This is a genomic window from Paenibacillus sp. GM2, from assembly GCF_900069005.2.
Lineage (GTDB): Bacteria > Bacillota > Bacilli > Paenibacillales > Paenibacillaceae > Fontibacillus.
In genome coordinates this window covers 324,057-381,727 of the sequence record NZ_LN831277.1, presented here as the reverse complement: position 1 = coordinate 381,727, position 57,671 = coordinate 324,057, and the positions used below count along the sequence as shown (strand labels likewise).

Annotated in this window: 50 protein-coding genes and 1 riboswitch (2 of these 51 cut by a window edge); of the genes, 12 read left to right on the top strand and 38 right to left on the bottom strand. The window is 47.8% G+C overall.

The window, feature by feature from the left end; translation table 11 throughout:
- The 13 genes from cydC to BN1360_RS05180 all read right to left on the bottom strand — a co-directional run.
- Nucleotides 1-439, bottom strand: partial view of a thiol reductant ABC exporter subunit CydC gene (gene cydC / locus BN1360_RS05240; RefSeq protein WP_068778839.1) — the 5' portion only. The gene continues 1,346 nt to the left of window position 1, outside the view; 439 of the gene's 1,785 nt are visible here — the first part of the coding sequence; the start codon lies at nt 437-439; its stop codon lies off the left edge, out of view.
- Nucleotides 429-2,171: a thiol reductant ABC exporter subunit CydD gene (cydD, locus tag BN1360_RS05235; protein ID WP_068778838.1), complete on the bottom strand. Its 1,743-nt coding sequence runs from the start codon at nt 2,169-2,171 to the stop codon at nt 429-431. Before cydD ends, cydC begins: the two co-directional genes overlap by 11 nt.
- Entirely contained in the window at nt 2,171-3,184 is a 1,014-nt protein-coding gene (gene cydB / locus BN1360_RS05230; protein ID WP_068778837.1) for a cytochrome d ubiquinol oxidase subunit II, read from the bottom strand. The genes cydD and cydB overlap by 1 nt, the downstream gene beginning before the upstream one ends.
- Nucleotides 3,174-4,574 (bottom strand): cytochrome ubiquinol oxidase subunit I, encoded by a 1,401-nt coding sequence (locus BN1360_RS05225; RefSeq protein ID WP_068778836.1) that lies wholly within the window; start codon nt 4,572-4,574, stop codon nt 3,174-3,176. Before BN1360_RS05225 ends, cydB begins: the two co-directional genes overlap by 11 nt.
- Nucleotides 4,575-4,851: 277 nt before the next feature.
- On the bottom strand, nt 4,852-6,516 hold the full coding sequence (locus BN1360_RS05220) for a hypothetical protein (RefSeq protein WP_068778835.1): 1,665 nt from the start codon (nt 6,514-6,516) through the stop codon (nt 4,852-4,854).
- Nucleotides 6,509-7,303 carry an ABC transporter ATP-binding protein gene (locus BN1360_RS05215; protein WP_068778834.1) on the bottom strand — a complete coding sequence of 265 codons (795 nt, stop codon included), beginning with the start codon at nt 7,301-7,303 and terminating at the stop codon, nt 6,509-6,511. Before BN1360_RS05215 ends, BN1360_RS05220 begins: the two co-directional genes overlap by 8 nt.
- Before the next feature lie 261 nt (nt 7,304-7,564).
- Nucleotides 7,565-7,948, bottom strand: coding sequence for a DUF11 domain-containing protein (locus tag BN1360_RS05210; protein ID WP_195714227.1), 384 nt, complete (start codon nt 7,946-7,948; stop codon nt 7,565-7,567).
- Nucleotides 7,908-9,365, bottom strand: a complete 1,458-nt coding sequence (locus tag BN1360_RS05205; protein ID WP_068778832.1) for a catalase — start codon at nt 9,363-9,365, stop codon at nt 7,908-7,910. Before BN1360_RS05205 ends, BN1360_RS05210 begins: the two co-directional genes overlap by 41 nt.
- Before the next feature lie 380 nt (nt 9,366-9,745).
- Complete coding sequence (locus BN1360_RS05200; RefSeq protein ID WP_068778831.1) at nt 9,746-10,498, bottom strand: iron ABC transporter ATP-binding protein; 753 nt, start codon at nt 10,496-10,498, stop codon at nt 9,746-9,748.
- Complete coding sequence (locus tag BN1360_RS05195) at nt 10,495-11,559, bottom strand: iron chelate uptake ABC transporter family permease subunit (protein ID WP_068778830.1); 1,065 nt, start codon at nt 11,557-11,559, stop codon at nt 10,495-10,497. Before BN1360_RS05195 ends, BN1360_RS05200 begins: the two co-directional genes overlap by 4 nt.
- Nucleotides 11,556-12,563: an ABC transporter permease gene (locus tag BN1360_RS05190; RefSeq protein ID WP_068778829.1), complete on the bottom strand. Its 1,008-nt coding sequence runs from the start codon at nt 12,561-12,563 to the stop codon at nt 11,556-11,558. The genes BN1360_RS05195 and BN1360_RS05190 overlap by 4 nt, the downstream gene beginning before the upstream one ends.
- 20 nt (nt 12,564-12,583) lie before the next feature.
- The gene (locus BN1360_RS05185) at nt 12,584-13,627 is read right to left on the bottom strand and encodes a siderophore ABC transporter substrate-binding protein (RefSeq protein WP_068778828.1); all 1,044 of its coding nucleotides are present in this window, start codon (nt 13,625-13,627) and stop codon (nt 12,584-12,586) included.
- A 166-nt stretch (nt 13,628-13,793) separates the two neighbouring features.
- Nucleotides 13,794-14,414, bottom strand: coding sequence for a hypothetical protein (locus tag BN1360_RS05180; protein ID WP_068778827.1), 621 nt, complete (start codon nt 14,412-14,414; stop codon nt 13,794-13,796).
- 383 nt (nt 14,415-14,797) lie between these two features.
- Here BN1360_RS05180 and BN1360_RS05175 point away from each other — a divergent pair, with 383 nt between their 5' ends.
- Nucleotides 14,798-14,929 carry a DUF4023 domain-containing protein gene (locus BN1360_RS05175; protein WP_082789936.1) on the top strand — a complete coding sequence of 44 codons (132 nt, stop codon included), beginning with the start codon at nt 14,798-14,800 and terminating at the stop codon, nt 14,927-14,929.
- A gap of 116 nt (nt 14,930-15,045) precedes the next feature.
- Here BN1360_RS05175 and BN1360_RS05170 read toward each other — a convergent pair whose 3' ends face one another.
- From BN1360_RS05170 to BN1360_RS05160, 3 genes are all read right to left on the bottom strand, one after another.
- On the bottom strand, nt 15,046-15,219 hold the full coding sequence (locus BN1360_RS05170; RefSeq protein WP_229520822.1) for a hypothetical protein: 174 nt from the start codon (nt 15,217-15,219) through the stop codon (nt 15,046-15,048).
- A 116-nt stretch (nt 15,220-15,335) separates the two neighbouring features.
- Nucleotides 15,336-16,070, bottom strand: a complete 735-nt coding sequence (locus tag BN1360_RS05165) for a DUF6081 family protein (RefSeq protein ID WP_068778825.1) — start codon at nt 16,068-16,070, stop codon at nt 15,336-15,338.
- Nucleotides 16,071-16,098: 28 nt separating this feature from the next.
- On the bottom strand, nt 16,099-16,965 hold the full coding sequence (locus BN1360_RS05160) for a prenyltransferase (protein WP_068778824.1): 867 nt from the start codon (nt 16,963-16,965) through the stop codon (nt 16,099-16,101).
- A gap of 298 nt (nt 16,966-17,263) precedes the next feature.
- Here BN1360_RS05160 and BN1360_RS05155 point away from each other — a divergent pair, with 298 nt between their 5' ends.
- The gene (locus BN1360_RS05155; RefSeq protein WP_068778823.1) at nt 17,264-17,767 is read left to right on the top strand and encodes a hypothetical protein; all 504 of its coding nucleotides are present in this window, start codon (nt 17,264-17,266) and stop codon (nt 17,765-17,767) included.
- 58 nt (nt 17,768-17,825) lie between these two features.
- Here the strand turns inward: BN1360_RS05155 and menA are convergent, their stop codons facing one another.
- Nucleotides 17,826-18,773, bottom strand: a complete 948-nt coding sequence (gene menA, locus BN1360_RS05150) for a 1,4-dihydroxy-2-naphthoate polyprenyltransferase (RefSeq protein ID WP_068778822.1) — start codon at nt 18,771-18,773, stop codon at nt 17,826-17,828.
- Nucleotides 18,774-18,996: 223 nt separating this feature from the next.
- Here menA and BN1360_RS05145 point away from each other — a divergent pair, with 223 nt between their 5' ends.
- The 3 genes from BN1360_RS05145 to BN1360_RS05135 all read left to right on the top strand — a co-directional run bounded on the left by BN1360_RS05145 (nt 18,997) and on the right by BN1360_RS05135 (nt 24,204).
- A complete protein-coding gene (locus BN1360_RS05145; protein WP_068778821.1) occupies nt 18,997-21,699 on the top strand; it encodes a putative bifunctional diguanylate cyclase/phosphodiesterase in 2,703 nt (900 codons plus the stop codon).
- Between the two features lie 123 nt (nt 21,700-21,822).
- On the top strand, nt 21,823-22,833 hold the full coding sequence (locus BN1360_RS05140) for an LCP family protein (protein WP_068778820.1): 1,011 nt from the start codon (nt 21,823-21,825) through the stop codon (nt 22,831-22,833).
- 3 nt (nt 22,834-22,836) lie between these two features.
- Complete coding sequence (locus BN1360_RS05135) at nt 22,837-24,204, top strand: right-handed parallel beta-helix repeat-containing protein (RefSeq protein ID WP_068778819.1); 1,368 nt, start codon at nt 22,837-22,839, stop codon at nt 24,202-24,204.
- An 11-nt stretch (nt 24,205-24,215) separates the two neighbouring features.
- On the opposite strand, the gene BN1360_RS05130 is transcribed toward BN1360_RS05135, so the two are convergent.
- From BN1360_RS05130 to BN1360_RS05070, 13 genes are all read right to left on the bottom strand, one after another.
- Nucleotides 24,216-25,634 (bottom strand): sugar transferase, encoded by a 1,419-nt coding sequence (locus BN1360_RS05130; RefSeq protein WP_068778818.1) that lies wholly within the window; start codon nt 25,632-25,634, stop codon nt 24,216-24,218.
- A gap of 3 nt (nt 25,635-25,637) precedes the next feature.
- Complete coding sequence (locus BN1360_RS05125) at nt 25,638-26,756, bottom strand: glycosyltransferase (protein ID WP_069188285.1); 1,119 nt, start codon at nt 26,754-26,756, stop codon at nt 25,638-25,640.
- Nucleotides 26,722-27,999: an O-antigen ligase family protein gene (locus tag BN1360_RS05120; protein ID WP_068778817.1), complete on the bottom strand. Its 1,278-nt coding sequence runs from the start codon at nt 27,997-27,999 to the stop codon at nt 26,722-26,724. Before BN1360_RS05120 ends, BN1360_RS05125 begins: the two co-directional genes overlap by 35 nt.
- The gene (locus BN1360_RS05115) at nt 27,996-29,081 is read right to left on the bottom strand and encodes a glycosyltransferase (RefSeq protein ID WP_068778816.1); all 1,086 of its coding nucleotides are present in this window, start codon (nt 29,079-29,081) and stop codon (nt 27,996-27,998) included. Before BN1360_RS05115 ends, BN1360_RS05120 begins: the two co-directional genes overlap by 4 nt.
- Before the next feature lie 60 nt (nt 29,082-29,141).
- On the bottom strand, nt 29,142-30,527 hold the full coding sequence (locus BN1360_RS05110; RefSeq protein ID WP_068778815.1) for a polysaccharide deacetylase family protein: 1,386 nt from the start codon (nt 30,525-30,527) through the stop codon (nt 29,142-29,144).
- A 7-nt stretch (nt 30,528-30,534) separates the two neighbouring features.
- On the bottom strand, nt 30,535-31,848 hold the full coding sequence (locus BN1360_RS05105) for a lipopolysaccharide biosynthesis protein (protein WP_068778814.1): 1,314 nt from the start codon (nt 31,846-31,848) through the stop codon (nt 30,535-30,537).
- Between the two features lie 10 nt (nt 31,849-31,858).
- Nucleotides 31,859-32,986: a DegT/DnrJ/EryC1/StrS family aminotransferase gene (locus BN1360_RS05100; protein ID WP_068778813.1), complete on the bottom strand. Its 1,128-nt coding sequence runs from the start codon at nt 32,984-32,986 to the stop codon at nt 31,859-31,861.
- A 7-nt stretch (nt 32,987-32,993) separates the two neighbouring features.
- Nucleotides 32,994-33,584, bottom strand: coding sequence for an acyltransferase (locus BN1360_RS05095; protein WP_324254239.1), 591 nt, complete (start codon nt 33,582-33,584; stop codon nt 32,994-32,996).
- 218 nt (nt 33,585-33,802) lie between these two features.
- A complete protein-coding gene (locus BN1360_RS05090; RefSeq protein WP_068778812.1) occupies nt 33,803-35,140 on the bottom strand; it encodes a nucleotide sugar dehydrogenase in 1,338 nt (445 codons plus the stop codon).
- Nucleotides 35,141-35,157: 17 nt separating this feature from the next.
- Nucleotides 35,158-36,165: a Gfo/Idh/MocA family protein gene (locus tag BN1360_RS05085; protein WP_068778811.1), complete on the bottom strand. Its 1,008-nt coding sequence runs from the start codon at nt 36,163-36,165 to the stop codon at nt 35,158-35,160.
- Between the two features lie 45 nt (nt 36,166-36,210).
- Nucleotides 36,211-36,846: a YveK family protein gene (locus BN1360_RS05080; protein ID WP_195714225.1), complete on the bottom strand. Its 636-nt coding sequence runs from the start codon at nt 36,844-36,846 to the stop codon at nt 36,211-36,213.
- A gap of 245 nt (nt 36,847-37,091) precedes the next feature.
- On the bottom strand, nt 37,092-38,450 hold the full coding sequence (locus BN1360_RS05075) for a glycosyl hydrolase family 28-related protein (protein WP_195714224.1): 1,359 nt from the start codon (nt 38,448-38,450) through the stop codon (nt 37,092-37,094).
- Nucleotides 38,451-38,562: 112 nt separating this feature from the next.
- Nucleotides 38,563-38,654: riboswitch (cyclic di-GMP riboswitch) on the bottom strand.
- Nucleotides 38,655-38,801: 147 nt separating this feature from the next.
- On the bottom strand, nt 38,802-40,004 hold the full coding sequence (locus tag BN1360_RS05070; RefSeq protein WP_082789945.1) for a glycosyltransferase family 4 protein: 1,203 nt from the start codon (nt 40,002-40,004) through the stop codon (nt 38,802-38,804).
- Between the two features lie 204 nt (nt 40,005-40,208).
- Between BN1360_RS05070 and BN1360_RS05065 the strand changes: the two genes are divergently transcribed.
- From BN1360_RS05065 to BN1360_RS05055, 3 genes are read left to right on the top strand one after another with little or no spacing between them, the layout of a single operon-like run.
- A complete protein-coding gene (locus BN1360_RS05065) occupies nt 40,209-41,141 on the top strand; it encodes a hypothetical protein (protein ID WP_068778808.1) in 933 nt (310 codons plus the stop codon).
- 27 nt (nt 41,142-41,168) lie between these two features.
- On the top strand, nt 41,169-42,539 hold the full coding sequence (locus BN1360_RS05060) for an NAD-dependent epimerase/dehydratase family protein (protein ID WP_229520859.1): 1,371 nt from the start codon (nt 41,169-41,171) through the stop codon (nt 42,537-42,539).
- A complete protein-coding gene (locus tag BN1360_RS05055) occupies nt 42,536-43,459 on the top strand; it encodes a GNAT family N-acetyltransferase (protein WP_068778806.1) in 924 nt (307 codons plus the stop codon). Before BN1360_RS05060 ends, BN1360_RS05055 begins: the two co-directional genes overlap by 4 nt.
- Before the next feature lie 109 nt (nt 43,460-43,568).
- Here BN1360_RS05055 and BN1360_RS05050 read toward each other — a convergent pair whose 3' ends face one another.
- On the bottom strand, nt 43,569-44,954 hold the full coding sequence (locus tag BN1360_RS05050) for a sensor domain-containing diguanylate cyclase (RefSeq protein ID WP_068778805.1): 1,386 nt from the start codon (nt 44,952-44,954) through the stop codon (nt 43,569-43,571).
- 269 nt (nt 44,955-45,223) lie between these two features.
- Nucleotides 45,224-45,742 carry a hypothetical protein gene (locus BN1360_RS05045; protein ID WP_068778804.1) on the bottom strand — a complete coding sequence of 173 codons (519 nt, stop codon included), beginning with the start codon at nt 45,740-45,742 and terminating at the stop codon, nt 45,224-45,226.
- Nucleotides 45,743-45,998: 256 nt separating this feature from the next.
- Between BN1360_RS05045 and BN1360_RS05040 the strand changes: the two genes are divergently transcribed.
- From BN1360_RS05040 to BN1360_RS05025, 4 genes are all read left to right on the top strand, one after another.
- Complete coding sequence (locus BN1360_RS05040) at nt 45,999-46,745, top strand: SDR family NAD(P)-dependent oxidoreductase (protein WP_068778803.1); 747 nt, start codon at nt 45,999-46,001, stop codon at nt 46,743-46,745.
- A 215-nt stretch (nt 46,746-46,960) separates the two neighbouring features.
- On the top strand, nt 46,961-48,076 hold the full coding sequence (gene ald / locus BN1360_RS05035) for an alanine dehydrogenase (RefSeq protein ID WP_068778802.1): 1,116 nt from the start codon (nt 46,961-46,963) through the stop codon (nt 48,074-48,076).
- A gap of 186 nt (nt 48,077-48,262) precedes the next feature.
- Complete coding sequence (locus tag BN1360_RS05030) at nt 48,263-49,315, top strand: LLM class flavin-dependent oxidoreductase (protein WP_068778801.1); 1,053 nt, start codon at nt 48,263-48,265, stop codon at nt 49,313-49,315.
- 251 nt (nt 49,316-49,566) lie between these two features.
- A complete protein-coding gene (locus tag BN1360_RS05025; RefSeq protein WP_068778800.1) occupies nt 49,567-50,421 on the top strand; it encodes an SDR family oxidoreductase in 855 nt (284 codons plus the stop codon).
- 80 nt (nt 50,422-50,501) lie between these two features.
- On the opposite strand, the gene BN1360_RS05020 is transcribed toward BN1360_RS05025, so the two are convergent.
- The 6 genes from BN1360_RS05020 to BN1360_RS04995 all read right to left on the bottom strand — a co-directional run.
- Nucleotides 50,502-51,506 carry an endo-1,4-beta-xylanase gene (locus BN1360_RS05020; RefSeq protein ID WP_068778799.1) on the bottom strand — a complete coding sequence of 335 codons (1,005 nt, stop codon included), beginning with the start codon at nt 51,504-51,506 and terminating at the stop codon, nt 50,502-50,504.
- A gap of 144 nt (nt 51,507-51,650) precedes the next feature.
- Nucleotides 51,651-52,610, bottom strand: coding sequence for a carbohydrate ABC transporter permease (locus tag BN1360_RS05015; protein ID WP_068778798.1), 960 nt, complete (start codon nt 52,608-52,610; stop codon nt 51,651-51,653).
- Nucleotides 52,611-52,612: 2 nt separating this feature from the next.
- Nucleotides 52,613-53,572 carry an ABC transporter permease gene (locus BN1360_RS05010; protein WP_068778797.1) on the bottom strand — a complete coding sequence of 320 codons (960 nt, stop codon included), beginning with the start codon at nt 53,570-53,572 and terminating at the stop codon, nt 52,613-52,615.
- 81 nt (nt 53,573-53,653) lie between these two features.
- Nucleotides 53,654-55,357 (bottom strand): type 2 periplasmic-binding domain-containing protein, encoded by a 1,704-nt coding sequence (locus BN1360_RS05005; RefSeq protein ID WP_068778796.1) that lies wholly within the window; start codon nt 55,355-55,357, stop codon nt 53,654-53,656.
- Between the two features lie 124 nt (nt 55,358-55,481).
- Nucleotides 55,482-57,017 (bottom strand): response regulator, encoded by a 1,536-nt coding sequence (locus tag BN1360_RS05000; protein WP_069188283.1) that lies wholly within the window; start codon nt 57,015-57,017, stop codon nt 55,482-55,484.
- Between the two features lie 132 nt (nt 57,018-57,149).
- Nucleotides 57,150-57,671, bottom strand: the end of a protein-coding gene (locus BN1360_RS04995; protein ID WP_068778794.1) for a sensor histidine kinase. Its footprint extends 1,287 nt past the window's final position; 522 of the gene's 1,809 nt are visible here — the last part of the coding sequence; its start codon lies off the right edge, out of view; it ends in the stop codon at nt 57,150-57,152.

Genomic DNA, 57,671 nt, shown 5'->3' with positions numbered 1-57,671 from the left:
CGATAGCCACCAGGCTTGGGAACACTGTGCGGATATATACATTCTGAAGCTGTTCAATGTCATCGGCGAGCGCACCGAGAATATCTCCTGTCCGGTAGCGCGAACGGATAAATAGAGCTTGCGGCTCCAGTACGCGGTACAAGCGAACCCGCATCCGCGACAATATGCGCAGTACCGCGTCATGACCAACTAATCGCTCAATATAATGGATGACAGACCGGCCGATGCCAAACGCCCGAACACCCACAATCGGCACGTAGACCAGCAGTATATTGTAAGGCATTGTAGATGACTTGGTAATGAGATAACCCGAAGTGAACATCAGCATCGAAGCGGACAGCAAAGTTAGTACACCCAGAATCAGGTACAGAGCAAAACGGCCGCTATAGAGGCGAAAATACGGTGTGATCCAACCCTTATCCGTAAGATTATCCTTCATCATATCCCTCCTGCTGCGAAACCATCAGCTGATAAAAAGCTCCCTTGCCTTCTATTAACTGCTCCGGTGTACCGTACTCCACCACATGACCCTGCTCCATAACGACAACCCGGTCCATATCCTGCATCCAGTGCAGGCGATGCGTGGCCAAAATGACCAATTTATGTTCAAACAGAGGGAGCATGGTCTCCTTCAGTTCGTATTCCGTCTCAATATCTAGATGCGCTGTTGGCTCATCAAGCAATATAATCGGCCGCTCGCTAAGCAAAGCCCGGGCCAATGCTACGCGCTGCTCCTGACCGCCGCTCAGCGGCCTTCCTCCGCCGCCAATCGGCTCATCCAGCCCAAGCGGCAGACCATCTAGCACGCTCTCCAACCCGGCAGCTTTCGCCGCGCTTGCCACTTCCTCTATGGAAGCTTCCGGCCTGTTGAAGCGAATATTATCCGCCAAGCTGCAGCTGAATATATACGGCTTCTGAGGGATATATGTGATCAGATCCCTCCATCCGGAGGCGCCAAGATCGCCTAAGGCATGACCATTCAGCTCAAAATTCCCGGAAGTAGGGCGCAGGAATCCGCCCAGTACATCAATCAGCGTTGACTTGCCGGCTCCGCTCTCGCCGATAATTCCTATCTTTTCAATACCGCTAAAAGTCAGGCTCACGTCCTCGAGAGATGCGCGCCCTGCTGCTTCATGCGTCATACCAACCGCATGAAGCATCAGCTTGCTCTCCCGCTTCCAGCTAAAATCAGCAGCTGCAGGAACCACCGCTGCTTTTGCCGATTCCTTCTCTGCCTCATCAATAATGTTCTCCATCGCTTCTCCAGCTTCCTTGCCGTCAAGCGTCGCATGATAATCGGCACCAACCATGCGCACCGGCAGGAAATATTCCGGAGCCAGAATCAGCACGGTCAATCCAGTAAGCAAGGTCATTCGTCCATCAATAAGCCTTAAGCCAAGGCTGACGGCAACCGAAGCGACCGACAGCATCGTGAAGAAATCGAGCGCAAACGATGACAGAAAGGCAACGCGAAGCGTCCGCATCGTCGCCGAACGATAAGAATTGCTGACCCTCTCTATCGATTCGATATGTGTCCTGCTCCGCCCGAGGAACTTGAGCGTCTCCAACCCGCGCAGCGAATCTACGAAGTGATTCGATAACATCCGGTACGACTCCCATTGGCGATCCATCTGTTTACGAGCCGTAAGCCCAATCAGAATCATAAAGATGATCAGGATCGGCATCGTTACGGTCAGAATCACCCCGGAGGTCACATCCAGCGTAAAAACATAAGCCAAAATCAGAATCGGTGTAACCCCTGTTGCCAGCATCCGCGGCAAGGACAGCTCCAAATATTTGCGGAACTTGGCGACTCCCTCAAGAATCAGCGTTACCAGATTGCCTGTCCCTTCGCGGCCAGCAAACCTGGGTCCAAGCTCAAAGAGCTTGGACAACACGCGCTCCCGAAGAGCGCTCCCCGTCTGCTCCGCGAAGCGGAAGGCAAGCTTCTGCTCAGCCAGTCCGCATAGCTGCCGCACCAGAAAAGCAAACAGGAACAAGCCAACTGTTCCGGCCTGTTCCTGTAGCTTGGCGCCGGCAAACAGAGCGGATACCGCTTCCGCAAGCCATTTTGCCTGCAATATAATCGCTATCGTCTGAATAAAGGTCAAGCCGGCCATTAAGCACAAGACCGGCTTGATTCCTTTGAACTTCATTAGTCCCTTACCCATTAGTATTCCAAATGCTCCTTCTCATGAACACGCTTATGGAAAACAAAGTAACTCCAAATTTGATAAGCTAATACGAATGGAAGCAGCGTACATGCCACGATCGTCATTACTTTCAGCGAATAGTTCCCGGAAGATGCCGTATAGACAGTTAACGAGAAGGCTTCGCTAATCGAACTCACCATAACGCGCGGGAATAAACCAACGAATACGCCGGAGATCGAAAGAGCGATCAAGGTCCCTGTCATGCCGAACGCCCAGCCATCCCTCTGCTTGGAGATAAACCATCCAGCCAAGAGAAAGGCAACAAGTCCAACGACAGCGAGCAAGGTAAGCGGCAAGCCGCGAACTTCAAATACATCCGTCTGGAAGTAAGTCATAACGGCAAAGATCACAAACAACGCCGCCAGCGGAATCAACATGGTCTTGGCCAACTTGCGGGCCCGCTTCTGCAGATCCCCCGTTGTCCGCAACGAGGCGAACAGCAGACCATGTACCAAACATAACACAACTACCGTAATTCCGCCAACCAATGTATACAGGTTAACCATATCAAATAATCCGGCCTTCATCTCCATATCGCCGTCGATCGGCAAGCCCTTGAGCAAGCCGGAGAACACAACGCCAAGCAGGAAAGGCGGCAGCAGACTGCCGCAGAAGATTGACAGGTCCCAGGCGGTCTTCCACTTGGTGTTATCGACCTTGCCGCGGAATTCAAACGCTACGCCGCGGGCGATGAGCGCGAGCAGCAATACAACCAGCGGAGTATAATAGCCGCTGAACATCGTTGCATACCAGTTCGGAAATGCTGCGAACATTGCACCGCCGGCTGTCAGCAGCCAGACTTCATTAGCATCCCAGAACGGGCCGATCGAGTTAATCAGCACCCGGCGTTCCATATCATTCTTGGCCAGAAAACGGGTGCTCATACCAATACCGAAGTCAAAGCCCTCCAGGAAGAAAAAGCCGATAAACAATACGGCGACCAACACAAACCAAAGCTCATTAAGAGACATGGTATCCCTCCTTAGAGAATGGATCGATCGAATGGCTATCGTCGCTGCCCTCGGCATAAGGGCCTTTTTTAATCGTTTTGACGAACAGATAGACCATCGAAATGGCAAGTACAGTGAAAATAGCGGTAAATGCGATCAGCGAGAACAGGAGCTGCCCGGAAGTTACACTTGGCGATACACTGTCCTTCGTCTGCATTAACCCGAATATCGTCCACGGCTGACGACCGAACTCTGTCATCACCCATCCTGCCGTATTTGCAATAAATGGAAGCGAGATGGACCATAGCATAATTCTATAGAACCATGTATTTTTGTTATCCAGTTTTTTGCGCCATGCCAGATATGCCCCGTACAGCGATAGTACAATCATCAGCGAGCCTGCTGCTACCATGATGCGGAAGCTCCAGAATGTAGTGCGCACTGGTGGAATGTAATCTCCAGGTCCGTAGGTTTGTTCATACTCCGCCTGCAGTTCGTTCATCCCCTTAACTTCGCCGGAAAAACTGCTGTAAGACAAGAAGCTGAGCAAATACGGAATTTTAATCTCAAAGGAGTTCTTACCCGTCTCCGGGTTAATATGTGCATAAACCGTCCATGGAGCCGGGTCACCACTCTTGCCCCACAATCCTTCAGAGGCGGCCATCTTCATCGGTTGAGTCTTAACCAGATACTGAGCCTGTTGGTGACCATACAGCGCCGTCCCGAAGGAAGCGAGCAAACCAACGATTACGCCGATCTTGAACGATTTCTTGAAGAACTCCATATCTTTGCGGCGCAGCAATTTATAAGCACTGATTCCTGCGATCAGGAAAGCGCCCGTTGAGAATGCGCCCAGCACGGTATGAGGGAATTCAACCCACAGCTGGCCGTTGCCGATCAAGGCGAAGAAGTCATTCATTTCAGCACGCCCATTGTTCACCTCAAAACCAACCGGACGTTGCATAAATGAGTTTGCTGTCAGAATCCAGAAGGCTGATACAGTCGTTCCAATAGCGACGAGCCAGATGCATAGCAAGTGAACTCGCTTAGACAATCTCTCCCACCCAAAAATCCATAATCCGATGAAGGTCGACTCCATAAAGAAGGCAAACAAAGCCTCCACCGCGAGCGGAGCGCCAAATACGTCACCGACAAAGCGTGAATAATCGGACCAGTTCATCCCGAACTGGAACTCCTGAATAATCCCGGTAACAACACCTACTGCAAAATTAATGAGGAACAGCTTGCCCCAGAATTTTGCCATGCGCTTGTATTCTTCTTTGCCCTTGACTACGTACATCGTCTCCATGATTGCGATCAAAAGAGCCAGACCGATAGACAATGGAACGAAGAAGAAGTGAAAAATTGTCGTCACCGCAAACTGAAGTCGTGCAAGCACTAACGGATCCATAATTTTTCTTCCCTACTTTCATTCATTTATTAACTAATGTGAATTCTATCACGGATAAATGAAAGTGAACGTTCAAAATTTAATAATTTTGTGACGAGAATCACATGATAAATGTCACAAAGGGGTTTTTATCACATAAACGCTGTAATGACGCGGGTTTGGGACTCTCTTCCAAATTGTGAAACTTTTTTGTCAGACTCGGAGTCGCATCAAAAACGGGTGAATCCAGCCTGTTTTTGGCTCTCTTCACCCGACTCCTTTTTAACATTTTCGAGAGTTATTCTTGACTGGCCCTGCGAGTAAATTTGCCAAACCACTTACGGTTCGGGTGCCACACGAAGAAATTAAGCACAATCAGCAGAAGTGTGTACATATATACCCCGTAATGGATTCGGGTCATAATCAAGTGCACAACTCCAAAACCTCCAAGCAGCAGCAATAACGGGAGGGTCTTCATCCCCGCATTCTGCTGTGCGACCTCAAACGGTCGGGAAAAAGGCAGTTGATTATGCAGGAGGAAGTGACAAATCGCTGTATACAATAGCATTCCTAATCCAGCAGTAATCAAATCCGGAAGAATGACGGCCCCAAACAAGAAGCAAAATATAGCTCCCTGTACAACAAACAACGGCATGATCAAGCGAACGAATGCAGCCACCAACGTCCCTCTATATATTTGCACCTCATCGCTGATCGGAAGTGCCTTATATATCCAGGAGGCTTTATACTTGCTGGAATACTGCAGCATCATGATAATTGTAGAGATCATCGCCCCGGAGAAATAAATGAATAAGTATTTTCCAGTTCCCCTAAGCTCAGAGATACCTTCTCCCAGCCCGGAGCTAAATAGAAAGATAAACGGGAATATAATCGAGAACCCCAGAATGGGATACACTTTAAGCTTAAAATCCCGTTCATTGCCCATCATCGACCAGGCCAGGCGGAAGAATCCTTGCTCCTGCGAGCCGGAACAAAATAGGCGGGACAGCCAATAAGGCAGCTTCCCCTTACCTCTGGAAGGCCGCCCTCCAGGATCGGCCAGCTTCTGCAGGTGACGTTCCATCGACGGCATCAGCCGGATGTAGATCATAAAGGCCAAGATGGGTATAACGAGACCAAGCAGGGAGAACACGGTAAATATTAAATTCCCTTTGCCATGAAGCACACTCTCGAAGGGTGCCGCGAACCATATCGGTATAATATAAAATTGATACCACTTAGGCTGGAAGGTGACCTGAATATCGATCAGATTAAACATCCGCGACAGTAGCTGGTACCCTATCGTCATGGCGATCGTAAGCCCAATTTGGACATAGTTAATAATATCCTTCAGCTTCTCGCCATCAAAAAATTTAAGTACGGTTAAATAGATTAAAGCCGTGAGAGCTACAATGAGCAGATTCATAAGAATAAGCTCAACCGCAAATAACAGGAAGAATCCGATCCCATGCTTAATTAACGCCGTAGCAAGCGGTATAGAAGCAATCGCCCCCGTCAGCAGCAGCAAATAAATACATATATGCAGCGTCTTCGCCATCGCCAAGGTTCGGCGATGCACCGGCTTCGTCGCCAGTATATTGCGATCGCGAATATCCAGCAGGACAGAGGAAAAGTCGGAAATCAGCGAAGTCATGATAATGAACATCAGAACACCAAAAGTCAGGCTCATCTGAAAAAAGTAGCTGTCCCCCATCCACATAAAGACAGAGCATAGAGCGCCATAAATGGCGTAAACCCAGAGCGAGCGCACAAATTGATTCCGCTCGTTCACGGTCGAACTAGCACTTGATTGCTTCGACTTGCCTACGATTGTAGGTACTCTCCGGGCATCCATCGTCAGCTTCACTTGCAGAATGCGCCGCATGACAGGATAATCGATGCCGAGCCGAGAGAATACGCCTTGAAACCGATCAAGAAGCTTCAGGGACCTTGGCTCATACATCCGCCTCACCTCTCACAATGGCTACGAATTGCTCAGCAATCTGTTTATGCTCATTGAAGCCCGTCAACTGATTGAATATTTGCTCCAGCGATCCCTCCTGACTCTTTCCCTTCAGCTCTTCGAAGCTGCCGTCCGCGACAACTCGTCCCCCATCGAGCAAAATAATGCGGTTGCTGATCTTCTCTACCACATCCATCATGTGCGAGGAGTAAAAGATCGTCTTGCCCGACGACGCCAGCAACGCTAATATCTCCTTCACTACCATAACGCTATTAGCGTCAAGGCCGCTCAGCGGCTCATCCAGAAATAAAATATCCGGATTATGCAGCAGGCTGGATATGATCAGCACCTTCTGCTTCATCCCTTTGGAGAAGGAGGCGATACGCTGATTGAACACCTGCTCCAGCCCGAAGCGGTTCATCAATTTACGCGCCTTATACTCCGCTTCCTCCATAGATAAACCATATAACTCGCCAATAAAGGTCAAGTACTCGTGTGGTGTTAATGTATCATACATCTCAGCAACCTCCGGCACATAGCCGATTCTGCGTTTATATTCTACGTCTCCAGAATCAGGGCTTTGGCCAATAATGCTGACTTCGCCTGAATACTCACCCACAAGGCCAAGCATAATCTTCACCGTTGTGCTCTTCCCCGCGCCATTGGGTCCTATGTACCCGATAATCTGTCCGGGGTAGACATCCAGATCGACTCCGTTAAGTACGTAACGATCCCCGTAGCGCTTACGTAAATCCCGAATTGTTATGATCGGCATTACACTGTTCATCGCTTCATCTCCTTAAAAATCGTATTGGAGGGATAGTTCCATTTGGATCATTATGCAGGACCCTACGTTTTTGCTCATTCTTGCTTCACTATATCATGACTTCAAATCGTTTCGTAGGAGAGATATTGCATAATCCGGTCTAAACGGGTTGACACATGGCACAAAAGAACCTTGGTTCGGCATCGCCAGACCAAGGTTCTCTACGGTATTTGCATAGCTTGCTTCAAGTCCTCATACGCTCATAACCGCCGCAAGTCTTCTCTATTCTTCATGCTCAAGAATATGAACTACAACCACATTAGAGCTGACCTGGAAACTCTGATTCGTACCCTCCGGACGGAAAGAGGCATGCGCCAGATTCTCGACCTTCCTCTTTGATGGGACAAAGATGGCTTTGACCTTGAACACAATCTTGACAGTCTGGCCCGGGACTAGGCTTCCGAGAGCAATCCCTTTCTCCGGATTAGCCGCCCCCACTAGCCTGCCGTCTATCGTGACACTGCCATGGACAAAGCGGAGTCCTTCCTGCAGCAGATCCGTAAGCACGGTGTCCAAAACAGGGACGCTGCCGTGATTGGCGACAAGTAGCGTGTAATGGAACTGATCATTTCTCTTGAGGCATAAATCCGCTAATATCAACGCCAAGCGCTTGGGCCAATCGCATGCCATATTCACTGTCTGCACGGAAGAAATTGCAGATCGCCCGCAATTGAATCTGCTCATTAGTCTGGCGCAGATCATTGACCAGATTCGAGATCAGATGGTCGCGCTCTTCGGCTGTGAAGCTGCGATACAGTTCTCCAGCCTGTGTAAAATCATCTGTCTTGGCAATCCGTTCCCGGCCAGCCTGACCGCTCAGCGGCGCTACACTCTCTTGATACTCTGGCACTTCCTTAGGACTGTCCTCGAAGCTGTTCGGTTCGTAGTTGACAGGTGAAGGGTCCTGCTTCACATTCATTAAACCGTCGCGTTGATGATTCCGTACCGGAGCATAGGGGCAATTCACTGGGATTTGCAAATAGTTAGCTCCCAGACGGTAGCGCTGTGTATCCGGATAAGAGAATAGACGTCCTTGCAGCAGCTTATCCTCGGAGGGCTCGATTCCCGGCACAAGCACGCTCGGTGAGAAGGCGACCTGTTCGACTTCAGCAAAATAATTGGCAGGGTTATGGTTTAATATCATCGTGCCAACCTTAACGAGCGGGTAATGATCTTCCGGCCATACCTTGGTAGGATCGAGCGGATCGAAGCCCCAGCGGTCCAGATCGTCCACCGGCATCAGCTGCACATGTAGCTCCCACCGCGGAAAATCCCCTTGTTCGATATGATCATGCAGATCGCGGGTCGCATGGTTAAAATCACGCCCCTGCACTTCCTGTACCTCCTCAGCCGACAGATTCTTTACCCCCTGCTTCGATTTCCACGTATACTTCACATATGTCAACTTGCCTTCTGCATTAATCCATTTAAACGCGTGAACACCAAAACCGTCCATCTGCCGATAACTGGCCGGAGTGCCGTTATCCGAGAACAACCAGGTCATCATATGCGTCGATTCCGTTGATAGAGTCATGAAGTCCCAATAGCGGGCCGGCTCTTGAATATTTGTATTTGGAGCTGGCTTCAGCGAGTGCACCATGTCCGGGAATTTGATTGCATCGCGGATAAAGAAGACGGGAAGATGATTCCCGACCAGATCGTAGTTGCCTTCCTCCGTGTAGATCTTTACAGCGAAGCCCCGCGGATCACGGGCGGTCTCCGGAGATCCTGTTCCATGAATGACTGTAGAGAAACGGACGAATACCGGCGTCTCGCGGCCAACCTCCTGCAAGAAATGAGCCTTCGTATACCCCGACATGCTCTGTTCTGTTACAAATACCCCGTGCGCTCCCGCGCCCCGGGCATGAACAACACGCTCCGGAATTCGTTCACGATCAAAATGCCCCAGTTTCTCCAGCAGGTGATAGTCCTCAAGCAATGTTGGCCCTCTTTGCCCCGCTGTACGTGAGTTCTGATTATCGCCAACCGGGGCGCCTTGATTAGTCGTCAATCGGTTATCCATATATAATTCATCCTTTCAGGTTTCTATATTTAGACTTATTCTAAGTTCTAAAATAAATTCTAACATTTTCACCTGAAATTTTGCGTGTAGATCAAATGTACTTCATATGTAGGTCAGATGAAGATCCATGAAGATCCATAAATTCTATATCCATAACAAAAAGCAAAGCCCGGTAGTTATTGTCATCTGGTAATGTTAAATAGCCATCAATTGTAACGTTTATATTCGTTTTGTCATTTTGAACAGTTTTAGTAATCATAACTGCCGTAAATGTTTATGTGATCGAACTGATTTCATTAATTATGAAGCTCATGTTAAAGAATCCCATAGGCGAATTGATTATTCCTCTGGGTTATTGCAAACGGAATAGCATTTAATAACTAATAAATCGCTATTGGCCCATAAGGACCATCGATAATCTCTATTTTTGTTTCGAAAATATCTGTTAAAATTGCTGGATCCATAACCTCTTCTACTGTTCCAAAAGCGGCAATTTGTCCATTTTTCATAGCACATATTCTATCAGAATATTTGGCTGCAAAATTGATATCATGCATAACAGTCAGAATTGTTCTTCCAAATTCATTAGCAGCATGCCTCAAATGCTCCATCATTTGAACAGAGCGAGCAACATCAAGATTGTTCAGAGGCTCGTCCAAAAGGACATATTCAGTCTCTTGGCACAAAACCATTGCTACATATGCCCTTTGCCTTTGACCACCAGAAAGCTCATCTAAATATCTATTTTCTAAATCTGTCAAATCTAAAAAATCGATATATTTGGAAATAATGGCCTCATCCTCTTTAGTTAATCTTCCTTTTGAATAAGGAAAACGTCCAAAACCCGCTAGTTGCCTAACAGTAAGCTTCGTTACAAAATGATTTTCTTGTCGTAAAATAGTCAAAACTTTTGCTAAGTCTTCTGATTTCGTTTTAGAAACATCCATATTGGCCACCCTGATTTGACCTTCATCCATACCCAAAAGTCTGCCGATCATCAGAAGTGTCGTGGACTTTCCAGCGCCATTTGGCCCAATTAAAGAAGTAAGACCAGCTTTAGGTATTTCAATATTTAATGGTCCTATACTTACCTCATTAGTATACAACTTTCTAACATTATCAATTTTTATCATAAAGCCCTCTTCCTTAAGACTACAATTAGAAATGTTATTCCACCAAACAGTTCGATAATAACTGAAACTACACCTTGAGCATTGAAAATATGGTACATAAAAAAGTATGCAGCCGTTATTATCACAAATCCGATAGCAAAAGCCATTGGAAATATATATTTATGATCATACGTGGGTGCTGCTTGATAACTCAAAGTTGCAACTAAAAATCCATAGAAAGTAAGTGGTCCAACTAAAGCCGTTGAAATGGACATCAAAATAGCAACCAATACAAGAGTATAAATTACGCCAAATTTATGATTAACTCCCAAAGAAGGGGAGACATCCTTCCCAAGTGACAATACATTTAATTTCTTGGAATAAGCAAAAATAAGGAATGCTGCAATTATCACGATTGGAATTGCAATAGGAAAATAGCCAACATCCGCATTATTAACAGAAGCAAACAATCTGGCCTGTAGAACATCAAACTCAGACGGCGCAAGAAGCCTTCTCATAAAAGATGACAAAGATTTCAGCCCAACTCCAATAATTATTCCAACCAAAAGCATAATTTGTAAGTTTCCATACTTTCCAGAAAGCAACCATCCATATAGTATCAAACAAAGCAAAACCATAAGGACAACTTGAAATACGAATGATCCAATACCAGTAAAACTTATAAATGCACTGACACCAAAGAAAAACATTGTACTAGTATGAATTGCTGAGTAAAGTGCTTCAAAACCTAAAAGCGAAGGAGTTATAATCCTATTATTCGTAATCGATTGGAAAGCAACGGTCGCCAAGCTCTGACAAATTGCTGCAATAATCATTGCACCAAGAGCTACCATTCTTCTTCTGACAACTGGGATAAAAGAAGGAGAATCTACTGGAACTGGATTGTTATAAACCAAAAGCCCATACGCTGAAAGAATGCCCAAAACAATCAATGTTATCAGCAAAATCCAATAACGTTTCTCTTCCTTCTTAGAACGAAAAGCTCTGGCTGACCTATTTTTATTATGAAGGCTAGGATTGATTTTGACATTTTCTTGATTCCTATATTCTAATGTGCTCATCTTAGCCTCCTTTGTCTCAATAAAATAGCAATAAATACGACTGCCCCCACTGTTCCAAGAATTAAAGAGACAGGTACTTCAAAAGGCATTATAATTGTTCGAGAAATAATGTCACAAACCGTTATAGTACCCATTCCCAACACACATACCCAAGGCAAATTACTCCTCAGATCATCTCCTCTAAACATTGAAACAATATTGGGCACGATTAACCCCAAAAAAGGTAAATTCCCAATAACAGCTGCAACAATTCCAACTGCAACGGAAATAAGACCCGTACCGAGAAGAACGATCCTATTATAATTTACTCCAAGACTTGTTGAAACATCTTCCCCTAGTCCAGCTATAGTTAACCGATCAGCAAACATAAAAATAAAAAAAGTAACGATAATAATTAACCATAAATATTCATATCTTCCAACTTGAACTGGTGCAAAAGAACCTACGAACCAAGTTTCAATATTTTGCGTCATTTGAAAAACGAGGCCAATAAAAGTGGACACTGCGGAAATAATTGCTCCAAGCATCATCCCAATAATCGGAACAATTAAAGACGAACGAAGTTTGACTCTTCTTAAAAACAAAAAGAAAATCATCGTTCCTATAAAAGAAAAAATGATTGCACCAGTCATTCTTAAAACTAAAGAGGGTGCAGGGAATAATATATAAACAAAAAGAAGTCCCATACCTGACCATTCAATTGTTCCTGTTGTGGTAGGTTCAACTAAACGATTCTGTGTAATCAGCTGCATTACGAGTCCTGCCATTGACATTGCAGCTCCAGTAAGCATTAGTGCAGCTGTTCTTGGAACACGAGTTATGAAAAACATTTCCATTCCATCCTCTTGTCCCTTTATATCATAAGCACCAGTAAACAGTGATATAATGCCTAAAATAATAACAGCTATAATCGCTAATATAAATGGTTTTGTCCATATCTTATTGTGGTTATAAAGCTGGGGTTGAGAATTTTTCCCAACCCCAGCAATTATATTTTTCAGCACTATAGTTATACTCCTTTAAACTACTTAGCTAAAGTACTTGCAATGTTATTAAATACTTCTATAAAAGTTTGAATTGATTCATTGGTGTAAGTATCATTTGGTGCATAAACAATCTGCCCTTTCGTAACAGCAGTTACATTTTGAAGAGCAGGTGAATTATTAATAACATCCTGAGCAGGAACGGCATCAGTTGTAGAAGATACTGCAGCATCACGATCTAGTACAAAAATCCACTCAGGATTACTTTGTGCAATAGCTTCAACAGAAACCTCATCACCTTGATGATCTGAAGAAGAACCGTCAACTTCTAATGCTGGAACCCATCCGAAAATCTCATACATTGGTCCCCAAACACGTCCAGAATGAGGAGCCGAAAAACCAATATTTCCACCAGAAACTATAACACTCATAACTGTATCTGTTCCATTATATGCAGACTTAGCACCTTCGACAGCTTTATCAAAATCAGCTATCAATTGTTTAGCCTCTTCATTCTTATCAAAAATTTTCCCCAAAGAGATAGTAGAATCCTTAAGTCCATTTACTAAGTTTTCTCCCGGTGTAGATGCTTTTTCTGAAACATCAAAATTAAGATCAATAACAGCTGCATTTGGCACTAATTTTTTTATCTCTTCATAATAGCTAGCAAATCTTTGACCGATAATTACAAGTTCAGGGTCTGCCGCTGCTAAGATCTCAAGATTTGGTTCACGGTGATTCCCAATATTTTGAACGGAGTCATCCTTTACATATGGTGAATCCGCGGGCATTACATCCTTTGGAGCAGCCGCTAGTTGAATTCCCCAATCAGATAAAGTTTCAAAAGTCCTACTATCCAAAGAAACTACATTTTTGGGGTTTACAGGGACAGTAACGGTTCCATGAGCATCAGTGATTTCAACCGTCGAAGGTTTCTCAGATTGATTCGACGCAGCAGGTTGATTCGACGCAGTTGATTGATTCGATGCGGCAGGTTTATTACTTGAGTTCGAGCAAGCTGATAAAACCAAAGCAAAAATGGCAAAAATGGCAACTGTTAATTTTAAGTAATTAGATTTTCTCATATATCCTCCTAAGATATAAGCTTAATAGACAAGCAAATTATTGAATTAATGAAATTAATATCTGCACTATATTTTTTATGTGCTTTTTATTCAGCTGGCCGCTGACGAGAGCGACGAAGCTGATCAAGGAAGCGACTAAGATCAGCGTCTTTTAAGCGGTAAGTATTTAAGCGGCTAACAGTACGTCAATCAATTTCTGCCAGAAAGATGTTGCGCTGGAGAAGAATGACCCGCAGACCAGCCTATTCAGCAGCAGATGATAAATGCTCCGACCTTCCCTCCGGAAGAGCATCTGGTACAGCAGGCCCGCGAACAATACCACAAGTTCGACCACAAAGTAAAAACGGACACTTTTACTCATTAAAGTCAGCATGATCATCGAGAAATCACCGTAAAGCCAGGCGGACATACCCTGAATCAAATTGTATTTATACGCGAAAAAAGTCGTGGCTGAATTTACAATGCCGCCAAACATCAAACCGACCAGCGGAATGAAGATAGTGTCTTTGAATTTCAGACGGCTTAAAATTTTCATAAAAATAAATATACCTACCAGGGAGCATACAAATTCATCAGCGGTCCGGCTGAGTTGAACAGCATCAGCGATACCATAAGATGAAGTTGACGGAATCCTCAGTACCCGTCGTGGTCGGGGATACGAACTTTGTTGTGGGTGAGCTGCTGCATAATTGAGTCCGACGAGGCTCATATTGACGCCGATAATTACGATGTTATTCCATCGGGGTACCCGGCTAATCCACAAAATCCCCCCATTGTTTGCTATCAAATCGAAATATCTCCAGTGGTGAAATATCCTAAGTCCCGATAATTAGGGAAGCTATGGATAATAGAATGAACAAAGCTGCTAAATCTTCTTCATCTCTCGTCCTTACTTTCCTTCCCCTGGCCTAGAGGAAGTCAAAGTTATTGCTGCCGGCAAGACAGACGGGTTTTTTGATCAATAATGATAATCATTATCAATCCATCATTATTTAGCCTAAATTATACCGTCACCTTTGTCAACCATTTTAAATTTAATTTTTAGTAAGTTCTCACCCTAATTCATAGCAGCTAGGATCATCAGCTGTTTGGCATGAAATAAAGGCAATTGAGGCATAGTAACGTCTGATACGGGCTATAGAAGACAGATCATCAAGGAGGATGCTTCAAATGGATAACACACATGAGTTCGTTGAGGAGCTGCATGATAAGCAGGCCAAGGATGAAGCTAATAAACGACGTCAGGGAAAAGGGAACCCTGCAGGCCAGCTCCCCAGCAAACCCCACGGCACGCAGAAATAGCTTCACCGGTCCGATGGTACGCCAAAAAGGCCAAAAAGCCGCACTTGCAGGCCAATCTGCAAGTGCGACTTTTTAGTAATGTTATAGGGATGATCCACTTTTTAGCACCGCATGACCTATCCGCGGTATTTGTCAGTGCCGGATATGAAATCATCCGAAGCACCCTTTCCGTCCTTGGAATGGTTCTTGAACTGGCTTAGACGCCCAGCACCACCTTCGCCACCGTTGCCGGTCGTTGCATTCTGCCCGTTGCTGCTGCCATTGCCAGCTTTCTTGTCTCGCTTCGCCACGCTGCGATTCACCTCCAGACCCTACAAGCTAAGAGTGTCATCGCTAGTTAGCGTCTGCCGCGGGAACCGTTTTTATACCCTTGCAGGGCAACCCTTCCAGGCCGGAATAGCAGGGCTTAGTTATTGTCCTTAATTGTTACCGTTACCGGTGAATACTCTGCAATAACGGTCTGGCCATGCACGGACACGCTGCCTTCCGGAGAAATATCCTTCTCGGTCATGATACCCAAGGCAATTGTAAAGCGGTTGAACTTGATCGGAACACCGCTCTCCCGGCGTACTTCTTTCCCATTGAGATAGAAGATAACCTCGTCCTGAGCCCGGTTATAAGTGATTTTATAAGTATTGAATTCACGCGCTTCAAAGTCTGTATCCTCCTTGAACACGCAGAAGTATTTCGTCTTGTCGCTATCCGGTACTTTAACACCCGGGAATGGCAAAACTGCATAGACACTCGCGTATTTATCATTTCCCGCGAAGAAATCCAGCGCCGCCCCAGTCGTGAAGTCAAGCAGATTCAGTGATACATAACCGTCATATAAATCGCCGGGCACCGTATTCTGTGTACGGGCACGGATTTGCAATTCGAAGCTGACCTCGCCCTCTTCCGGAACGACGACATCCTCAACCGAATAATACATATGCTTGGCATTATCGAGAATTTGGATCTGATGGTTCTGACGGCTTAATGGTGCACGGACATACAAAATCCCGTTGCGTACAATAACCACCGCTTCAGGCTCACGGTATTCCCAGAACGAGCCGTCAGGCAGCGGGAAGCCGCCTATTTTCCAAACCTGTCCTTCATTTAAAATCGTATGAAAATCTCCAAATATTTTTTGCTCTTCCATATAGGTTCGTCTCACTTTCTCTTCGAATTTATTGAATCATGCCCTGGATGAACAATGTTACAATCATAATCAGGCCACAGCGGACCGATGCCTTCTGCGAAGCCCCCATTAGCGGCAAGTATGCCGTGGAGGGATTATGCTCCTTCAATCTGCCGTATACCCGATATAACGGAATCGCCGTGACTAGCCCAATCAAGGAATAGACCGGCAGAATTCGAAGTACAACACACAGAATTAGCGAAGCATAAGCAAGCAGCAGCAACATTTTGGAGAAGCCCAAAGCCCGTTTCTCGCCCCATACCACGACCAATGTATTTTTGCCGGCCTGCTTGTCCGCCTGCCAGTGCAGGAAATGGTGATTAAACAACAGCAGTGTCGTCAAAATCCCAATCGGCAGCGACAGCAAGGCTGAGCGAAAGCTCAAGTCTCCTGTCTGCACGTAGTATGATCCCATAATGGGCAGAACGCCAAAAGAGAGCAGGATGGCCAGCTCACTAAGGCCTTTCCCTCGGTATCCAAACTGGATAGGAGGCGCTACATAATAATACGCGATCAGTCCCCCCAGCGCCGAGAAGATAAGAATGGGCCAGCCGCTGAATATACTAAGCACGACGCCGCAAAGTACAGCCAAGCTGAGCAATGACCAGGTAATTATGGCAAAGGTTCTCTCCGACATGGTTCCGTTATCCAGATAACCGGAATTGGTCGAGATTACCTCAGGAGTGTTATTGGCTGCCGTATCTGCACCGCTGCGGTAATCCCACAGATCATTGATCATATTCGAGAACAGATGCGCCGCACCCGCACCGATTAATGTAATAATAAAAAGCATCGGATGAAATATGCCCTTCCACACGTAGGCCCCAAGTGCTCCGAGGAATACAGGAACCAGCATGACGGGAATCACTTTGAACCGTGAAGCCTTTTTGAATCTTGACCATACGCTAACCAGCTACTCCACGCTCCTTTCATAGTTGTAAATGTGATATTTATCACTTTTCATTATACACCTTTTCATTAGGAGGGATAGTGGAAAAATGGTTCACCTAGCAACTGGACTAAAGTCTAGATTTTTACTTCCCCCGAGACCGAAGTGAGGCATGGACATTTATGTTACGATACTAGCAGATAATTTTTGAAGTGAGTGTTCAAAAAACGCAGTTTTGAACTACCTCTTGAAAGGACGGTAATCAATGAATAAGAAATCCTGGTTTGGCCCGGTGCTCATTCTGCTCGGCTTGTACCTGCTCTTCTTCCGCAGAGAAGCGATTAGTGCCGGCACCTTGTTCGGACAATTCTGGCCAACGATGTTCGTATTGCCCCTCGGTCTATTCTTCCACTGGATGTACTTCTCTGTAACCAGCCGCAGAGCAACCGGACTGTTGATCCCTGGCGGCATATTGTTCACCGTAGGACTTGTCTGCCAAATCTCCACCCTGTTCGATAGCTGGCAGTATTTATGGCCAGGCTTCATTCTAGCTCCTGCAGTGGGACTGTTCGAATTCTACTGGTTTGGCAACCGCAACAAGTACCTGCTCATCCCGATTAACATTTTGGCTGGTCTCTCCTTGCTGTTCTTCGCTGTATTTTCGCTCGGAGCGCTGTACAACCGTATGATCTTCGGACAACCTGTGTTAGCTATTGCCCTCGTGATTATCGGCGCCGGAATTATGATTGCACCAAAAAAGCGGATCTAAATGATCCGCTTTTCTTTGCGTTCAAAACAGCTTACTTTCAGCTGTCGAACTGCCTCTTTTATAAGGATATAAGGATCGCCGCAGTAAGGACTATTATCCTCGCTCCATTCATCATCATAAAGTTTTTGACTGCGAGTCCAAATGTATCCTTCTTCGTCTGAAGCCTGGTGAAACGTCCGATGTTTTTATTAATGGGAATCAGGGTTAATAAAGTCAGCAGACAGAGCAGCGGGTTAACCCCCAGGAAGATCAGGACGATCAGATCGATGAAGCCGACATAATACAGCAGTCTGAACAGCATTAAAGCATTCGCTCTGCCAATATAGACTGGAAGGGTATATCTCTTGTTCTCAATATCCTCTTCGATATCACAGATGTTGTTGGCCAGCATAATGTTCGCAATACCCAGAATTGCCGGAATCGATACGAAGAAGAGAAGCACAACCTCCAAAAGATGCACCTGAAGTACAACCACTCCCCCTTCCAGCACCAGAGAGGCCAATCGGTCCCCGGCCTGAATATAAGCGGATATGAACATAATGACAAAGCCCATGAACAAACCCGAGAAGATCTCCCCCAGCGGCATTCTTGAAATCGGAATGGGCCCGAACGAGTAGAGAATCCCTACCGCAAAGGAAAGTCCACCCAGCAGCAGGATGAGCAGATCTGTCTTAAACACCAAAGCGATCCCAGCGCTTACCGCTATTAACAGTAATACACCAATCAGCAATACGACCCGCGCTGGCTTCATACGGTGACTCACGATCGGATTATGGATCTCATAGCCATAGCCATGCTTCCGGGCTGCTTTTTTATAGTCGTAAAAATTGTTCAAGGCCGTTGTGGCCATGTCGAAGCTGAGCAATGAGAACAGCATTAACAGAAAATGCTCTGGCTTGAATGCCTGAAAACGAAATATCGCATATACCGTTCCGAACAGGAAGGGGATCATACTCGCCGTCTTCGTCTTAATTTCTACTAGCTGCAAAAATTTCTTAATCGCCATACTTAGTGTCATTCCCTCTATTCTATATGTCCTTGACAATTCATAATCATTACACACTTTTCGACATGAATCCAGCTTTCCATTCATACTTTTTTCTATTTTTTCCGGGTAATTTGATGATGATGGAGGATAATTCTGTAAACATGTAGAAATTAAATGAGGTGCGTTCAATACACTAATCTCCTATATTTCCAATAATTATCTGTTCCATAGGGGGCACTAAATGATGCAAAGGAGATCACGAAACCTGCTGCTCGCCGTGGCTTATCTGGCCGGCCTGGCACTCGCCCTCTATTGCGAGTCGCATGAGCTGCACCTTATTTTTAGCATCTCATTGTCGTTCACAAACGTTATCCTGCTGCTGTTGCTTCGCTGCTATGGCAATATATATGGTCTTGCTGCGGCCGTTCTTGTCTACGGCGTATCCCTATTCATATGGGATAGACCTTATATTGTGCTGCTATCTTTGCTTGAGATCATAGCCATCGGCCTTTCACTGAAGTGGAGCAAGAGAGACCGGATGCTGCGCACGGATGCATTGTTCTGGATGGTGATCGGGATTCCGGCTATTTTCCTGGCTTATTGGACGATGTACCATACCGTCTCCATGGAGCTATGGCTGCTGATCACGATATTTGCGACCAATGGGCTGTTTAATGTGATGTTTGCCGATATCATATGGAAATACCTGCCTAAGCGCTGGTTGAAGCCGGGAATTTCATTCCGGATCGAACCGCTATTTTTCAGTAAAGTATTGTTCCATATCATCATTGTTTCTATCGCACTGCCGTTTCTTATCTTTATCTTAAATAACAGCTGGAGCAGTTATGCTTCAGTATCGCAGTATTCCTACAAGCTGGCATCCAGTGCAGCCAGCTCGATATCCAAAGAATTATCGGCCTTGCAGCAAATGAACAGCCAGCCGCTGTCCATAGAAGATTACCGCGTCTATATTCAGGAGCTTGCACAGCAGCCGATGTCAGACGGATATTATCAGATCGCCATCATCGACCATAACAACTCCATCATCGCTTCCAGCCATACTCCGATTCCATCAGAAGGCTCCCATCACTATGACATCGATCCACCTCACACATCAAGCAAGCATGAATTTTATATGAATGTGCCTGCCTATGACAACCGGATCTTTCCGATTCAAGGGTGGAACGAAGCGTCTTATGTCTATCAAATGCCGCTTGAGACCCAGTCCTCGGGAGCGCTGCAATTATTCGTGTATGTTCCGATGACGCATGACCAGGAACTGATCTATAAACAATTTCTCATTCAGTTTCTGAGTCTGCTGCTGTTCGTCATCTGCGGCTCAACGATCGGCCAATGGCTGAACCATCGCCTGCTGCGCGGATTGACACAGCTCGCTATTCTGACGACGGATTTGCCCGACAAGCTGTATACCGTCCAGAAGATCAAATGGCCGGAGAGCTCGATCTACGAAATCCGCTCACTGATTCACAACTTCAAATACATGTCCGGCAATTTGATTCATATGTTCCAGAACTCGCTCAAGAATACTCGATTGTTGGAGGAACAGACGACCCGGCTCATTAAATCAGAGAAGAAGCTGCATCATTTAGCGTACTATGATGAATTGACCGGACTGCCTAATCGTCTTCACTTCCAGGAATACATCAAGACGCTGGGACTCGATAAACCGATCGACGATACTCCGGAGGATTCGCCCGCCTTTGCTATTATGTTCGCTGACCTGAACCGCTTCAAACAGGTCAACGATACGCTTGGGCATGCTATCGGCAATGAACTGCTTCATGACATAGCTCAGCGCTTCTCCCGAATTATATCGGAGCAATGCAAGGTGTTCCGGCTGAGCGGAGATGAGTTCTTGTTCATTCTTCATTACGAGCATATTTCCGATGTTCAGCAAATCGCCCAGACTATCTGCGATATATGCGAGGAACCGTTCGAGATTAATGGGCGGGCACTCTATATGTCTGTAAGCGTCGGCATCAGTGTATATCCCTACGATGGAAATGATATCGATGCTGTCATGCGTAATGCCGATATCGCGATGTATGTAGCCAAGGAGCAAGGCGACGGTTTATATCATTTCTACGATAGTCTGATTGAGAACCAGCGCGAGGAGAATATGCGGCTCGAGAACGAGCTGAAAGCCGCTCTTCTGGATGGTCAATTCAAGCTATATTATCAGCCGAAAATCGATGCCTCTTCAGGTGAGGTCATCGGAGCGGAGGCCTTGATCCGCTGGCTTCATCCGGAATACGGCATGGTGTCTCCAGCCAAGTTCATCCCGCTTGCGGAAAATTCCGGAGTCATCCTTGATATTGACGAATGGGTGCTGCAAGAAGCCTGCCGCCAGAATAAAATCTGGCAGCTGGAAGGAATGCCTCGCTTCCCGGTCGCCGTCAATATCTCGGCCCGCCATTTCTACCAAAGCAACTTGATTCCGACAATTACCCGAATTCTCCATGAGACCGGTTTGGAGCCACAGTACCTCTTGCTTGAGATTACCGAGGGAACGCTGATTAGAAACGTGGAGTATGGCGTGCGGATGATGGAGGATTTGAAGACAATGGGGATCCATATTTCTATGGATGATTTTGGAACCGGTTATTCCTCGCTCAGCCAGCTGGATCGCTTGCCTATCAGCGAGATGAAGCTGGACCGCTCCTTCATTCAAGGCATTACCGAAGACAGCCGGAAATCCTCGATCGTACGTGCCGTTATTGAACTCGGGCATCATATGGATCTTAGGGTCGTTGCCGAAGGAATCGAATCGCCGGATGAGCTTAAATATTTGACCGATCTGGAATGCGATCAATTTCAGGGTTATCTGTTCAGCAAGCCTCTGCCAGAGCTGGAGTTCTCCCGATTCGTGCTGCGCTGGGATGGAAGCTCGATGCCGGCGGATGGATCAGCCTCTGCAGGATAATAGTTTACGAATAGGGCCGCCATCAGTTACAATCCAGATTAGATAAGCATCTCATGTGCCATGCAACCCATGCCGTTAAGCTCGGCATCTTATTATCCGGCCAAGGGAGGCTTATTTAGCGGCATGAAATTGGGAAAATGGAAAATTAAGAAGATGTATATTTATCTAACCGCGGCCTTGCTTCTACTTCTGGGAGCAGGACTCTATATGTATTGGAAGTTCGAGCCCTCCGCCCACTTCCGCAATGCCGCTATTCCGGTACTGGCTGTACCCAAGCCGGAGACGGCCGCCCCAACACCCCAGAGCGAGACGGGGCAGACGGATCCCTCACCTCAGAATCCTGCCCCAACCGATTCCAAACAGACCAGCTTCAATATTCTCATTCTCGGAACCGATGCCAGAGATAATGAGGCGTCACGAACCGATGTCATCATGCTCGCTCACGTAAATCCTGATAAGAATACGATTAGCCTAATCTCTATTCCTCGCGATACCCAGGTGAATATTCCCGGGGTTGGCTACACCAAGATTAACCACGCCCATATCCTCGGAGAAATGAATGGCGATACCCATACCGGCACACTTGCTTCGATTCAAGCCGTCAGTAATCTCTTCTCCTGTTCGATCAACTACTATATCAAGACAGATTTCGAAGGCTTTGAACATTTCATTGATACCATTGGCGGGCTCGATGTCCATCTCGATAAACCCGTTAAGTTGACGTATGGCCACAAAACCTTCCCAGCCGGGGATAATCACCTTAGCGGTGCTGAGGCGCTGGATCTCGTACGTGAGCGCAAATCACTACCGGGAGGCGATTCCGGCAGACAGGCCAATCAAGCCATGGTATTAAAGGAAATTGTCCGCACGGTCATCAAACCTCAGAACATTACCAAGCTTCCTTCCCTGATCGGCCAGGTTAGGGAGGATATTCTCGATACAAACTTAAGCGACAGTGATATCATCAGCCTGGCCTGGATGGCCAAAGACATGAAAGAAGACAATTTCCAGTATGTACAGCTGCCTGGACATAGCGGTAGAGCCATGGATCCGATCGTCAAATCGAATCTGTACTATTGGATTCCCGATATGGAGGAATGGGCTGAATCTTCACAGCACTTATTGGAGGACTAAAAAATGAAAGGATATGAAATGCGAAATTCTAAATCTTTTATCGTCTTGCTGATTATCATGACCTTCTGTTATCTCATTCCCGCCTCCGGAAGCGCGCTTGCCGCGGACCAGACACCCCTATTTACGATTAACGTAAAGGAGGCAGGAGCCAAGGGGGATGGAATCGCTAATGATACCGAAGCCTTCTTAAGCGCATTGGAGACTGCGGCGGGCAAGCCCGGAGGAGGCAAAGTCCTCGTCCCCGAAGGAACCTATCTCATTGACTTGGACGAACCCCTCCGGGTTGAGAGCTATGTCCATGTGATTGGTAAGGGCGAGCCCGTGCTGAAGTTCACCAAGCTCTCCTCCTCCGCTTCCTTTGGTTATGAAGCCTTTTGGATTACCGGACAGCATATCCGCATCGACGGGATTCATATTGATGGGAATCACAAATTAATAAGAGGAATTGGCATCCACACCGGCTCAAAGGATGTGACGATCACCAATTCCTCTATTCAGAACATTACCCAAGCGGATGATCCGAAGCTGCCGCAATACAATGCCTTGATCTCCGCAATCCTGATCTATGGCAATACCGAACGCATTACAATTCAACAGTCGTCGATCACCGGTATCTCCGCAATTCATAGCGATCCGATCGCCCGGGGCATTTTAGTGTGGAGCGAGCCTGGACAGCCCTTTGCCCGCAACGTAAAAATTATGAATAACATTTTCGCCTACATTACTCCCCGAGAAGATGCAGACGCGATCTACTTCGACAAGACTCCTTCGGGAACCAGCCGTTCAGACTCGTTGATTCAGGGAAATCGCATCCACCATGTTGCCAAGCGGGGCATCAAGATTGCTGCCCCTGGCGTTACGGTCAAGGATAATCACATCACGAACTCCTATAACGGAGATAATCCATACCGCTTCTTCCCGGTTCAGGACCCGATTCCGCAGGACATGTTCGCAGCGATATCGGTGTATGCCAGTCATGTACAGGTCATGAACAATACGATCGATGGTGTAGGCAGTTACTATTCGGCAATCGAAGCAGACATGGGGAGCCTGACGGACATTGTCATTGAAAACAACAAAATTTCCAATGGTGCAAACACCAATCTTACGGACACCAACGGTATACGCCTGGGAAGCATCCGTAATTTTAAAATCGCCAATAATACAATATCCAACATGCGTTCGGGAATCTTCTCTCCAATCAGTCAGAACCAGAGCGGTATTATATCGAATAATACAATTTCTAATGTGGAATACGGCATTTTATTCCTCGCTCCTACGATGCCTTATACCGAATCGAAGGTACAGGTCAAAAATAATAAGATCAAAGCCCATCAGGACCATATTCTCTCACTTGCTAATCTCGATTAACCGCGCCAACCTTATTCCCCCACGGCAGCAATCTCAAGCTCGGCGTCCTGCAAATACTGCGCCACATCCATGGACGCCGCCGCTTCCGAGGTCTCCAATCCCTTGGACTGATCCCGGCGCAGAACGACTCCAATCGTCTGAACCAGAATCTTCAAGTCCAGAATCGGTGAATAATTCTTAATATACATCATGTCATACCGCAGTTTATCCGACGGTGTCGTCGTATAATTAGCCATGACCTGAGCCAGTCCGGTAAGCCCGGGCTTCACCATTAAACGATACGTATAATGAGGCAATTCGAGCTTGAACTGCTCTACGAAGTAGGCCCGTTCCGGTCTTGGACCCACCAGGCTCATCTCACCGCGCAGCACATTAATCAATTGCGGAAGCTCATCAAGCCGGGTCGCGCGAATAAATTGCCCGAAGCGGGTAATTCTGGCGTCTCCGGCCCCGGCCAGAACCGGCCCTGTATGCTGCTCCGCATTATCTACCATGCTGCGGAACTTAAATACACAGAACTCCTCACCATGAAGACCCACCCGCTCTTGCATGAACAGCGCCTTGCCTTGCGACGTCATCGGGATGATCACCCACATCAGCAGCATGATCGGCGAGGCTATCAATAACAGCAGCGATGAAATCACGAGATCGATGCAGCGCTTAGCGAAGCGCTCCCAGATTGTCAGCTCTGGCGGCATCATTGAATAGACCATGAGATCATCAATCTGCTGCATCTCGGCTTTCATTAAATACAGCTCATAGAAATCAGGAATTAGTAAAACCTCGATATTACGCTGGCCCGCAGCCTGAATCAGCTCTGTCTTCACCTGATCCGGAATGTCTGGACCAAACATCAGCACGTCGATTTCCTCCCAGAAGGAAGGGGTCAGTTCCCTCTCTTCACGGCCTACAATGAACACCCGTTGGATACGGAACCATATCTGGCCTCCGGTTATCACCTTACGCAGTGTATGTATCGAAGAAGGCTCGGCATTGACAACGAGCAGCACTCGCTTCTTGCCAAAGCCGCGAATCTGAACGAAGAACAACATCAGCCTCAGACTGAATGTCAGCACCAGTTGGATCAGAAAGGCGATCACGACGACGCTGCGCGGCAAACTGAAGGTTCTAACCCAATAGTTCAATACAATCAGCTCAGCGACGAAGACCACATGAGCAACGATCAAATTAAACAGCCATTTGGTCGGCTTCTGTCTTCCGGCAAAATCATACAGGTTGAAGAAATAATAGGTAACGGCTGTGAACAAGCCTAACCAAGGAGCATAGTGGAAGAAGGACTGCCATTGCTCCTGCGGCACATCCCCCTGAAATTTCAGATTATAGGCCAGCAAATAGCTGACATAAATAAATAGGCAATCCAAGATCAACACGACGACCTTCGAGCCGCTTAACCGAATCAACTTAATCACGGTTCATACCCCCGGAGATAAACCCTTTTGTTCATATATACTGGTCCACTGCGTAACAATAACTTCGATGTCAAATCGTTCTTGCACATATTTTCTGGCCCGTTCCCCCATCTCCTCAAGTTCGGCTAAGGGGCAGGACATTAATGCAAGCATACGATCGCTTAACTGGCCGCAGTCCCCAGGTGGGGCCAGCAAGCCTGTGATGCCATCTTGCACCGCCTCCCGATTGCCGCCTACATCCGTTGCCACCATTGGAAGACCGCTAGCAGATGCCTCCAATAACACCATAGGGAAGCCCTCCCATCTCGAGGACATCACATAAGCATTGGCCAAATTCATCAAAGCGGGGATATCTCTGCGGATCCCAAGGAGCTTTACATTCCGTTCAATCCCCAGCTCCTTGCTATACTGCTCAAGCGCCACCCGTTCCGTTCCTGTTCCAGCTATAAGCAATATGCTGTCCGGGCGCTTTGCGAGTACGGTTTTGAAGGCGTCCAGCATATTCGGATAATCCTTCTCTGGAACAAGCCGTCCGACCGCTAACCATACGAACTGGCCCGGTTTGATATCCAGCTCCTTGTTCAATGATTCGCTGGCTTGTGCCTGGCCGAAGCTGTCCAGGGTGATTCCGTTCGGAACAAACCTTATCTTATGTGCAGGAACGACCTTGCGCGCCACATACTGTCTGACGGCCTCTTCGCTCACATTTGTCGTCAGCTCACAGAGCGGATCCGTGACACGATAGAGCCACTCGCGGGCTTTACCCCCTTCATTGACATTATGGGCGGTGCAGATGAGTGCCGGCATCGAGATGAATAGACGGGTCACCCGTGCCAATATGTTGGCATGAACCAGATGACTGTGCACAATATCCGGCCGAAATTGCTGTACAATCCGTCGTAATCGGAATACTGCCCGCGGATCGGGTACCCCCTTTGTCATGCCAAGCGTCCGAACCTCTACTCCAAGTTTATCGAGCTCATCCAGATAGGCTTCCGGCTTAATCATGCTAACGATCATAGGCTGGTGTCCCCTATTCAGGAATTCTCTGCAAAGCTGAACCACCTGATTCTCGGCTCCCGCATAATTAAGACCGGTGAGTATGAACATAATTTTGAGCATGATCCTGACTGACCTCCTTATCTTTGCCCGGGGCCATTGCACAAGCCAGCAAAGCGAGCAGCAGATATTCAAAGTTAAAGCCCATATCTCCGCTAAGCAGAGCTGTTCCCAGTGTCTGCAGCAGCAATACAGCCAGGGCAAGCGAATGGCGGGCTGACACCAGTGAGAACACATACGCCAGGAACCAAAGGCTAAACCCGATGATCCCCAGCTCGGAAGCGATCTCCAACACTACATTATGAGGAAAATCGCGAGCCAGCGGAGGTGTCACACTCCCTATGCCTGCACCCACAAAGGGATGAGCGCTCCATTGATCCATCGCTTTGGACTGCAAATCGAGCCGGCCGATATAATTGGCATCACCCACCAGCTGACTACGATTAAAAAATATGGTGAATCTGCTTGTACTCACCCAAGCCTGAAGCTCATCCGCATAATGAGCCGCCACTAGACCGCCAATACATAACACAAATAGCACTCCGGCAACATATCTTCGTAAATATCGAAGCTCGCCGCGCTTATATTTTCCGTATAAAATATAGGCAACAGCCAAGCCGTTAGCGATCACAAAGGCAGCTATAGGGCCGCGGGATTGTGTAGCAAATGCCGATGCACCCGCTGCAGCAATCGCAACGACCCGAATGGGCCACGGAATTCTCTTCCCCCATATACAGACAGTTATCGTGATCAGCGACATGCGGGCATTAAAGATCGGATTGCTGTTCGGCAGCGACAGCCGGCCCGGATACATCTCCGAATATTCTCCAAACAGGAGATGAGCCAAAGCAAAAGCAAGGCCGAATAGCGCAAGCACAGTCCAGGAGAACCTGCGATATTTCTTGTAAATAATATAGGCATACAGCCCGGGAATAACGGCATGGACGGCGAGAATAGCCAGCTTGCTGAGCCCAGCCGAGCCTGGTACAGTCCAGACCAGGCTGGCCACTCCATAGAAGAACCAGAGCCCCCACAGCCACACGCCTTGGTCCTTAAGCAGCACATGTGCCTCTTTCTCCCGACTGAACCAGGCAATGGCTGCAGGCATGAAGGGAATTGCCAGCAACAGGAAGAGAGCATTCCCGGGGAACACCTGCTTATAGAAGTATCCGAACATATCAAAATAAAGACAGAAGCCGACCACATAAGCAGCATCAATCTTCAGCTTGAAATACAGGATGCATTGCAGCAGGAAGAGGAAGAATATCGCGGCCAACACTAACAGCAATGCTATATGCAAGCTCATTTTGGTCCGTCCTTTTTCGCGATCCGCTCCATATAGTCCACCCTTTCCGCTTCCTTCTCTGCGGTATCCAGATGCTTGATCAGGCTCCGATTTACCCTGCTTCCGCGCCATTTCTCAATAAAGCCTTCAATTCGTTCCTGATCCAGGCTTGTGCTCCCCGGCACATTTTTCAATTCAAGAATAAAAGGAACCGGCTCCGGGAAATCCGTATCCTTATAACCAATAATGACGGGCAAGCCATAGGCCAGATATTCTCTTACTTTAAGCGGAGAAGCCTCAGCCATTCGTTTGCGGTATAAGGCCAACGTGCCGACAGCCACATCCGCCTCGTTCATCAGCGGCTCATATTCAGCCCGCACCAAATTGCCATGGAAGGTCATATTAACGGGTGCAGGATCTTCCAGGTGAGAAGCATAGATTCCGACCAGATCGAACCGCCAATCCGGATGAGCCAACGCGAGCCGGGCAATCTCATCAACCCCATGCCAGGATTGGCCATGGGTTCCTATGAAGATAATTCTCGTACCCTCTCTCTTTTCTGGCGAAGATACAGCCACATTAGACAGATCGATTCCATTACCGATAATCACCTTATCCCGAATGTATTTCCGGAAATGCGCTTCCTCAGCCAGCTCAGCGCTTACGAACACATATCCGGATGTTGCCCTAAGTACGGCGGCCCGGGTCAGTCGATGGTACAAATATCTGAGTTTGCTTCCACTCTGCATCTCTATCAAATCATTCGTATTCACTTCTATAATAGAAGGTATGCGTCTCAACAAAGATGGCAGTCCGGGATAATACAGATCGAACCGATGATATACGACATCCGGCTTCCACCGCTTAACCTCGGCAATTAATCGACGGAAGTCTGATAATCGTCCGAATCCTCCACGATAATGCTGTATATGCAGGGGAATGTCCTGGAACTCCTGATTCCAGTCCTGTTCCCAGTGATGTGTATACAGAAACAGGCTTACATCATGCCCAAGCCTGGACCAGGCCATAACCTGGCCTAGCACCTTCTTGAACACGCCGCTGCCCGGTCCTTCATTCCAATGAATCAGATAGGCAATCTTCATCCTGTCTCCCTCTTACAATTGAATTCATTGATTTTATCTACACCATAGGCGTAAAGGATGCTACTGTAGTTCTTCAATACAACGTCTGAATACTTTGCGGTCTAGGGAACGGACCAGACGGCTGTTATGCCATAGCAGCGTGAAATCCCCCTGGTATTTGACGCATTCCCGATAATAATGGCTGATCTTGGCAAAAGCCTGTTCTTCGTCTGATCCGCTGCACATCGCATCCAGCACAGTTAGTTCCATCACGACCAAAGGCCGCTCTCTGAGCTTCAGCGCCATTCCCGTGCGCAGGTTGAATACCGGGTATTCATAACATGTTCCACAGCGGAACCCCGGTCTGTCTGAATAGCCGAGCGTACTGTCATACTGCAGTCCGGCCTCCTCCCATCCCTGCCAGGTATCCGGAGCTTTCCATCTCAGAAAATGCTGACGTCCTCCCCATTGCTCCTGGCGAATTCCGGCTAATTCAGCCTCGTGGCACAAAATCCGGAACTCCCGCTTAATCTGCTGCGGAGAAAGATATGTCCGATAGCTCGGATGCAAACCTATCTCGTGCCCTCGCTCATGGATACGAACCATCAGGGAATGGACCTCGGGATCATTAATCGAGTAATTGCCGTCAATATCCGCCTCGGTCTGCTCCGTAATAAAATAGAAGCTGCTGCGTATCCCGGCGCGTTCACTAAGTTCCATCATCCAGTCAAATGTGTTAAACGGATCCCGCTCCAGCGTCGTTACCCCTGAGCCGATCATTCTCGCCTTACGCATCGCCGATTCAAGCTGTCTCCGCTTAATGGCATCGCCAAGGCTCTCCTTGGCGATGCTGAAGTTGCTGCGGCGAAACGTGAAGAACGGATAGTCGACATCATGGCTAATTACTTTGCGGCTCTCCCTCCGCTTCCGCTTCAACCCCGGCCATAGCGAGTTCAACATGCTCCATAACAGTTCGGTATATCGGTTCACGATCGGATAGTCGAGGAACCCCTCTTGATAGGCTAAAGACTGCTCGGAAGGAAAGCGATCATGGCCGTCCCGTTCCTGGCAGACCAATTCCTCATATCTTGTCAGCATGAAGAAGCAGCTGCCGAACAGATCCAGGCTGCACTGAATGGACGGCGGATCTATCTGTAATGACATGGACTGTACAGAGGAATCCCTCAGCCCATAAATCATCGGAAGGCTCCCCTGCCCTGTCACTTCCAGCTTGGCGAGCGGCCTATTGGGAAGAGATTCGGGCTTCAGCCATTCCTCTTCACGCTTTGAGAACAGTACATCGGCCAGCACCAATCTGTGCTCATTTCCTTCCGGCAGCGTAATCTCTACCTCATTACGCTGTTCGAACTCAACTTCATAGTTGATCCCCAGAAACTCTGTGAATAGAACATGGAAAATATATTTCCGTTCTGCAGGTCTTGATAATGGACAACTGATCTTAAGCATCCCTTACTTAACCTCCCTGTTCCGCTCCCTGTTCTGCAGCATGATGGCGATACTTCTTCACGGCAGTCCAGGACAACCCCAAGTGAATCAAATAACCCAGCGTAGAAGCCAAGCCGTATATTAATATTGCGGTTCCAGCGCTCTGCCCCGTATATTTGGCCAGCAACAGTGCTCCAAGCACGATGGTTACACGAGCGATCTCACGATATAAGTGAAGATCCTGCCGCTCCATCACATCGATGGTTGAGCCGACGGAATTGGCCACGAATTGGCTTAAATACATGATCCCTAGCAACCTGACATAATTCCCGGCACTTGCCCATTCGCTCCCGAATAGCGTAGAGAACATGGATGGCAGCAGCACAACCATAATTAATATAATCAATAATCCAATTAGAAAAATATTGCGTACTGTCTTGATAAACAAAGGGTACAGCTTATGTCTGGCCCGCAGCATATACTCGGATGACTCCGATAAATAGACGTTCATTACCGATGAGGTAATCAGCGTCATCGGTGAACCGAGAATCCGCTGACTGAGCGCAAACCACCCGGCGACCTGTGGTCCATAGAAAGCAGCCAACAGAATCGTAGGCAAATAGATTCCCAGACTATTCAGCATATTTGAGGCCAGTGATAACTGAGGGAAGCGGCGATACCGATAGGCGCTCTCCTTAAGATTTTCCCAGTTCACTTCTATTTGCTGCTGCTTCACATCCCTGCGCCAAAGTCTCCACTGCGGAATAAGTCCGCCAAGACGGCCGAGCACATCGCCGATGATGAGTCCGGAAGGACCCGGCAGCAAGCGGGCCAATGCCAGCTGTGAAGAGACGAGTGTAATGCTCTGGGTGTATTTGGTTCGTGAGATCTGCCTGAAATATTTTTTGCGGACAGACCAGGTATTCAGAATTTGATAGAAGCCGGCGAAGAACAAGCTGACAATAAAAAAGGGGAAATATTGCTTAATATCCGCTTCATTTGTCCATACGGATAGCGGATGGGCCAGGAAATAGACGCCGACTCCGCCCAGAATGCTGACAACTATACAAATTCGCAGGGATAGACTTAACAGGCTGCTGGCCATTTTGTCCTCTTCAGGCAGGGTAATCGCATTTTCATAGGAGAAGGATACAAGCATGAGCATGATGGAGATGATGGAAGTGTACATAGAATACACGCCGTATTCAGTGGGACTATAGAGGCGGGTAATGAACGGCAATGCAATCAAGATAATGACTTGACTCACCATGGTACCGCTAGCTAAGACGACGACATTCCGAAAAAAACTGTCCAGAGATATTTTTTTGAGATATTTCCACATAACCCCTCGATTATTGAAGTGACGCCCTGATAGTCTTAGCGACAAACCGCTGGGTTGCTTCCTCAATTTGCGGCCAAATCGGCAAAGACAAGACTTCGCCAGAGATTCGTTCCGCAACAGGCATGCTGACATTCATAGATTGATAGACAGGCAATCGATGGACTGGCAGCGGATAATAGATCATCGTGCTGATTCCTTCTTCAAGCAGCTTGGCCTGCAATTCGTCGCGCTTGCCGTTCCGAACACGGATCGTATATTGGTGGTAGACGTGACGGCTATACTGCTCTTCCACAGGCAAAACGATGCCTTCGCACTCGCCAAGCAGCCGTCTGTAGCGCGCCGCTGCCTGACGGCGGCCTTCATTCCATTCGTCGATATACGGCAGCTTCACTCTAAGAATAGCGGCCTGAATCTCATCGAGCCGGGAGTTGAAGCCAATCATCTCGTTATAATACTTCTTCTTGGAGCCATGTGCGCGAAGCATCACAGCTTGTTCTGCCAGATCAGGATCATTTGTTGCGACGAGCCCTCCGTCCCCGTATGCGCCAAGATTCTTGGATGGGAAAAAGGAGTAGCAGCCCATATCGCCGATCGTTCCGACTTTGCGGCCTTTATATTCGCCCCCGAACGCTTGGGCAACATCCTCAATAACCTTCAAATGATGCAGCCTTGCCAGCTCCATAATCGGGTCCATATCGGCGGATTGGCCGAACAGGTGCACAGGAATAATCGCCTTGGTCTTCTCAGTCAGAGCGGCTTGAAGCAAATTCGTGTCCATATTGTACGTATTCGGATCGATATCTACGAACACAGGAATGGCACCGATCCGGCTAATCGCCTCCGCAGTCGCAAAAAAGGTGAACGGAGTTGTAATCACCTCATCTCCCGCTCCTATTCCGCATGCCAGCAAGGCGATGACCAGGGCATCCGTACCGGAATTCAGGGCTACGGCATCATTCATCCCCAGATACTCGGCGACTTCACGCTCGAAATCCTTGACATTCTGGCCCATAATAAACACTCCGCGATCAAGGACACTCTCAATTGCACTCATTATTTGCGGCTTCAACGCCTGAACCTCGCAGCTAAGATCCAATACAGGAATCTTGCCTGGAACGGCTATCTCTCTACGATCCATCTTCTTCTCACACTTCCTTCGCTATACGTACTGTGTCTTCTATCACTTCATACTTCCGACCACATTCCGGGCATATCGCCCGCTGATTGCGAAAAGCAAGGCTAATTCCGCATTGGCAGACCCAGCCGATCTGTCTGGCTGGAACTCCTGCTACCATGGCATGCGGAGGAACATCCTTGTTCACAACCGCCCCCGCGGCAACAAGTGCCCATTCGCCGATTGTCGTACCGCAGATTACGGTGGCATTGGCACCGATCGAGGCTCCATATTTTACAATTGTGGCGCGATAATCCTCACTTGTATTTCTAGGAAAAGCAGAGCGTGGTGTGCGCACATTAGTGAATACCATACTTGGACCGCAGAACACATAATCCTCCAGTACAACCCCTTCATATACCGAGACATTGTTCTGAATTTTAACGCCATTCCCGATCACAACATGGGGGGCTACATACACGTTCTGACCGAGGCTGCAAGAAGATCCGATGCTTGCCTTGGTACAAATATGCGAGAAGTGCCAGACCTTCGTGCCTTCTCCGATGCTGGCTCCTTCATCAACAATCGCCGATGGGTGCGCCCAATATTCGTTCATAGTCATAGAGTGATCTCCTGGCTCCAAATTTTTAGAGAGGAAATTCAAAAAGTCCATTTTAGATTACGAAGCTATTCAAGAAATGACTTGGCATCGAACCTTGAATTCCCCGGGCCCTCCGGTGCTCACGTACCCTCTACATACGCTGCGCTCCCATGCCCTAGCTTCATCCAACCTTCTCGGTGCTGAAAACCGGCCTTCTTGAATCTCGTTTCATTTTTCTTTCAAAGCAGGTGGTAGTTGGTTGGCTTGGTGTAGGCGCTCATCACATTACGTGTATCGAACAAGCTCTCGCTGGTGCGTCCGATCAATTCATAATCAAAGCGAGTGTGATCTGTGGCAATAACAGTAATATCGGATTCCTTCAGACGAGCCTCCGTAAGCTCCACCGTCTCATAGCTGCGCCCTCGGTATTTGAAGGAGCTAATATGCGGATCACTGACCCATACAGCCGCGCCCCGCTCCTGCAAGAGTTCAATCATCTTCAGCACTGGAGACTCCCGATAATCATCGATGTCTTTCTTATAAGCCACGCCCAGGATATAAACCGTAGAGCCGTTAATTGGCTTCTTGTTCCGATTCAGAATCTCGGCAATCTTCTGCACAACAAACTCTGGCATCGCATTGTTAATCTCGCCAGCAAGTTCGATTAAGCGAGTGTGGTAATTGAATTCCCTCGCTTTCCAAGTCAGATAGAAAGGATCGATCGGAATACAGTGCCCGCCCAGACCGGGTCCTGGATAGAAGGCCATAAATCCATAGGGCTTGGTCTTAGCCGCATCGATGACTTCCCATACATTAATCCCCATTCGGTTGCACAATACCGCCATCTCATTCGCAAGGGCGATATTGATATGACGGAACGTATTTTCATATATTTTCTCCATTTCGGCGACAGCCGGACTGGATACCGCATGCACCTCACCGTCCAGTACATGACGGTACAGCTCCATCGCCACCTTCGAGCAGGCTTCCGTTACCCCCCCGACTACCTTCGGCGTATTTTTCGTATTGAAGGACTGATTGCCGGGATCAATCCGCTCTGGTGAATAAGCCAGAAAGAAGTCCTCTCCACACACGAGCCCTGTCGATTCGAGAATAGGCTTAACCAGCTCTTCTGTGGTACCAGGATATGTCGTACTCTCAAGCACTACCAACATCCCGGGATGCAGGTATTTAGCAATCTCTCGCGTGGAATTCTCCACATAACTCGTATCCGGCTGCTGATATATATCGAGAGGAGTAGGTACACATATCGCTACGGTATCCACCTTGGACAGAAAGGAGTAATCATCCGTTGCTTGCAATTGGCCCGCGTCAACCATAGTCCTTAAATCCTCATCAATGACATCACCGATATAATTGAACCCGCTGTTCACCATGGCAACCTTCTGTTCCTGAACATCGAAGCCAATCACACGATAACCGGCTTTGGCTTTCTCAACAGCCAGCGGCAGCCCCACATAACCGAGGCCAATCACACCGATCACGGCTGTCTGATTCCCCAGCTTCTCCAGCAGCTCCGCACTATGCTCCCGAGTCCTGATTGCTCTATCGTTCATACAGTTCCTCCATCCGTTTAACTTCTCACCTGCATCCCTTGGTTAGCGATATCGACAACAAGCTTAACGGCGCTTCTCCCGTCCTGCAGCGAGATGGCCGGTTCACGATCTTCCAACAACGCCTGAACCATGTCATGGATAATGCATTGATGCCCGGGGATGCCGAACGGGCTCTGCTCGACTTCATCCATCCGTTGTCTAATGTCATCTTCCGTCATGGAGGCGCACTTCCAATCCTTGATCCAATTGGCTGTTCTTCCCCCGATAATGGCATAGCCATGCTCACCAAATACCGTCAATGTCTCCTCAAGATTTTGCTCATACACGGTCGTGCATGCTTCCACCGTTCCTAATACACCACTATCAAACTTAAGCACGGCTACGGCCGTATCCTCCGCTTCAATATTCCTTAACCGGGTATCTGCAAATGCCTTCGTCTCGGAAACCGGCCCGAATAACCAGAGGAGCAGATCCAGACTATGAATAGCCTGATTCATTAACACGCCGCCATCCATTGCCCTGGTACCGCGCCAGGGTGCCTGGTCATAGTAAGCCTGGTTGCGATTCCAGCGCACTGCGGCACTGATATGACTGAGCTTGCCGAACGCTTCATGTTCAAGCGCAGCCTTTAAATGCTGTATCGCCGGGCGATAGCGGTTCGGATGTACTACCGTTGCTTTGACACCATATTTGGCAACCGCAGCCATGATTCGATCCGTGTCCTCAAGCGTGAGCGCCAGCGGCTTCTCAATAACGAGATGCTTCCCCGCAGCAGCGGCCTCAATCGCCAGGTCTGCATGCAGCCCGCTAGGGGTACAAATGCAGACCACATCCAGATGGGGCAGCTGCTCCAGCATCTCCGACAGCGATGTAAAAACAGGAGCCTGCCAAATGGATGCCAGTTGGGTAAGTCTCGCCTCATTCGTATCGCATAACCCTGCCAATACGGCATTCTCTGTCCGATGAATGGCCTCGATATGCTTGCCAGCAATATGACCACAGCCTACAATGGCAAAATGGATCATTCTTGTTCCTCCACCTCGCTTCAACTGGACTATCCATACTTAACATTACATAGATTCTGTATTTATAGGACGCAGCATGCGTCTGCGAGATCCCCTCTTCCGTTCCAGATATAACACAATCACCAATCCGGCGAAGAAGCCTATAAAGGCGCCAATCGCCAGGTTCAGCATCTTGCGTGGACTTACCGGAATCGATGCTTCCTCCATGTTGGCATAATCCAGTACAATCACATTCGCATTAGGCACGATATTAGTAGATTTTTCTATAAAGGCATCCGCAAAGCTGTTTGCAATATCTACGGCTTCCTGGGGATGATCATGCTTGGCATATAGGATAATAACCAAAGTGCCCGGGTCCGTTCTGACCTTAACCCGCTCCAAAAGCTCATATGCCGTCTCCTTCGTATTCAATTTCTTCTTCGCTTCATTGGCGATATAACGGCTTTGGATCGCATCTTCATAAGTCTTCGTCAAGGCCTGGCTGGCCAAGAAGTCGTTATAGGTCCCCGATTCCGCTGAAGCCAAAGTTGCTACCAGACTGGCGGTGGCTTGATATTGAGGCTTTACAATTGCATTCAACAAAAAAACGCCTCCCACACAAATTAGAAGCGTAATCAAGAAGGCAATCATATGTTTCCTTACGGATTTGAATAAATAACTAAGATCCAAGCGGTGTTTCACCCCAAACTGTGGATTAATATGACAAATAAAGAAGAACTGTGTCGACTAGGAAAAAAGTCACCCATTTGACACCTTTATATTAACATAAAACAAAAATCTTGGTACCTTTTTTTTCCTAACATTCTATTTTATTTTTGCATATATATAATATCCCTTCCTTCGAAGAAATCTGGATTAAAGCAAAAAACCTTCCGGACAGCCTGACTGCCCAGAAGGTTCTCATCTATATTTATTATAGAAAATGCTTAGAAATTATCGGTGGATACCTCTACATTCACATTTGACTTTGCTAGCAAGATGTTGAAAGACTTACTCTTCACCGTATTGTCCTTAACGACGATATCCTTCTGGACGCAGTTCTCCAAGTAAGTGGACAAGTCGATTCCACCCTTTGTCGTCTGAATCACGTTGCCTTCGATCGAGCCCCTCTCCGCATTTTGCCAAGTCCATATCCCCTTCTCGGCATTCTCAATCGTATTGAGGGTGATCTCGAATTGCTTCGCGTTGCCAACCCGAATCGCTGTCGTGCCTTCTACCGCACTCTTTGAGCCCATCTTGATCTTGTTGCCGCGAACGGTAACATTGCTGACGGTCTGCGATGAACTAACCTCAATCGCCGCATAATAGCTCCCTTCGCCACCGATCGTATTGTTCCGGATCGTATTGTCAGAGCCGTATACACTAATACCCGAGTACATATCAGGAGCTCGCTTGCCGCTGTCCTTGCCTTGGTAATAGTTGTTGTTCAGATACGAATTTGTAATTCGGTTATTCTCAACGGTGATCCCTTGCGCATAGATCTTAATGGCCCGTTTGGCATTATGATCAAATGTATTGCCGGCAATCACACTCTTCGTATTCGTGCCTTGCTTGCTGTCCACATTCGGATCTTCGTAATAAATACCATCTCCGTCATCCGCAGGTCCAATATGATGAATATAAGAGTTCTTGATGGCAACGTTCGCCGCCGCCTTCTCCTTGGAGCCCCAAGTCGTCGTCACGTAGATTCCTCTTGAAATCAAACTTCCAGCCGTCAGATTAACTGCAGTGATATTCTTTACTTCTGTAGAATCAATCTCTATCTGATTGGTATTCCCGTACACGATGATTCCCGACACAACGCCAGTGTAATAGTCACTGGTCGGGTCGTTGCTGTGCGTAGCGTTCGAGACAATACTCTTCTGGATCTTCACATCGCTGCTTCCGCCGCTAATAACAAGCACGCGATTCACCGCTTTATTGCCGTCCAGTGTAAGGTCGCTGATCGTAATGTGACTTCCCGCAGCCCTCATCATCTCCCAGCCGAAGCTGCGATTGCTGGCTTGAATGACAGAGCTGGCTCCATCGCCGATCATCGTCGTATTCCCTTCAACAATCAGCGTCTTCTGCGGGTTCACCTTATACGTTCCAGCCGGAAAATACACGCGGCCCCCGCGGCCTGCAGCCGCATCCAGCGCCTCCTGTACTGCGGACGTATCGTCCGTGCTTCCATCGCCAACCGCGCCGTAATCCTTCACATTCAAATCCACGCTTCCAGCTGCTGATGCAACCGCCACAGCATGACCCGGAATGGGCATGATGGTGCCGCTAAGTACTACAAACAAAGCTATGAAAACTATGTTTTTGAATATACGGTTTATCATCATCATCACTCCCAGGATAAAAAAATAGAAGGCCCCTTGTCTCAGGACCTCCTACTCTCATATCCTAAGAACCTTCGGGAACTGGCTGGCATGTGAGAGTTGTCGTCTCACGAAGCCCCTATAGCTTTGCGTCCCGCGCTTTCACGCGGTTTGCCGTTTCGTCGTTCTCATATTCAATTCGGAGTTTCATAGATTCATAGTTTTATAGTATCCATAATATGCAGCAATCTATTAAAGTTGATGCGAAATTAGCCTTTATTTTGACAAGATTACTCTATTAAATATTAACATATTCTCTCATAATCTGTAAATCTATTTTCCTATTTCTCTCTCACTATATGGATAGGTCGAGTCCTTCTTATGACCCGGGCCCCTCTCCTTAATATCCCACTGTCTCGCCGTATCGGTATATATGGGCTTCACCTCTTCCAATACATGGGACACCGAATAAAGAGAGATAAGTCTGTCGCGGTTCGCACGAATGTCGGCTCTTAGTTGCGGATGGTTGTACAGCTCCCAAATACGATCGGCGAAGACAGACGGCTCGTCCAATCCAACTAGAAAGCCATGTGTCCCCGGTTCTACCAAATCCCGATTCCCCCGCACATCTGTAGCGACTACAGGCAAACCGGTAGCGATCGCCTCCATAATATTTACGGGCAGTCCTTCCTGTCTGCTTGACGAGACGGCGATATCAGCCAATGCATAGATCTGATCCATATCCGTACGATGACCAAGAAAGGTGACGAGATTTTCCAATCCTAACTGGCCCGCCTGCTCCCGATATTTCTCCTCCAAAGCCCCCTGCCCAGCCAGAAGCAGTCGAAGGCGGGGGATTCTCTCGCGCAGCAGAGAAACAACCTTCAGAAGATAGGCCTGATTCTTACGTTGACTTAACTCGGCGGCATAAATCATGACGAACTCATCGGACCCGATGCCATGCCATTCCCTTAACTGCCTTTTCTCTTGTTCATGGACAGGCTTATATTTGTCAAAATCGATTCCGACGCCATGCACATAAGCAATCGCCCCCGCCTTAAATTGATGGTCTAGTGCCCGGTTGTAATCCTCCGCATTCATCGTTATTAAACAGTCCGTATAGCGGGATAAATACTTCTCTACCGGATAATAGAGCAGCCAATTCTGAAATGAAGCGCCCTTGAAGAAATGGAACCCATGAGCCGTATAGAGAACCCTCGTGCCCGTACGGCGGACCTGTCTCGCAGCAAGCCGGGTCAAGGCCCCTCCCATCGGAGTGTGGCAGTGGATGATCTCATAGTTATTTTCCCGTACAATATCCTTCAACTGCCGATAAGCCCGCCAGTTATCCAGCTTAAACGGAGAACGCTGTATCGGAATATTGAACTGCTTGTCCACATAGGGAACGGCCTCCGTTCCATAGGTTGCTGCATGTACCTCCCAGCCCTGCTCCCGAAACCAGCGCAGATATGGTAAATGGAAGGCTTTCAGATGGGAGACTACAGTAGCGCAGAATAATACCTTTTTAGGCACAATACTCACTCCGAATTCGTTATTTTAGGCGAATTATAGTGGAGTCTAGCTGACTTGTCTAAAATATATCAATGAAAAAATAGAATTACAATAAAAACCAGCGGCCCTCAAAAATTGCATGACTTGTCCGTCTACGTTTGCTATATTGTTCATAGATAATTCCAGATATAACTAACCTCGCCACTTCATCATATTTGGAGGCGATTTATGGGAACTCTTCATCAAGAGCACGAGATGCTGACCAGATGGGCCAACTTTAATCATCTTAAATGGGGATGCAGCGCCAACATTGTCAAATTTCAGAACTCTGATTCGAATGCCTATATTGAGAGCCTGTTCTTCTTCAATCAAAAAGGCAAACTCTTTCTTCCGCCTCTCAATCCGTTCCACCCTACCTTCTTTCACCCGACGCCAACGGATAAGCCTTACCGAATCAATCAGCAATGGCGGCAGCTGTCGCAGCAAATGACCGAAGAGATCCTTCGTCACGGGGGTGCCGCAAGCTTTGTCCTTCCGCCAGAAATCACAGATATTCGCCCATTTCTATGGCGTGGATTCAAAGCCAATATTAAATACACTTATCATCTCAAATTGCCTTACTCGCTTGAACAAGCTAGCACCGAGATCCGCAGCAAGATTAAGAAAGCCACGCAGGCTGGCTACCGCTCTGCACTGACACAAGACATGGATGAGGTATTTCCCTGTCTGATTGCCACCGAGAACCGGAAGGGATTCCACCATGATCTGACCTTGTCCGATCTCCAGCTTGCTCAGCAATTGCTCGGCCGCGACAACTTTCGCTGCTATGTCTGTTATTCGCCAGAGGGCGAAGCTGTCAGCACCAGCATCATTATCGTAATGAACGAGGATTGGTCCTTTGGCTGGGCAGCCGGCAGCAAAACCAACCATCTGACAAATGGAGTTGTCCAGCAATCCCAGCATTTTGCCTTTGAGGATTTGACCGGAATCGGGATACGCAACATCGACCTGGTCGGAGCCAATCTTCCATCGGTAGCTGGTTCCAAGTCAGGATGGGGTGGAGAACTGGTCCCTTACTATCAGGTTAGACTGCCCGTATTCAAGGAAACCCTCCGTTCATGCCGCCATTGGCTGAACAGTAGGAAGGGCCAGAAATTATAGATATATACAGGGGGAACTATATTGAGAGTGCTGATAACCGGCGGTTATGGCTTTATTGGTTCTTTTGTCGCTGCCAAGTTCTATGAAGAGGGCCATGATGTGATCATTATCGATAATATCTCTTCGGGCAATGTCAGACATATTAAATTCCCGCACACCTCGTACATTATTGATGTAGAGAGTCCAAATTGCGATGCCATATTCGCCGAGCAAAGCATCGATATCGTTGTCCATTTGGCCGCTCAGATCAATATTGTTACTTCGATGGAGAACCCGTATGCCGATACGAAGTCAAACATTCTTGGCCTAACAAACATCCTGCAGCTCTCGGCCAAGCATCATGTGAAGAAGTTCCTCTTTGCCTCCTCGGCGGCCGTCTACGGTCTGAGTGAGGAAGTTCCGTTGGGTGAGAGTTTGCCTTGCAAGCCCGTCTCGACGTATGGCATCAACAAGCTGCTGGGAGAGTACTACTGCGGCAAATGGAGTGAGCTCTACCAATTGAATACACTTTGCCTCCGATTTGCGAATGTATACGGTCCGAGACAAGGATTGACCGGAGAAGGCGGCGTAGTGTCCATGTTCATGGAGAGGATGCTTGACGGCCAAAGTCTGATCATCTATGGCAGCGGCGAACAGACGCGCGATTTTATCTATGTGGAGGATGTTGCCGAAGCCATTTACCGAGCAAGCCAATCCCCGCATTCAGGGGTCATGAACCTGTCGACAGGAATTGAACACTCCATCAACACATTGGTAAGTATCCTGGCGGAGCTTCATCCGCTGGCAGGGGTTCGCAGAGCAGAACCACGACCCGGAGATATATTCAACTCTGTGCTCGATAATAGGTTGCTGAGTAATGTACTGGAATGGGAGCCGCGATTTTCGCTGGAGGACGGGCTGCGCAGGACCTACGAATGGTTCACAACCTCCGCTCCGCTAGCACCAAGAGAAGTGGCAGCAGCAAGCGCGAAGGCCGCTCTGAACGACGAGCACATTCAGAATGAGCTGTTGAACTCCTCAATGTCGCGTCATGTACGCAGTTTGTATCTGAATCAAAGCGAGCACTATATGGAAGGCTCTCCAGTGTTGAAATCGGAAATTTTTACGGCCGTTATCCATTCCAGAGAGCAAGCCAAGCGGAAATTCAATACGGACTATACAATATTGAAGTTATCCAATTTACCCCATGTCCATCCTGAAGATCTTCATACTGTAGATTCCTACTTGCGTGAGAATGATTATATCGGACTGAATCGCGCTAATGAGCTGCAGATCCTGCTATCCAATGCCTCCTCTACGGAAGCGGCAAATGTCGTGAACCGTCTGAAGAAAAACGGGATTTCGACCGAGCTTGCGTTCAGCTCCAACCATGAAGGGAGGAATAGGAGAAGAGAATGATAGAACCTACAGCATTGGCCAAGTGGGCAGAGTTCAACCGCCTGAAGTGGAAATGCGATATTGATCTGCTCCGGTATCAACCGCCGAAGTGCGATGATTTTTATAGTGAATGCTTGCTGTTCAGCAGACATGGCAAGTTTTATTTTCCACCTCAGAATCCGTATCATTCCGTCCTATTCCATGCCACCCCATCGGCCAAACCATTCCGGACGAACAAGCAATGGCATGAAGTCGCAGAGCTGATGATCGAGCATCTAGTGAAGCTGAAGGGTGCTGTAACGATAACTTTGCCCCCGGACATTACCGATATTAGGCCATTCACTTGGAGAGGCTTCCAGGCGGATGTCCGTTATACATACATTTTAAACCTTCCCTATTCGGTGAGTCTAGCCAGCAAGGCTATCCGGAATAAAATCAAAAAGGCCAATACCAGAGGCTACTCCAGCAGGAGGGCTGAGAATATGAAGCATGTCTATGAATGCTTGCTGGAGACGGAAAAAAGGCAAGGCTTCAACCATCAGATTACAGCCGCTGACCTGGAGCTGGCACAGAGCATTCTGGGCGAAGACTACTTCCGATGTTATGTCTGCTATTCCGAGAGCGGCGAGCCGGTCAGCGCCAATGTTACGTTGCTCTTGAATCCGGGGCAAGCGGTCGGCTGGGTTGCCGGAACCAAGACAGACCACCTGTCCAATGGGGTCGTCCAGCAGCTGCAGCTCTTTGAATTTGAGGACCTCGCCTCCCAAGGGGTTAAGCATTTCGATTTTAGCGGAGCTAATATCGCATCGGTGGCCGAATCAAAGGCAGACTGGGGCGGAGACCTTACACCTTATTATGTAGTAAGGAAGCCTTGCTTCAAGGATATTCTCCGCTCCGGGCGAGACTGGCTGCAATTCCGATGGGGAACATTCAGGTCATAATCAGCAAGGGACATAGGCGCCTATGATCCCTTAAATACGTTGCCTATGAAAATAAAAAGGAGCTATCCCAGTAATAATTATTGCTTTTGGGATAGCTCCTTCTTTGGCTTCAGGTAGGAGACTGATTGATGGCATATTGGTTACGCCCGCTCCGCTTGGCTTCATACATCGCTTCATCGGCCAGATGGATCATCTGATCCAACTCTTCGCCTCCGTCCGGCGAATAATAAATACCTATACTTGCTGCCGCTTCGAGCCGATGGTGATTACAATGGAAAGGAACCGCAAGGCTAGTATTAATCCGCTTCGCTACTGTACTGGCATGCATCTCATCACTATTCGTGAGTAAAATCAGAAACTCGTCTCCGCCAAGCCGGCAGATCAAGTCACTCTCTCTGATTTGTCGGGATAGACGATCGCCCAGCTCCTGTAATAACCGGTCCCCGATATGATGCCCGTATGTATCATTGACGTCCTTGAAATTGTCCAGATCGATAAACATAAGTGCCATGTCCATGGCACCTTCACTCCTGTACTGCTTAAGCTTCATGTGGAAATATGCACGATTCGGAAGGCCGGTCAGATCATCGTGATATGCCAAATACTCCATATGCTCTTCGCGCTCCTTGCTCTCCGTAATATCGATGAGCACTCCTTCGAGATGGATGAGGTGACCCAATTCATTCAGCTGCGGCGTGCCGCGAAGCTGAACCCAGCAGATATCGCCGCTCATTCGTCGAAGCCGGTATTCCAACAGGACCTCTTTTCGATCTATAATCATCTCTTTCTGAGAGAGCTGCACGAGCGGTAAGTCCGCCGGTTCCACAAGCTCCAGCAAGGCGCGGAAATCCGTAAACGCCTCCGCCGGCAGACCCGTCAGCTTGGTAATTCCGGGTGACAGGCTAAGCCGAGATGACCCCAGATCATAAACCCAGGTTGTGATATCGATATTCTCCAAAATATGATTGATGCTGGTCAGGCCGCGCTCGGATCTGCCCCATCTTCCTTGAACGAGATTAATGAGCGCCCACGAGAAGGCTAACACGTACAAGTCGAATATGACAAAATAGAGCAGGTCACTACGCTCTGAGCCTGCGGCCATCTCGGCCCCATGCAATATCCTGGACCAATATATAGCAGTTAACAAGTACAGAAAAGCCGAGAGCGTTACAAGACGGAAATCAAGATAGATCAAGCTTGTCAACAACGCGAAGCCTAACAGAATGAAGTTAAGCGGATTGAAGCCGGTGGCCATCAAGGAAAGAAGATACAGATAAGGGGAAAAAATCATCAGAAGCATCGCAACCATGGGATAACGCCGATATAATCCGAGCAAGACCAAAACACTGCCCAGAGCAACGCTAACCAGTATAGGCAAATCGGCAAAATCCCCTCCCGTCAGGAGGTGAACCCCCAATGATATCGCATAAAAGCCGCTTAATATTTTTAGCAATACATTATTCTTGAAGTGAACATCATGTACCCTGTTCATCATTCGATCCACGCTCTCCAAAAAAATAGTTAAAAAGAACTAGATTTATCTATTTTCCATATTACACCTTCTCTATAGATATAGATACCATTTCCTGAGAATTCAAGCTCTATTCTAGGGATGGTATATTTTTAGATCTTTAACTTCTTGCCCCCTTCGACCAAGACTTAAGTCCCTGATTAGACCTCTGTAATATTATAAATAACAAAAAAGACCGCAAACAGCGGTCTCTTTATGCAAAATTCATAAATCTCGGCTTAAAAAGGCTGAAATCAAGGAATATATTGTTGAACGATCGAGGTAATCTGACCATGATCAATCGTAATATGATACGGGAAGCTGCTTAAATCGAACAGATCGCTCTGACCAAAAACATGAATGAATTTCTGCAAACTGATGGGTTCATTCCACGATATATCGCTGTCCAATCCGCCACGGTCATAAATTTGCATCAGCACTTCAGCGTTGGGAGCAACAGGGTAAGTTGCCAGCGTATCATCAGGATTCACAATATAGTAGCCATCCAAAGGGCCATCAATCCCTGCATCGGGTTCATGCTTGGCAAAGGCCTCTTGTGCAGCTTCCCCCTCATACCACTCTATGGGATCAACTACAACATGAACGCCACTCTTATCCAAACGAAGCTCATGTATGTACACGGTCTCGGCCTGTGTGCCGGGCTTCGCAGTAAACGGTGTATATGCAGGCTCTGCAGCCTCGGAGTTCGAAGCCATCGATGACGACATCACGACGATCAGAAGCAGAGGCAATAACAAAGCAAGTTTCTTCATGTTTCTCAACCACCTTTTCCAGTTCAGAGCAGTAACCTGTGTTACTATCTCCATTATATTACTTAGGGGAGAAAAAGGATCACAACAAAGTTTAAAAGGGATGACAAAATCTTAATTCCTCTCCCTCTCCATGCCTTTTCACTAAAATGATATTCCCTAAATTCTAAAAAAGTTAGGGAAATTCATCCCTGCTTCTGATACATTTGAAATAGTTCGAAGGATACATATACAAAATATGGGAAAAGGAGTTATTCGCATGAGCAGCAAACAAACCTCCACCAAAGTAGCCTTAATCACCGGGGCAAGCCGGGGAATCGGGAAAGCCGTTGCACTCGAATTTGCCAAGGCCGGAATCCATGTCTTGATTAACTATTATGGGGACGACAAAGAGGCGCTTGATGTCAAGCATCAGGCAGAAAACTACGGGGTTCAGGCAGAAATATTCCATGGCGATGTTAGCGATTCGCACCAGGTGAAGCAGATGTTCGCTGAGCTTGATCGCTTATTCGGCAAGATCGATATCCTTGTGAATAATGCCGGCATTGCAAAGACCGCCAAAATTACCGAGATGACCCATGAGGAATGGGATCGGATGATTCGCATTCATTTATATGGCGCTTTTTATACTTCGCAGGAAGCTGCCCGCCGGATGTTACCGCAGAAATCGGGCAAGATCATTAACATAACCTCCGATCTGGCCAGCCAAGGCGCAGCTGAACTGTCGCACTATGCCGCTGCCAAAGGCGGCGTTACCGCTCTGACTAAATCCTTGGCCCGCGAGCTGGCTCCTTATATTCTTGTTAACGCCGTGGCCCCTGGAGGAACCTTCACGGATGTCCGCTCTTCGCTTGAAGAAAGTCATAACAGCTCCCGCTATTTGCTGGGGCGTCTGGCATTTCCGCAGGAAATCGCCAAGTCCGTTCTCTTCCTTGCTTCAGACGACGCCAGCATGTTTACTGGCCAAGTTCTGGGAGCGAATGGCGGCAGCATTATGAACGGATAACGGATCAGGATCAGAATCAGGATCGTTCCCATCACACCTCTTGAGCCGCTCGTGAAAGCGGTTTTTGAGGTGTTTTTTGGACATACTTTCTTTATAATCCTTAATCTGTTTACCGTTGCCCTGAATTAACGAGGTAAAGCAGATGTTTGAAACGTTCACAAATCCGTAATAAATTTATAAGGAAAGGTCAATTTAGCGGGAAGGAAGTAATAAGTATGCGCGTAGGAATTCCCAAAGAGATTAAGAATAACGAGAATCGAGTGGGCATTACACCCGCTGGAGTGAAGACGCTCGTTAATGCCGGACATGAGGTAGCTGTAGAGAAATCCGCTGGATTCGGCAGCGGCTTCAGTGATGAAGAATATCGGACTCACGGAGCTGTCATCATGGATCAAGCTGCAGATGTATGGAATTTTGCAGAAATGATCATGAAAGTAAAGGAGCCGCTGCCTGAAGAATATAACTTCTTCCAGGAAGGCTTGATTCTGTTCACTTATCTTCACCTCGCGCCCGAGCCGGAACTGACCAAAATGTTGTTAGACCAAAAGGTGCGGGCCGTTGCTTATGAAACCGTGCAATTGAGTGACGGCTCATTGCCGCTGCTCACTCCCATGAGTGAAGTAGCTGGCCGAATGGCTGTACAGATTGGTGCACAGTTCCTTGAGAAGCCTTACGGCGGCAAAGGGGTGCTGCTTGGTGGGGTCCCCGGCGTACAGCAGGCTGAGGTCGTCATCATTGGCGGCGGGGTCGTCGGTACAAATGCAGCCAAGGTTGCGCTGGGCATGGGAGCGCATGTAACTCTGCTGGATCTCAATGCCAATCGGCTCAGATATTTGGATGATATCTTCGAAGGAAAGGTCGCTACGCTGATGTCCGATTCATACCATATCGAACAGGCGGTCATCAAAGCAGACCTTGTCATCGGAGCGGTGCTGATTCCGGGCTCCAGAGCCCCAAAGCTGGTGAAGGATTATATGGTGCAGCAGATGTCAGAAGGCTCTGTTATTGTTGATGTCGCGATTGATCAAGGCGGTTCAATTGAGACGATCGACCGCGTCACAACACATGCCAATCCTACTTATGTGAAGCATGGCGTCGTTCATTATGCCGTTGCCAATATGCCGGGAGCAGTCGCACGTACGTCGACGCTCGCCTTAACGAATGTAACGACCCCCTACGCGCTGAAGATAGCGAATCAAGGGCTGGAGGCCTGCGCCAAGCTCCTCCCTGAGGTTGCCAAAGGCATCAACGTCTACAACGGTCATATTACCAATGCAGGTGTTGCCGATAGTCTCGGCTATCCATATACCAGGATCGAGGGTTTGTTCTAACCCTCGCTGGGGTCATTTCCGACGTTCAGGCGGCAGATGCTGTTTTGCTGGCCTGAACGCCTATTAAGCCCTCCCCTTTTGGATTGTTTCTTCCTATGATATATTATTAGCATACCCTACTGGGTATGCTATCAACGACAGTCCAAATTTCCATAACATTCCTATATCTCAGGAGGGATTGATTTCATGACGGAACCAACAGATATCCAGTCCACATCACCATCGACAAGCTTATCCGAGATTCCCTTTTCCATACTGGATCTCGCTCCAATTACGGTCGACAGCACAGCAAATCAATCTTTAAAAAATACGCTGGATCTTGCACAGCATGCTGAAGAATGGGGTTATACCCGCTACTGGCTCGCCGAGCACCATGGCATGCCCGGGATCGCCAGCTCGGCCACCTCCCTCGTCATCGGCTATGTGGCCGGAGGCACCAGGACGATCCGTGTCGGCTCAGGCGGGATTATGCTCCCTAACCATGCCCCATTGGTTATAGCCGAGCAATTCGGTACCCTCGAATCGCTGTACCCTGGCCGCATCGATCTCGGCTTAGGGAGAGCGCCTGGCTCCGACCAGCTTACTTCCTTCGCCCTGCGGCGCGGGGCTGGCAGCGATGGACAGGATTTCCCGCAGCGGCTGCGAGAGCTGCGTGGTTACTTCAAGCCTGATTCCCAGTCCTCACTGCGTGTTCGAGCCATTCCTGGGGAAGATCTTGATATCCCGATCTGGCTGCTCGGCTCCAGCGGCTTCAGTGCCAGATTATCTGCTGAACAAGGCCTGCCGTTCGCCTTTGCCAGTCATTTCGCACCGGATTACCTGCTGGCCGCGCTGGAACTGTACCGCAATCAGTTCACCCCTTCGGAGACGCTGTCCGCACCGCACGCCATGATTGGAGTGAATGTCGTCGTTGCCGATACCGATGCCGAAGCTGAGCGGCTCGCCACCTCACAGGCCCAGCAATTTCTCAGCCTGATCCGTAATCGCCCAGGCCAATTGCAGCCACCTGTGGATGATATGGATTCGATTTGGACTGCCCATGAGAAGGCGCTCTTTGAGAAGCAGCGCGCTTATGCCGCTGTCGGCTCACCCGATACAGTACGGCAGCGCCTGAAGGAGATTTGGCAAGAGACCCGGGCTGATGAGATGATCGTATCCTCACAAATCTACGACCATTCGGCCCGCCTGCGCTCTTATGAGCTCCTTGCTCATGAAGTCATCGGGCTGAAACAACAATAATCCTCTCCTTTTGAGCATTTAAATAGAAATGAGCAAACCTCTGCCTGATCCGGTAGAGGCTTGTTTATTTTTCCATAATAAAAAAACGTATAATATCAAAAATAAATCGTAATCTTTCAAAATCCTTTCCTGCTCTAAATATGATAGTATGAAATTTAAGAGGCTGAAGCATTTTCATGTCATTACATATTTAAGATGTTGCCCATTGTTATCCACTCTATCTCATTATCAAGAAGGAGGCATTCTTCGTTATGAGTCTATTACCCAAACACGCTTCTCTGGAAGGAAAGATCGTCGTTATTACAGGCGGCTCCGGCATTCTCTGCCAAGCCATGGCTCTTGAACTCGCACGGCAAGGCGTAAAGGTAGCGATTCTTAACCGCACTCGGGAAAAGGGGGAACAGATTGTTGCCCAAATTACAGACCAAGGAGGGACCGCGATCGCCGTATCCTGCGACGTGACTGATGAGGACAGCGTAAGACGCGCTGAGCAGGAAGTAACCCGCCAATTTGGAGCTTGCGATATTCTGATCAACGGCGCCGGCGGCAATCAGCCTAGTGCGAACACGACAAATGAAACCTATCGTGAAGAGGATCTGGCGAACGCCGATGTAACGAGCTTCTTTGATTTGAGCTTCACCGGGGTACGCAAAGTATTCGATCTCAATTTCGTCGGCACTCTGATTCCAACGCAAATCTTCGCCCACGGTATGATTAATCGTCCCGGAGCAACGATTCTGAATATCTCTTCTATGAGCTCGTATAGCCCGATGACCAAAGTACCCGCTTATAGCGCAGCCAAGGCAGCGATCAACAACTTTACCCAGTGGTTGGCCGTTCATCTCGCGGATGCAGGAATTCGCGTTAACTCGGTAGCGCCTGGATTTTTCTTAACGGAACAGAACCGTGATCTGTTAACCAATAAAGACGGATCGCTCACCGAGCGTTCCCATAAGATTATTACGCACACCCCTATGCGCCGATTTGGTGTTCCCGAGGATCTGCTGGGTACGATGCTCTGGCTCATCGATCCAGAAACCTCCGGCTTCGTAACCGGAACGGTCATCCCGGTTGACGGCGGATTTATGGCCTACTCCGGAGTGTAATATCCCACATATAGCAAGAACCTTCAAATCAGCAACGCGCTGAATTTGAAGGTTCTTTTTGCAAGGATATCTATTGTACTCTAGCCCTGTACCAGCCTGGCAATGCGCTCATAGGCTGCCTTCGGCTGATGATGCTCATCGAACAGCATCGGCCAGTTCTTGCGCCTGTTCACAGGGAAATCATCAAGCCAAGTATAATCATCGGCGGCACCCCAGAAGGTCACCGATGTAATCACATCGCTATATTCCTGCAGCATCCGGAATACAGCCTCATATCGCTCCGCCTGCTGCTCCAGCATGCCTGGTGCCGGTTCAAACAAGTCCGTTCGCCTATCATCAAACCGGAATACAGATATATCCAGCTCAGTCAACTGCAGCTTCAGGCCCAACGAAGCATACTTCTCTATAGCCGCGCGAATATCATCCAATTCCGGATCGAACAGATTCCAGTGTGCCTGCAGCCCAATCCCGTGAATCGGTACACCTTGCATAAGCAATGATTTGACTAGCCTATAAATCTTATCCCGCTTCTGCGGATGTGATTCATTGTAATCGTTATAGAATAACAACGCATTAGGATCAGCTTCATGAGCGAATTCGAATGCCTTAGCGATGAATTCAGGTCCGGCGATCTCCAGCCATTTTGAGGAGCGAAGCAGCTCGGCTCCGGTATCCTCAATGACTTCATTGACTACGTCCCACGCATAGATATCATCCTTGTATCTTCCTACGACGGTATGAATATGCGAGCGAAGCCGCTCCAGCAATAACGCCTTGTTTACAGGCCGCCCGTGATTGTCCTGGAACAGCCATTCCGTCGTCTGGTTATGCCAGACCAGAGTATGCCCTCTGAACGCCATATTGTGCTTGCGGGCAAATTCAGCCAGTTGGTCAGCGGCGTCGAACGTGTACAATTCCTCTTCCGGATGTACACTAGCAAACTTCATTTCGTTCTCCGCTGTAATGCTGTTGAAATGATACGTGAGCAGCTCTTCCTGCGAGCTAATCGTTGTCGGATTTACCGCTGCACCGATCTTAAAATTGAACAATTGTCTCAGCGGCGCCTCCATCCGTGTTCCAATCATGTCTCCTTGCCCCCTCCAAACCGATGCTCAATAAATCGTATTCTCGAATACACCCGATCGACTGCCACTGGGACCTTCATTAATGCTGTGGTCTCCCCGCCAATGGTGGGATGGGATGCGGTTAAATTTCAAATGAGCAGAAGCTTATTCTTTGACACTACCCACATTGAGACCAACCACAAAATATTTCTGCATGAACGGGTATACGATAAGTATCGGTACAGAAGCGACCACCGTTACCGCAGCCCGAATGGACAATGGTGTTACCATCGATGCGGCGGCTTCCCGGGTCATTCCCGCTCCTGCAGCTACCGCCGGATTGTTGTTCGCGTTCATGCTGGATGAGAGCAGCTTCATCAATTCGTATTGCAAGGTGCTCAATTCCTGTCTCGAAGAGGTGTAGATGAATGCATCGAACCAGGAGTTCCACGCCCCTACGGCTACAAACAAAGCAATCGTAGCCAATACGGGCTTGCAGAGCGGGAATATGATACGGATAAAGATTTTAAATTCGCCCGCCCCATCAATTCTCGCTGACTCGATCAGGCTCTCCGGAATCGTTCCAATATAGGTACGGATAACGATCATATTAAAGGCACTGATCATCGAAGGTATTACATAGACCCAAAATGTATTAATCAGGTGCAGTTCTTTCATCAGGAAGTATCCCGGAATCAAACCGGCGTTAAAGTACATCGTTAAAATAAATATCAGCGTAATCGGTTTGCGGAACACGTATTCGCGGCGGCTTAGCGTATAAGCAAGCATCGTCGTCAGAAATAAGTTCAGCACGGTCGAGATCACCGTTCTTGCCACAGAGATCCAAAATGCGTTGTAGATCGTACCCGAAGCGAAGACGGCTTTGTAGTTCTGCCAGGTGAACTCCCGAGGCCATAAATAGATTCCGCCGCGGATCGTATCATTCCCCGCGTTCAGGGAGACAACAATCGTATTCAGGAACGGATACAGGGTAACAATGACCAGCACAATCATAAAAATAGCGTTCAAAGTATTAAAGATAATAGGCTCGATTCTTCCTCTTCTGATCCTTTTATTCACTGCGGCCGCAGATGCTGGCCCAGGGCTGATGGTTGGGTTCGCCATAACTATAACAGCCTCTCTTCCCCTAGCCGTTTTGCGATCCAGTTGGCAAATAGCAGCATCGTCACGCTAACGACCGTTTTAAATATACCGGCAGCAGTGGCTAATGAATAATTGCCTTGAGCAAGCCCGTATTTCAACACGAAAATATCGACGGTCTGCGACCAGTCCACAACAAGCCCGTTGCCCAACAGGTATTGAACCTCAAAGCCGGCTTCCAGGATGTGACCGATGGACATGATCAGCAAGATGATAATCGTAGGCTTAATGCCCGGCAAGGTAACGTGAAACATCTTTCGGTAGCGGCTGGCTCCATCGATTTCAGCAGCTTCATACAGCGCCGGATCGATCGATGCCATAGCAGCCAAATATATAATCGTATTCCAGCCAACTTCCTTCCACACATGGGAGGCTCCGACAATCCCCCAGAAATATTTCCCTTCGCTGAGCCATTGAATCGGTTCTTTAATCAGATGCAGCTTCAGCAGAACATCATTAACGATTCCGTCGGAAGCCAGGGATGTCGCTACAATTCCGGTAACGATAATCCAGGACAGAAAGTGTGGAAGATATGAAATCGTCTGTACGGTTCTTTTCCAGAATACTTTTCTGATCTCATTCAGTAATAAAGCGAGAATAATCGCAGTTACAAATCCAAGAACGAGGTTTATTACACTCATTGCAAGCGTGTTGCGAAGCACCTGCAAGAAGCTATCGTCTTTAAACAAGAATTCAAAATGCTTAAACCCTACCCATTTCTGATCACTGAAGCTCTTAGCCGGTTTATAGTCCTGAAAAGCCATCGTCCAGCCCCAAATCGGGACATAGGCGAATAATACGATGTAAGCCAGCAGAGGTACTGACATGTAAATCAGCTGTCTCTGGTCCTTAACGAGTGACCAAGTCATTTTCTTATGTTTCTTAGGCTTTCGGACGGTACGGCCATTTCTCAAGGTCTCTTCCATAAGTTTTTTCTCCCCAAAACCTATATTTCGGAAAAGGAAGGCATCCTGCCTTCCTTTTCCGATTTATGCACCTATACCACCTTACTTAACAGTCCAGGTATCTCTTCTCCATTGCAGCACTTCATTGATGCGATCTTCATATGCTTTGATATTGAGCTTGCCGATTTCCTTGGTGTACTCTTCCCATACGCTATCGAAATCAGTCGGTTTTGCAAGAATCGCTTTCGGCAAGTATTTCGTAGACAACTCATTTTGCTTCGTATTTACAATCTTCGCTTCAGATCCGTCTACCAGGTCAACGGACCAAGCTGGGTAAGCAATATCATTCTCCGGAGCCTCGCTGAAGAAATCTACATAGCTGTTAAAGCCATATTGTGCAAGGAAGTTCTTGTCATACTCTTTCAGCCCTGCTTGGTATTCCTCTGGTTGCGCAGCTGCGTCCGTGGAGTTGCCATCCGAGAATTTACCTTGCATTTTTGGAGCTCTGCCAAAGAAAGCGTCAGCCTTGTTAGCCAATTTCCAGGTTCCATCCGTAAACTTGTCGCGTTGTTCTTGCGTCTTCATGTAACGCCCTTGTTCATTGACATAGTAGTCTTCACCTTCAATGCCCCAAGTGAATATTTTTTGCCACTCTTCATCAATTAACGTGTCCAGCAGCTTAATAATCTTCACAGGGTCTTCGGCATTCACCGTGATGCCGAAACCGTTATCCAGGTTGAGCGCCGGGCGTTCTTTATAGTAATCTCTTATGCTTGTATCATATACGAGTGGGAGGCCCACATATGTTCTCTCAAGCTTCTGCTGCGTAGTCAGGGAGTCTTCTGCACTTTGGAAGTTCCAGTGCTGGTCGAACATCCCGAGTACAGCGCCGCTAGATATTTTCGCCATATACTGGTCATAGTTCTGCGTAAAGGTTTCCTTGTCGATGAGACCCTTCTGATTCACCTCATTCAGCTTCTGGTAGTATCTCTTCGCGTAATCTTTGTCGGCGAAAATTTGCGCTACGCCGTTCTCAACGACAACTCCGCCATCGTTCGGATGACCGATCAAATGCTGAGGAGCGTTAAACAGACCCCAGTTTCTCCAGTCATAATTCAGAATTTCAAAGCCAATCGTCGGGGTACCGTCAATCGTAGGGTGTTTCTCTTTATAGCCAGCGATGATGTCAAAGTATTCATCCAAGGTTTTCACTTGAGGATATCCGGCTTCAGCCAATACATCCTTTTGAATCCAGAAGGCCGGACCGGAATACCAAGTGGAGTCCGGGTCAGAGTTGTATACCCCGTAGTTCGGTAAAGTATAGATATGACCGTCTGAGTCCTTCATCATGTTCCAGTACTTTTCATAATGTTTCTTCAAGTTCGGCGCATGTTCTTCAATCAAATCTTCGAGCGGGATAAATGCACCTGCCCCGGTCAATTTTTGATTCGCCGTCATCATATCAGGATAATCGGATCCGGCAATCATGACACCAAGCTTCTGGTCAATATCGCCTGCCAGAAACTCAAATTTAAATGATGCGCCCGTCTTATCTTTGATCATCTTGTATATCTTGTTGTCAGGTGTAGGCTGTTGACCGGCTTCACCAATGAAAACCGAGATTTCGAACGGTTCCACTGTGTCTCCAGCTTTATCCGTCGTTGCCTGTCCGTTGTTTGCATCCTTCGTGGTATTCTTCGCGGCATCCTTCGAGTTGTTTCCACCACCGCAAGCCGATAAGACGAGGCCAAGCGAAAGCAGCAGCATCATGCTGAACCGGAGTACAGACTTTTTGTTGCCCCCCATTTAATGCACCTCCGAAATGTTTTAGTTATCCAGGGTTTGTAAGCCCTTTCAATAACTTATTTATATTGTAAAAGCGCTGCCCCAAGCAGGCTATGGTTCAATTAAAGTATTACCCCCAAATATTTTAGAACTTGCTGTTCTTGTATTGGTTGGGGGACATTCCCATCCTGCGTTCAAATTGCTTCGCGAACTGCCCATAACTGCTGTAACCGACCCGCTCCGCGATCTCGCTATTCTTGTAACTGTGATCTGCAAGCAATCTCACAGCTTCTTCAATTCTAAGTTTATGGATCATATCATTGAAGCCCATCCCATTCCTCTTGATCAGCAGTTGGCCTAAATAGACCGGATGAAGGAAAAAGACCTCCGCCAGCTTCTTAATCGTCAGACCTTCCCGATAATGCTCATGAATGTACTGATTAATCTCAAAGATGACCCCCTGCGCCTGCTGGGATTGCTCCTGTAATAATACATGGATGATTTCCATTCCGATAGCCTGCAACCGCCCCATTAACTCGTCTAAATTCAGGACACTGCCTGCGAGCTCATACACCCTGTACTTCTCTATGATCTCTTCCTCTGAAATGTCTTTGACTATGCCGGTAAGCTCTGCAATTCTGTGCATCATATGGACGACAAGCTTCTTGACAATATCCGGCTGCGTGAAAGAGGTCCGGAATACTTCCCTTGCACGGTTCACGGCTCCTGCGAATTCATCCTGATCCATAAGCTCGACCGCGCGCAATATCGTATCCATAAGCTGCAGTTGATCGTACGGATGACTGAACTGCAGGCCCTCGATATCCCGATAGAGCGTTACGCCATCGTACCCCTGATTGTAGAACCTGTATTTTACGGCTGTCTTTGCGGTGCGATAGCTGCTGCTGATCTTTAGCAGCGATGGCTGGCTGTGCCCTGCCCCAACAAATAGGCGCTGATCCTGATCATTTTGAATGATCTCCAGGATCTTGCTCCAGCTATAACTCTCAAATTCATCTCCGTTAAAACCATAGATAATGGACAGATGGCCCTGATCGGCATCGACCAGGAACATGGATGAAGCTGTCGAAATAACAGACGAAGCTCTCTCTCTGAATTCAGTCACAATCGGAGAGTCCACCTGCAGCAGGCATATATTCCACCGCTCCTGCAGAGCTGACATTCTCCGGATGATAGCCTGTTCCCCTTCTTCTAATGATTGTGCCATCATCAGCTTTTTGAGCACAGTAACCGTCTCCTCATAATCTGCGATCCGCTCCAAACGCTGCTGCTTGGATTTTCGGATCAACTCGGCCCGGATATCGTAGAGCTCCTTCTCTGCTTCCTCAGCGATTAGAGGCTTCAATAAATAATGGTGTACCCCGTAATGCATAGCCTTCTGAGCGTATTCAAAATCGGAATACCCGCTGACTACAACGAAGCTCACCTCTGATTTACCTTGTTCCCGCCAAGCCTTGATCATCTCAAGCCCGCTCATGATCGGCATATTCACATCGGTAACCACCAGATCGGGCTTCAGCTCACGGATCTTCTCCAAGCCTTCCATCCCGTTGTCACAGGTTCCGCAAATCTCAAAACCCATTTCCCCCCAAGGGACCCATAGCTCCATTCCTTCCAGGGCTCCCGGCTCATCATCAACTAGCAGTACTTTGAACATCATCTCTTCCCCCTTTATTTTCTGTGTGTTCAAAAAAGCCCCTTCTCGGCACCGAAGCCTATGCTTCCGATATGCGTGCTTCAAACGCCTTAGATGGACGAAGCCAGGGGCCGAGAAAGGACTTCTTGAACTACCTTATTCAGTAAACTTGCGATCAAGGAGATGCACCGGGATCTCGAAGGAAACAGTCGTGCCCTGACCCGGCTTGCTAACGATATCAAAACCTGCCTGATTGTTATAATTCAGCTCCAGCCTCCGGTATACATTTCGGATTCCGATACTTGTCCCGGAGGAGTTCTCATTGCGGACGGACAGAATCATCTCCCGAAGTTTCTCTGGTTCGATTCCTTTTCCGTTATCGCAGACCGCTACGCGAAGCTTCCCGTCCACTATTTTCACACTGACTTTCACCAAGCCCTGTGCATTAATCATCTGAATCCCGTGTTTACAGGAATTCTCCACGAGAGGCTGGATGCTCATCTTAGGAATTTTATATAGCAATGCTTCCTCATCGATTTCGAACTCATAATCGATTTTGTCGCGGAAGCGGAACTTCTCGATCTTCAGATACATTTCAATGAACATGATCTCTTCCTGAATTGTGACAATATCCTCTTTCCAGCTCAGCAATCGACGCAGCAGCCTGGACAAGCTCTT

What these genes read in the sequence shown, in the direction of transcription:
- cydD (WP_068778838.1), bottom strand. Translation starts at nt 2,171, where the DNA reads ATGGGTAAGGGACTAATGAAGTTCAAAGGAATCAAGCCGGTCTTGTGC.
- cydB (WP_068778837.1), bottom strand. Translation starts at nt 3,184, where the DNA reads ATGTCTCTTAATGAGCTTTGGTTTGTGTTGGTCGCCGTATTGTTTATC.
- BN1360_RS05225 (WP_068778836.1), bottom strand. Translation starts at nt 4,574, where the DNA reads ATGGATCCGTTAGTGCTTGCACGACTTCAGTTTGCGGTGACGACAATT.
- BN1360_RS05220 (WP_068778835.1), bottom strand. Translation starts at nt 6,516, where the DNA reads ATGTATGAGCCAAGGTCCCTGAAGCTTCTTGATCGGTTTCAAGGCGTA.
- BN1360_RS05215 (WP_068778834.1), bottom strand. Translation starts at nt 7,303, where the DNA reads ATGAACAGTGTAATGCCGATCATAACAATTCGGGATTTACGTAAGCGC.
- BN1360_RS05205 (WP_068778832.1), bottom strand. Translation starts at nt 9,365, where the DNA reads ATGGATAACCGATTGACGACTAATCAAGGCGCCCCGGTTGGCGATAAT.
- BN1360_RS05200 (WP_068778831.1), bottom strand. Translation starts at nt 10,498, where the DNA reads ATGATAAAAATTGATAATGTTAGAAAGTTGTATACTAATGAGGTAAGT.
- BN1360_RS05195 (WP_068778830.1), bottom strand. Translation starts at nt 11,559, where the DNA reads ATGAGCACATTAGAATATAGGAATCAAGAAAATGTCAAAATCAATCCT.
- BN1360_RS05185 (WP_068778828.1), bottom strand. Translation starts at nt 13,627, where the DNA reads ATGAGAAAATCTAATTACTTAAAATTAACAGTTGCCATTTTTGCCATT.
- BN1360_RS05175 (WP_082789936.1), top strand. Translation starts at nt 14,798, where the DNA reads ATGGATAACACACATGAGTTCGTTGAGGAGCTGCATGATAAGCAGGCC.
- BN1360_RS05165 (WP_068778825.1), bottom strand. Translation starts at nt 16,070, where the DNA reads ATGGAAGAGCAAAAAATATTTGGAGATTTTCATACGATTTTAAATGAA.
- BN1360_RS05160 (WP_068778824.1), bottom strand. Translation starts at nt 16,965, where the DNA reads ATGCTGGTTCCTGTATTCCTCGGAGCACTTGGGGCCTACGTGTGGAAG.
- BN1360_RS05155 (WP_068778823.1), top strand. Translation starts at nt 17,264, where the DNA reads ATGAATAAGAAATCCTGGTTTGGCCCGGTGCTCATTCTGCTCGGCTTG.
- menA (WP_068778822.1), bottom strand. Translation starts at nt 18,773, where the DNA reads ATGGCGATTAAGAAATTTTTGCAGCTAGTAGAAATTAAGACGAAGACG.
- BN1360_RS05145 (WP_068778821.1), top strand. Translation starts at nt 18,997, where the DNA reads ATGATGCAAAGGAGATCACGAAACCTGCTGCTCGCCGTGGCTTATCTG.
- BN1360_RS05140 (WP_068778820.1), top strand. Translation starts at nt 21,823, where the DNA reads ATGAAATTGGGAAAATGGAAAATTAAGAAGATGTATATTTATCTAACC.
- BN1360_RS05135 (WP_068778819.1), top strand. Translation starts at nt 22,837, where the DNA reads ATGAAAGGATATGAAATGCGAAATTCTAAATCTTTTATCGTCTTGCTG.
- BN1360_RS05125 (WP_069188285.1), bottom strand. Translation starts at nt 26,756, where the DNA reads ATGCTCAAAATTATGTTCATACTCACCGGTCTTAATTATGCGGGAGCC.
- BN1360_RS05120 (WP_068778817.1), bottom strand. Translation starts at nt 27,999, where the DNA reads ATGAGCTTGCATATAGCATTGCTGTTAGTGTTGGCCGCGATATTCTTC.
- BN1360_RS05115 (WP_068778816.1), bottom strand. Translation starts at nt 29,081, where the DNA reads ATGAAGATTGCCTATCTGATTCATTGGAATGAAGGACCGGGCAGCGGC.
- BN1360_RS05110 (WP_068778815.1), bottom strand. Translation starts at nt 30,527, where the DNA reads ATGCTTAAGATCAGTTGTCCATTATCAAGACCTGCAGAACGGAAATAT.
- BN1360_RS05105 (WP_068778814.1), bottom strand. Translation starts at nt 31,848, where the DNA reads ATGTGGAAATATCTCAAAAAAATATCTCTGGACAGTTTTTTTCGGAAT.
- BN1360_RS05100 (WP_068778813.1), bottom strand. Translation starts at nt 32,986, where the DNA reads ATGGATCGTAGAGAGATAGCCGTTCCAGGCAAGATTCCTGTATTGGAT.
- BN1360_RS05095 (WP_324254239.1), bottom strand. Translation starts at nt 33,584, where the DNA reads ATGACTATGAACGAATATTGGGCGCACCCATCGGCGATTGTTGATGAA.
- BN1360_RS05090 (WP_068778812.1), bottom strand. Translation starts at nt 35,140, where the DNA reads ATGAACGATAGAGCAATCAGGACTCGGGAGCATAGTGCGGAGCTGCTG.
- BN1360_RS05085 (WP_068778811.1), bottom strand. Translation starts at nt 36,165, where the DNA reads ATGATCCATTTTGCCATTGTAGGCTGTGGTCATATTGCTGGCAAGCAT.
- BN1360_RS05065 (WP_068778808.1), top strand. Translation starts at nt 40,209, where the DNA reads ATGGGAACTCTTCATCAAGAGCACGAGATGCTGACCAGATGGGCCAAC.
- BN1360_RS05055 (WP_068778806.1), top strand. Translation starts at nt 42,536, where the DNA reads ATGATAGAACCTACAGCATTGGCCAAGTGGGCAGAGTTCAACCGCCTG.
- BN1360_RS05050 (WP_068778805.1), bottom strand. Translation starts at nt 44,954, where the DNA reads ATGATGAACAGGGTACATGATGTTCACTTCAAGAATAATGTATTGCTA.
- BN1360_RS05045 (WP_068778804.1), bottom strand. Translation starts at nt 45,742, where the DNA reads ATGAAGAAACTTGCTTTGTTATTGCCTCTGCTTCTGATCGTCGTGATG.
- BN1360_RS05040 (WP_068778803.1), top strand. Translation starts at nt 45,999, where the DNA reads ATGAGCAGCAAACAAACCTCCACCAAAGTAGCCTTAATCACCGGGGCA.
- ald (WP_068778802.1), top strand. Translation starts at nt 46,961, where the DNA reads ATGCGCGTAGGAATTCCCAAAGAGATTAAGAATAACGAGAATCGAGTG.
- BN1360_RS05030 (WP_068778801.1), top strand. Translation starts at nt 48,263, where the DNA reads ATGACGGAACCAACAGATATCCAGTCCACATCACCATCGACAAGCTTA.
- BN1360_RS05025 (WP_068778800.1), top strand. Translation starts at nt 49,567, where the DNA reads ATGAGTCTATTACCCAAACACGCTTCTCTGGAAGGAAAGATCGTCGTT.
- BN1360_RS05020 (WP_068778799.1), bottom strand. Translation starts at nt 51,506, where the DNA reads ATGATTGGAACACGGATGGAGGCGCCGCTGAGACAATTGTTCAATTTT.
- BN1360_RS05015 (WP_068778798.1), bottom strand. Translation starts at nt 52,610, where the DNA reads ATGGCGAACCCAACCATCAGCCCTGGGCCAGCATCTGCGGCCGCAGTG.
- BN1360_RS05010 (WP_068778797.1), bottom strand. Translation starts at nt 53,572, where the DNA reads ATGGAAGAGACCTTGAGAAATGGCCGTACCGTCCGAAAGCCTAAGAAA.
- BN1360_RS05005 (WP_068778796.1), bottom strand. Translation starts at nt 55,357, where the DNA reads ATGGGGGGCAACAAAAAGTCTGTACTCCGGTTCAGCATGATGCTGCTG.
- BN1360_RS05000 (WP_069188283.1), bottom strand. Translation starts at nt 57,017, where the DNA reads ATGATGTTCAAAGTACTGCTAGTTGATGATGAGCCGGGAGCCCTGGAA.